The organism is Rhodococcus sp. G-MC3 (assembly GCF_030063335.1).
GTDB lineage: Bacteria > Actinomycetota > Actinomycetes > Mycobacteriales > Mycobacteriaceae > Rhodococcoides.
This window is the reverse complement of record NZ_JASISW010000012.1, coordinates 1-57,671: the sequence shown is the minus strand read 5'-3', so window position 1 is coordinate 57,671 and position 57,671 is coordinate 1. Positions and strand designations below refer to the sequence as shown.

At 63.0% G+C, this 57,671-nt stretch carries 50 protein-coding genes and 1 pseudogene (1 of these 51 running past the window's edge); 22 read left to right on the top strand and 29 right to left on the bottom strand.

Annotated elements, in window-relative coordinates:
* From QMK17_RS15000 to QMK17_RS14985, 4 genes are all read right to left on the bottom strand, one after another.
* Positions 1-1,000, bottom strand: the 5' portion of a protein-coding gene (locus QMK17_RS15000; RefSeq protein WP_283510065.1) for a Dyp-type peroxidase. 59 nt of this gene lie to the left of the window's left edge; 1,000 of the gene's 1,059 nt are visible here — the first part of the coding sequence; its start codon is at positions 998-1,000; the stop codon falls past the left edge of the window.
* Positions 1,001-1,022: 22 nt separating this feature from the next.
* Complete coding sequence (locus QMK17_RS14995) at positions 1,023-3,269, bottom strand: DUF2254 domain-containing protein (protein WP_283510064.1); 2,247 nt, start codon at positions 3,267-3,269, stop codon at positions 1,023-1,025.
* A gap of 59 nt (positions 3,270-3,328) precedes the next feature.
* Positions 3,329-3,730, bottom strand: coding sequence for a GtrA family protein (locus QMK17_RS14990; RefSeq protein WP_283510063.1), 402 nt, complete (start codon positions 3,728-3,730; stop codon positions 3,329-3,331).
* Between the two features lie 144 nt (positions 3,731-3,874).
* Complete coding sequence (locus QMK17_RS14985) at positions 3,875-4,042, bottom strand: hypothetical protein (protein ID WP_283510061.1); 168 nt, start codon at positions 4,040-4,042, stop codon at positions 3,875-3,877.
* 109 nt (positions 4,043-4,151) lie between these two features.
* Between QMK17_RS14985 and QMK17_RS14980 the strand changes: the two genes are divergently transcribed.
* A complete protein-coding gene (locus QMK17_RS14980; protein WP_283510060.1) occupies positions 4,152-4,982 on the top strand; it encodes a mycofactocin-coupled SDR family oxidoreductase in 831 nt (276 codons plus the stop codon).
* Positions 4,983-4,989: 7 nt separating this feature from the next.
* On the opposite strand, the gene QMK17_RS14975 is transcribed toward QMK17_RS14980, so the two are convergent.
* The 3 genes from QMK17_RS14975 to QMK17_RS14965 form a co-directional block, all read right to left on the bottom strand.
* Positions 4,990-5,460, bottom strand: a complete 471-nt coding sequence (locus tag QMK17_RS14975) for a (2Fe-2S)-binding protein (RefSeq protein WP_283510059.1) — start codon at positions 5,458-5,460, stop codon at positions 4,990-4,992.
* A gap of 12 nt (positions 5,461-5,472) precedes the next feature.
* The gene (locus QMK17_RS14970) at positions 5,473-7,611 is read right to left on the bottom strand and encodes a molybdopterin cofactor-binding domain-containing protein (RefSeq protein WP_283510058.1); all 2,139 of its coding nucleotides are present in this window, start codon (positions 7,609-7,611) and stop codon (positions 5,473-5,475) included.
* An 81-nt stretch (positions 7,612-7,692) separates the two neighbouring features.
* Positions 7,693-9,084 (bottom strand): maltokinase N-terminal cap-like domain-containing protein, encoded by a 1,392-nt coding sequence (locus QMK17_RS14965; protein WP_283510057.1) that lies wholly within the window; start codon positions 9,082-9,084, stop codon positions 7,693-7,695.
* A gap of 205 nt (positions 9,085-9,289) precedes the next feature.
* On the opposite strand from QMK17_RS14965, the gene QMK17_RS14960 reads away from it, so the two are divergent.
* The 3 genes from QMK17_RS14960 to QMK17_RS14950 all read left to right on the top strand — a co-directional run bounded on the left by QMK17_RS14960 (position 9,290) and on the right by QMK17_RS14950 (position 11,873).
* Positions 9,290-10,087 (top strand): pirin family protein, encoded by a 798-nt coding sequence (locus tag QMK17_RS14960; RefSeq protein ID WP_283510056.1) that lies wholly within the window; start codon positions 9,290-9,292, stop codon positions 10,085-10,087.
* Between the two features lie 88 nt (positions 10,088-10,175).
* A complete protein-coding gene (locus QMK17_RS14955; protein ID WP_283510055.1) occupies positions 10,176-10,844 on the top strand; it encodes a DUF4190 domain-containing protein in 669 nt (222 codons plus the stop codon).
* A gap of 69 nt (positions 10,845-10,913) precedes the next feature.
* Positions 10,914-11,873, top strand: a complete 960-nt coding sequence (locus QMK17_RS14950; protein ID WP_283510054.1) for a protocatechuate dioxygenase — start codon at positions 10,914-10,916, stop codon at positions 11,871-11,873.
* A gap of 121 nt (positions 11,874-11,994) precedes the next feature.
* Here QMK17_RS14950 and QMK17_RS14945 read toward each other — a convergent pair whose 3' ends face one another.
* From QMK17_RS14945 to QMK17_RS14935, 3 genes are read right to left on the bottom strand one after another with little or no spacing between them, the layout of a single operon-like run.
* A complete protein-coding gene (locus QMK17_RS14945) occupies positions 11,995-13,569 on the bottom strand; it encodes an ABC transporter permease (RefSeq protein ID WP_283510052.1) in 1,575 nt (524 codons plus the stop codon).
* Complete coding sequence (locus tag QMK17_RS14940; protein ID WP_283510166.1) at positions 13,566-14,456, bottom strand: ABC transporter ATP-binding protein; 891 nt, start codon at positions 14,454-14,456, stop codon at positions 13,566-13,568. The genes QMK17_RS14945 and QMK17_RS14940 overlap by 4 nt, the downstream gene beginning before the upstream one ends.
* The gene (locus QMK17_RS14935) at positions 14,456-15,076 is read right to left on the bottom strand and encodes a TetR/AcrR family transcriptional regulator (protein WP_283510051.1); all 621 of its coding nucleotides are present in this window, start codon (positions 15,074-15,076) and stop codon (positions 14,456-14,458) included. Before QMK17_RS14935 ends, QMK17_RS14940 begins: the two co-directional genes overlap by 1 nt.
* A 55-nt stretch (positions 15,077-15,131) precedes the next feature.
* On the opposite strand from QMK17_RS14935, the gene QMK17_RS14930 reads away from it, so the two are divergent.
* Together QMK17_RS14930 and QMK17_RS14925 are read left to right on the top strand one after the other, a co-directional pair.
* The gene (locus tag QMK17_RS14930; protein ID WP_283510050.1) at positions 15,132-17,102 is read left to right on the top strand and encodes a M13 family metallopeptidase; all 1,971 of its coding nucleotides are present in this window, start codon (positions 15,132-15,134) and stop codon (positions 17,100-17,102) included.
* 69 nt (positions 17,103-17,171) lie between these two features.
* Positions 17,172-18,482, top strand: a complete 1,311-nt coding sequence (locus QMK17_RS14925; RefSeq protein ID WP_283510049.1) for a cytochrome P450 — start codon at positions 17,172-17,174, stop codon at positions 18,480-18,482.
* Here QMK17_RS14925 and QMK17_RS14920 read toward each other — a convergent pair.
* The 7 genes from QMK17_RS14920 to QMK17_RS14890 all read right to left on the bottom strand — a co-directional run bounded on the left by QMK17_RS14920 (position 18,463) and on the right by QMK17_RS14890 (position 25,068).
* Positions 18,463-19,536, bottom strand: coding sequence for an ABC transporter ATP-binding protein (locus tag QMK17_RS14920; RefSeq protein ID WP_283510048.1), 1,074 nt, complete (start codon positions 19,534-19,536; stop codon positions 18,463-18,465). The two genes, QMK17_RS14925 and QMK17_RS14920, sit on opposite strands and share 20 nt — an antisense overlap.
* Complete coding sequence (locus tag QMK17_RS14915) at positions 19,536-20,855, bottom strand: ABC transporter substrate-binding protein (RefSeq protein WP_283510047.1); 1,320 nt, start codon at positions 20,853-20,855, stop codon at positions 19,536-19,538. The genes QMK17_RS14920 and QMK17_RS14915 overlap by 1 nt, the downstream gene beginning before the upstream one ends.
* 27 nt (positions 20,856-20,882) lie before the next feature.
* Positions 20,883-21,767, bottom strand: a complete 885-nt coding sequence (locus QMK17_RS14910) for a carbohydrate ABC transporter permease (RefSeq protein WP_442972770.1) — start codon at positions 21,765-21,767, stop codon at positions 20,883-20,885.
* Positions 21,764-22,693, bottom strand: coding sequence for a carbohydrate ABC transporter permease (locus QMK17_RS14905; RefSeq protein WP_283510046.1), 930 nt, complete (start codon positions 22,691-22,693; stop codon positions 21,764-21,766). The genes QMK17_RS14910 and QMK17_RS14905 overlap by 4 nt, the downstream gene beginning before the upstream one ends.
* Positions 22,694-22,832: 139 nt before the next feature.
* Positions 22,833-23,768 carry an Ig-like domain-containing protein gene (locus QMK17_RS14900; protein ID WP_283510045.1) on the bottom strand — a complete coding sequence of 312 codons (936 nt, stop codon included), beginning with the start codon at positions 23,766-23,768 and terminating at the stop codon, positions 22,833-22,835.
* Between the two features lie 143 nt (positions 23,769-23,911).
* Positions 23,912-24,505: an HdeD family acid-resistance protein gene (locus QMK17_RS14895; RefSeq protein ID WP_283510044.1), complete on the bottom strand. Its 594-nt coding sequence runs from the start codon at positions 24,503-24,505 to the stop codon at positions 23,912-23,914.
* A 50-nt stretch (positions 24,506-24,555) separates the two neighbouring features.
* Entirely contained in the window at positions 24,556-25,068 is a 513-nt protein-coding gene (locus QMK17_RS14890) for a DUF6764 family protein (protein WP_283510043.1), read from the bottom strand.
* Positions 25,069-25,301: 233 nt separating this feature from the next.
* On the opposite strand from QMK17_RS14890, the gene QMK17_RS14885 reads away from it, so the two are divergent.
* From QMK17_RS14885 to QMK17_RS14865, 5 genes are read left to right on the top strand one after another with little or no spacing between them, the layout of a single operon-like run.
* On the top strand, positions 25,302-26,057 hold the full coding sequence (locus QMK17_RS14885; protein WP_283510042.1) for a glycosyltransferase: 756 nt from the start codon (positions 25,302-25,304) through the stop codon (positions 26,055-26,057).
* A 20-nt stretch (positions 26,058-26,077) separates the two neighbouring features.
* Positions 26,078-27,007, top strand: a complete 930-nt coding sequence (locus QMK17_RS14880) for an acyl-CoA dehydrogenase (RefSeq protein ID WP_283510041.1) — start codon at positions 26,078-26,080, stop codon at positions 27,005-27,007.
* Complete coding sequence (locus QMK17_RS14875) at positions 27,001-27,780, top strand: PIG-L deacetylase family protein (RefSeq protein ID WP_336620154.1); 780 nt, start codon at positions 27,001-27,003, stop codon at positions 27,778-27,780. Before QMK17_RS14880 ends, QMK17_RS14875 begins: the two co-directional genes overlap by 7 nt.
* Positions 27,777-28,394, top strand: coding sequence for an SAM-dependent methyltransferase (locus QMK17_RS14870; protein ID WP_283510040.1), 618 nt, complete (start codon positions 27,777-27,779; stop codon positions 28,392-28,394). The genes QMK17_RS14875 and QMK17_RS14870 overlap by 4 nt, the downstream gene beginning before the upstream one ends.
* A complete protein-coding gene (locus QMK17_RS14865) occupies positions 28,391-29,650 on the top strand; it encodes an EAL domain-containing protein (protein ID WP_283510039.1) in 1,260 nt (419 codons plus the stop codon). The genes QMK17_RS14870 and QMK17_RS14865 overlap by 4 nt, the downstream gene beginning before the upstream one ends.
* On the opposite strand, the gene QMK17_RS14860 is transcribed toward QMK17_RS14865, so the two are convergent.
* The 4 genes from QMK17_RS14860 to QMK17_RS14845 form a co-directional block, all read right to left on the bottom strand.
* Positions 29,651-30,376, bottom strand: a complete 726-nt coding sequence (locus tag QMK17_RS14860; protein ID WP_283510038.1) for a GAF and ANTAR domain-containing protein — start codon at positions 30,374-30,376, stop codon at positions 29,651-29,653.
* A 72-nt stretch (positions 30,377-30,448) separates the two neighbouring features.
* Positions 30,449-31,474: a zinc-binding metallopeptidase family protein gene (locus QMK17_RS14855; RefSeq protein WP_283510037.1), complete on the bottom strand. Its 1,026-nt coding sequence runs from the start codon at positions 31,472-31,474 to the stop codon at positions 30,449-30,451.
* A gap of 187 nt (positions 31,475-31,661) precedes the next feature.
* A complete protein-coding gene (locus tag QMK17_RS14850; protein WP_283510036.1) occupies positions 31,662-32,750 on the bottom strand; it encodes a DNA polymerase domain-containing protein in 1,089 nt (362 codons plus the stop codon).
* Positions 32,750-33,829: an ATP-dependent DNA ligase gene (locus QMK17_RS14845; protein ID WP_283510035.1), complete on the bottom strand. Its 1,080-nt coding sequence runs from the start codon at positions 33,827-33,829 to the stop codon at positions 32,750-32,752. The genes QMK17_RS14850 and QMK17_RS14845 overlap by 1 nt, the downstream gene beginning before the upstream one ends.
* A gap of 127 nt (positions 33,830-33,956) precedes the next feature.
* Between QMK17_RS14845 and lppU the strand changes: the two genes are divergently transcribed.
* The 3 genes from lppU to ilvD all read left to right on the top strand — a co-directional run bounded on the left by lppU (position 33,957) and on the right by ilvD (position 37,846).
* Entirely contained in the window at positions 33,957-34,574 is a 618-nt protein-coding gene (gene lppU, locus QMK17_RS14840) for an LppU family putative lipoprotein (RefSeq protein WP_283510034.1), read from the top strand.
* A gap of 75 nt (positions 34,575-34,649) precedes the next feature.
* A complete protein-coding gene (locus QMK17_RS14835) occupies positions 34,650-36,074 on the top strand; it encodes an MFS transporter (protein WP_283510163.1) in 1,425 nt (474 codons plus the stop codon).
* Between the two features lie 50 nt (positions 36,075-36,124).
* Entirely contained in the window at positions 36,125-37,846 is a 1,722-nt protein-coding gene (ilvD, locus tag QMK17_RS14830) for a dihydroxy-acid dehydratase (protein ID WP_283510033.1), read from the top strand.
* A 92-nt stretch (positions 37,847-37,938) separates the two neighbouring features.
* On the opposite strand, the gene QMK17_RS14825 is transcribed toward ilvD, so the two are convergent.
* The 3 genes from QMK17_RS14825 to QMK17_RS14815 form a co-directional block, all read right to left on the bottom strand.
* Positions 37,939-40,146 (bottom strand): MFS transporter, encoded by a 2,208-nt coding sequence (locus tag QMK17_RS14825; protein WP_336620153.1) that lies wholly within the window; start codon positions 40,144-40,146, stop codon positions 37,939-37,941.
* Between the two features lie 215 nt (positions 40,147-40,361).
* On the bottom strand, positions 40,362-41,018 hold the full coding sequence (locus QMK17_RS14820) for a S1 family peptidase (RefSeq protein ID WP_442972769.1): 657 nt from the start codon (positions 41,016-41,018) through the stop codon (positions 40,362-40,364).
* A gap of 89 nt (positions 41,019-41,107) precedes the next feature.
* Positions 41,108-41,848, bottom strand: a complete 741-nt coding sequence (locus QMK17_RS14815; protein ID WP_283510032.1) for a DUF6319 family protein — start codon at positions 41,846-41,848, stop codon at positions 41,108-41,110.
* Between the two features lie 173 nt (positions 41,849-42,021).
* Here QMK17_RS14815 and QMK17_RS14810 point away from each other — a divergent pair, with 173 nt between their 5' ends.
* Genes QMK17_RS14810 through QMK17_RS14800 form a run of 3 tightly spaced genes read left to right on the top strand, consistent with a single transcriptional unit; the run spans position 42,022 to position 46,776 of the window.
* Positions 42,022-44,346 (top strand): glycerol-3-phosphate 1-O-acyltransferase, encoded by a 2,325-nt coding sequence (locus tag QMK17_RS14810; protein WP_283510031.1) that lies wholly within the window; start codon positions 42,022-42,024, stop codon positions 44,344-44,346.
* A complete protein-coding gene (locus QMK17_RS14805; protein ID WP_283510030.1) occupies positions 44,346-45,773 on the top strand; it encodes an HAD-IB family hydrolase in 1,428 nt (475 codons plus the stop codon). The genes QMK17_RS14810 and QMK17_RS14805 overlap by 1 nt, the downstream gene beginning before the upstream one ends.
* Complete coding sequence (locus QMK17_RS14800; RefSeq protein WP_283510029.1) at positions 45,766-46,776, top strand: adenylate/guanylate cyclase domain-containing protein; 1,011 nt, start codon at positions 45,766-45,768, stop codon at positions 46,774-46,776. Before QMK17_RS14805 ends, QMK17_RS14800 begins: the two co-directional genes overlap by 8 nt.
* 40 nt (positions 46,777-46,816) lie before the next feature.
* Here QMK17_RS14800 and QMK17_RS14795 read toward each other — a convergent pair whose 3' ends face one another.
* Positions 46,817-46,978 carry a hypothetical protein gene (locus tag QMK17_RS14795; protein WP_336620152.1) on the bottom strand — a complete coding sequence of 54 codons (162 nt, stop codon included), beginning with the start codon at positions 46,976-46,978 and terminating at the stop codon, positions 46,817-46,819.
* Positions 46,979-47,159: 181 nt separating this feature from the next.
* On the opposite strand from QMK17_RS14795, the gene QMK17_RS14790 reads away from it, so the two are divergent.
* Both QMK17_RS14790 and QMK17_RS14785 read left to right on the top strand, forming a co-directional pair.
* Positions 47,160-47,540, top strand: coding sequence for a hypothetical protein (locus QMK17_RS14790; RefSeq protein WP_283510028.1), 381 nt, complete (start codon positions 47,160-47,162; stop codon positions 47,538-47,540).
* 19 nt (positions 47,541-47,559) lie between these two features.
* Positions 47,560-47,952, top strand: coding sequence for a hypothetical protein (locus QMK17_RS14785; protein ID WP_283510027.1), 393 nt, complete (start codon positions 47,560-47,562; stop codon positions 47,950-47,952).
* 49 nt (positions 47,953-48,001) lie between these two features.
* Here QMK17_RS14785 and QMK17_RS14780 read toward each other — a convergent pair whose 3' ends face one another.
* Positions 48,002-48,430, bottom strand: a complete 429-nt coding sequence (locus QMK17_RS14780) for a type II toxin-antitoxin system Rv0910 family toxin (RefSeq protein ID WP_283510026.1) — start codon at positions 48,428-48,430, stop codon at positions 48,002-48,004.
* Between the two features lie 59 nt (positions 48,431-48,489).
* Here QMK17_RS14780 and QMK17_RS14775 point away from each other — a divergent pair, with 59 nt between their 5' ends.
* From QMK17_RS14775 to QMK17_RS14765, 3 genes are all read left to right on the top strand, one after another.
* Positions 48,490-50,787 carry an ATP-dependent DNA ligase gene (locus tag QMK17_RS14775; RefSeq protein ID WP_283510025.1) on the top strand — a complete coding sequence of 766 codons (2,298 nt, stop codon included), beginning with the start codon at positions 48,490-48,492 and terminating at the stop codon, positions 50,785-50,787.
* Between the two features lie 173 nt (positions 50,788-50,960).
* The gene (locus QMK17_RS14770) at positions 50,961-52,175 is read left to right on the top strand and encodes a lipase family protein (RefSeq protein ID WP_283510024.1); all 1,215 of its coding nucleotides are present in this window, start codon (positions 50,961-50,963) and stop codon (positions 52,173-52,175) included.
* Positions 52,176-52,278: 103 nt separating this feature from the next.
* On the top strand, positions 52,279-53,394 hold the full coding sequence (locus QMK17_RS14765; RefSeq protein ID WP_283510023.1) for an ABC transporter substrate-binding protein: 1,116 nt from the start codon (positions 52,279-52,281) through the stop codon (positions 53,392-53,394).
* On the opposite strand, the gene QMK17_RS14760 is transcribed toward QMK17_RS14765, so the two are convergent.
* The 3 genes and pseudogenes from QMK17_RS14760 to QMK17_RS14750 all read right to left on the bottom strand — a co-directional run bounded on the left by QMK17_RS14760 (position 53,310) and on the right by QMK17_RS14750 (position 57,262).
* The gene (locus QMK17_RS14760) at positions 53,310-55,271 is read right to left on the bottom strand and encodes an ABC transporter ATP-binding protein (protein WP_283510022.1); all 1,962 of its coding nucleotides are present in this window, start codon (positions 55,269-55,271) and stop codon (positions 53,310-53,312) included. The two genes, QMK17_RS14765 and QMK17_RS14760, sit on opposite strands and share 85 nt — an antisense overlap.
* Before the next feature lie 93 nt (positions 55,272-55,364).
* Positions 55,365-56,144 carry a putative protein N(5)-glutamine methyltransferase gene (locus QMK17_RS14755; protein ID WP_283510021.1) on the bottom strand — a complete coding sequence of 260 codons (780 nt, stop codon included), beginning with the start codon at positions 56,142-56,144 and terminating at the stop codon, positions 55,365-55,367.
* Positions 56,145-56,263: 119 nt separating this feature from the next.
* A pseudogene (locus tag QMK17_RS14750) lies at positions 56,264-57,262 on the bottom strand (TDT family transporter).
* Positions 57,263-57,671: the final 409 nt, after the last annotated feature.

Below are 57,671 nucleotides of genomic sequence, written 5' to 3'. Positions count from 1 at the left end.
CGTCCGCGATATCGACGGCGACTTCGGAGGCTGACAACACGGGCCGAGTGGGTTGATCCTCGAGGAAATCGAGCGTAGGAACGAAGAACAACGTCCCCGTCACAGCGGTAGAGAAGTCCAGGATCCGATCGTGGTTGCCCTCGGGCTTACCGAGGAACATGTTGCGCAGCATCTCCTCGGTCACCGCCGGCGTCGCCGAGTAACCGATGAAATACGTACCGAACTCCTTGGCACCGACATGCCCGAAAGGCATGTTGTTGCGCAGGATCTGAAGCTGCTCGCCGTTCTCGTCCTCGATGACATTGAGCGCAACGTGCGAGTTCGACGGCTTCACATCATCGCCGAACTCGATATCGGACAGCTTGGTGCGGCCGATGACATCTTCTTGGGCCTCGGTGGTCAGAGAATTCCAGGAATCCATGTCATGCAGATACTTTTGCACGATGACATAGCTTCCACCCGCGAAATCCGGATCCGATTCCGTTACGGTCACCGCCGCCTCGGCGTCGTCACCCGCAGGATTCTCGGTGCCGTCGACGAACCCCATCAGGTCGCGCATCTCGAAGTACTTGAACCCCTGAACCTCGTCGACGACGGTGACCGCGCCCGCGAGCTTGATCATCAGCTGCGTCGCCATCTCGAAACACAGATCCATCTGCTGAGCGCGAAGGTGGAACAACAGATCTCCCGCCGTCGCAGGCGCTGCGTGTCTCGCTCCGACCAGCGGAACGAACGGGTGCAGTTCCGCGGGCCTCGGCCCGTCGTACAGCCTGTCCCACGCGTCGGATCCGATACCGACGACACATGTCAACTTGCCGTCGGGCACGCGGAAGCCGACAGAGCGTTGCAGACCGGCGATGTCGCCGATGACATCACGGACGACGTCTTCGCCGCCCTCGTCGACTGTCACCACGAGGAATATCGCCGCGGTGGTCAGCGGCGAAAGCACGGGTTGAGGTGTCACGGGAAACAGTTTTGCACAACTGATTCCCGGGAGCATTGCAGGTCTCGCCGCCCGTGCCCTACTCCGGCTTCCCGAGCACCAGGGGGACAACGCGGCCCGAGGAACCGCGCTCCGAGCCGAGCCCCTGTGGGTCCGCGACGCTGGCGAGCCCGATGTCGAGCTCGCTCGTCCATTCACGTGCGACCTGGGCGTCGAGGGCGCCGAGCCGTGCAGTCAGCGGCGGATGCTGATCCGGCGGGCAGGCGTCGATCAACGTCAGAAACAGCGACCGCAATCGACGTTGCACCTGCGTGCTGCCCGTACTGAAGTGGCGGATCTCGTCAGTCGCGATAGTGACGTAATCGGTCCACGTTCGACGAGTTCCACGCAGCCGCGTCAATGTTGAACTGGCGGAGCCGGCGGACCTGGCGGAACTGCCCGAATCTGCTGTTTCGAGCCGCACCCGCGGCGCGATCGTCATCAGCAGATCCTCGACATGGTCGATGGCCTGCACGGCGCGGCCAGGGTCGTTGATGGCAGGAGAGAGTGCTTTGAGTGCGATGTCGACGATCGCCTGTATGGCAGCGACAGGACTGACCGCCGGGCTGTGCGTATCGCCGAAGACCAGAGCGGCAATCAGCTGATGCGCACGGACCCGAAGCTGCGGGCCGTCCACCTGGAACAACACCGCGTGTTGAGCGACGAACTCCCCGATGGTCGGCATCACCTCTACCGTGACACCCCATTTGGTGGCCAGCCGCTGTATCCGGGCGGCATCGACCGCGAGGAGTATTCGCCCGTCGGGCGAGAGTTGCGTCAGACGAACGGTCATGGCAGAGCCGAGCGGGTCGGGCGCCAGGAGCTTCTGCGTCGCCGGAACCGGTGTAGGAAGCAATTCCTCGACCTCGGCATCCGGATCGAATCCGGGATAGAGCCGCACGATCGACGTTCGACCTTGCGCGGCGATCCAGCGCAGCAACCGGGATGAATTGAGCACCATTCCCACTCTGGCAACGAGGGCGATGAACAGAAATGCGCTGATGAAGGCCAGCAGCACAGCGATCCACGTTGCCAGCACAGGCGAGGTGTTCTCGCCGGCGAGTGCCAGATCGGAGGCGATGATGACGGCGAAGACGAACGTGGACAGGAACATTCCGATGGACCACCGCATGATGGCTTCCTGCTGCAGCATCGGCACCACCCGGACCGAGATCTGCGAAGCCCCGAACTGCATGGCGAGCGTGATGGCGGTGAACACCAAACCGGTCAGGGTGATCATTCCGCCGGCGATGACCGCAAGGAGGGTTGCCGTCGCACTCACGTCTATGTCGGCTTCGACGGTAACCCCGTCCGACGCCTCCAGCGCACCTTCGACTTCGACCAGAACGAAGGCGAACACGATCGAACAGGTCACCAGGAAGGCAGGCAGTCGCCAGACCGGAGCATGACGCAATCGTCGGCGAGTGCGGTTCCAGCGGATTGCCGAGAGCAGCCGGTTGGGCAGCTTCGCATGCGACGGGGCGAAGGCCGGCTCGTCTACATCGGTGACGACCGGGACGGGAATCGGGACACCGAATCGCCCCGAGAGAGCCTCCTGGACAACGATCTTCGCGCGCACTGCCGGTTCCCGGAAGCGCTTCTCCCTGGTGAAGGCCCTGGCCTGCTTGGCAGGCTTGTCCGCATACCGCCACCGGGCCCACGGCGACCTCGGGCGCCCCAGGCGACTGGCACCGATGATGAGCAGCGGAACGAAGAACAATCCGATCAGTCCGGTCCACAATTTGCCTTTGAGCAGAGTGACCGCCGCCAACAACAGCTGGAGGGCGAGACCTCCCAGCACCAGAGCAAGGGTGCCCAACGAACGGTCCTGCTGGTAGGCGTCGAAGTCGCCGGCGAAGCCGATCGGGTGGATGCCGAGCAGATACAGCCCGGTGATCGCGACGGCGACGAATACTGCATCGATCGAAGACCGGCCCTCCTCGGCCCAGTACACGTCACGCAGATGCAGGATGAGCGCGAACTCGTCGAGCATCAGAGCACTGCCGATACCGAAGACACTCGCCAGAAGGCAGTTGGCGACCGGGGTCTCGTAATTGGCGATGGCGACGAGCGCGAAGCCGGAGATGAGGACCATCACCAGGCCGAACATGACGTGATGGATGTGCATTCCGCCAGGGGTGACGTTGCCTGGCCACCAGGACACTTCGGCACGAATCATCCGGACACTGAATCGGATGAACAGAAAGGCCAACACGAACGAGACGAGCAAGAAGAACAAGGGCAGACGCCCGTTGTCGACGACGGTCTCGGTGAACCACCTGCCCATTTCGGCCTCCTCGCGGCAACGAGCCAGGTCAGCCTATCGCCGCGGGACGAGCGAGCGCGTCAGAACACCCAACCGCGCAGTGCGAGAAATCGGAAGACGCCTGTCGCTGCACTGACAGCAATGACGGCGATGACCTGGAGCAGAGCGGAGGATCCGGGGAAAAGAACGTGTACCGCAGCGAGTGCCGCCGTACCCAGTGCGAGTCCGACGAGCGCGAGGCCGCCCGCTTCCCACTGAGTTTGAAACCAGCCGACACGCTCGGCAGCGTGGAAGGTGTGACGGCGGTGCAATTCGTTCGCTAGGACAGTACTGCCCAGAATGCCGATGATGTTGGCGGTGAACGAGCCGACTGCGGTGAGAGCTACGAACAGTGCGGCGTAGAGGACGTTGCTCGACACGCCGACAATGACGAATCGCACGAACTGAGCAGTGGCGGACTCGCCCAGGAATCGCGCCTTCATACGAGGACGACAGGTGTCTCGTCTCGTACGCGTCTCTAACGAGTTGCTCATGACTTCTCCAGTTGCCTGCACGAACGGAACCATCCGTGACATCCATACAACCTGAGAAACACCTGAAACTATGCCCAACTATGACGCATGTCTCTAAGAAGTCTCGTTCTTCTCGGCCTTCTTGCGTGAGCGACGACCGAGGTCGAAGTTCAACGCATCAGGCTTGATCGACGCGAGAAACAGCATTCCGCAACCGACAACAACCAAAACGATGGTCAGAACCACCACGACGATTCCGATGAACGCGCCGATACTTTCCATAATTGCCTACCTCCCGTGTCGGCCCTAACCGTACTGGGCGCTCGAACCGACAGACGAATCCACCCCGAATCGAACATTCGGCGGCAGTGCGAGTTGTAGCGTCCAGTCGATGACACCTCGATTCGACGGAAAATCCCAGCGGTTCGAAGGCAAGGTCGCATTCATCACCGGAGCCGCTCGCGGCCAGGGTCGAGCCGAGGCCGTCAGGCTTGCAGCCGAAGGCGCCGACATCATCGCCGTCGACATCTGCGACGAGTTCGATTCAACCTCCTACGACGGCGCCAGCTCGGGAGACCTCGCCGAGACCGTAGCGGCAGTCGAGGCGCTGGACAGGCGGATCATTGCGTCAGAGACCGATATCCGAGATTTCGGGGCGCTGTCCGCCGCACTGAATGCAGGAGTGGCCGCGCTCGGCCGTCTCGATGTCGTCATCGCCAACGCCGGAATCTGTTCGGCCGCGATGTCATGGGAGATCACCCCGGAGCAGTGGAAAGAGACACTCGACGTCAACCTCACCGGAACGTTCTTCACGGCGAAGGCTGCCATACCGATACTGCTCGATCAGGGATCGGGTGGATCGATCGTCATGACGAGTTCGGTTGCAGGGCTGCGCGGACTACCGTTTCTCGCGCACTACGCGGCGTCCAAGCACGGCATCGTCGGACTGTGCCGAACGATGGCAAACGAACTCGGTCAATACGGCATCCGCGTCAACACCATTCATCCGCACGGAGTCGCGACAGGGATGCAGCCGAACGACATGATGGCGCTTCTCGGCGAACACGGAGCGACGCTCGGCCCGATCTTCATGGGTTCGCTACCCGACCCGATCAGCGAACCCGAGGACATTGCCGCAGCGGTGGCCTGGCTGGCCTCCGACGAAGCCCGGCACGTGACGGGCATCCAGTTGCCGCTGGACCTGGGAACCTTGACGCGCTGACCGGCAATTACTTCTGCAAATCCGCGGCCCGCATGATCGCCCGACGGATACGGAAGTACGTGCCACAGCGGCATACGTTCTCGATCCGGTCGATGTCCTCATCGGTGGGATTCGGTGTTCGACGCAGCAACGCCACAGCAGCCATGATCTGACCCGGCTGGCAGTAGCCGCACTGGGCGACGTCTTCCTCCAGCCACGCCCGCTGCACAGGATGCAAGGCGTCGATGTCCTCGTCGCCCATCGTCGCCGCGAGGCCTTCGATAGTGGTGACCTCACGGCCGTCGACGTCGGACACCGGAGTGATGCACGGCAGCATTTCCTCCCCGTCGAGGTGACTGGTGCAGGCATGACAGACACCGATGCCACAGCCATACTTCGGCCCACGTACCCCCAGCTTGTCGCGCAGCACCCACAGCAAGGACAAATCGTCGGGAGCATCGACCGAGACCTGTCTCCCGTTGACGACGAACTCATGCATGTCGATGGCCTCTCATCGCGGGAACGGGTCGAAGTCGGCAGAAAAGTCGATGGGAAACGAGGCTACCGCCGTGCCGGTTGCGCGCGCGTACGCATTGGCCACGGCCGCAACGGCCGCCGGCACGCCGAGCTCGCCCGCACCTCCAGGTTCGTCCGCACCCTCGATGACGATCACCCGAACATCGGTGGGCGAATTCCGCTGCCGCGCATAATGAAACTGCGAATAACTCCCTTCGAGCGGTAGACCTTCGTCGATGTGCAATCCTGCCGACAGGACAGTCGACACAGCATCGGTGAGGCCGCCGAGCATCTGAGCCTCGAGACCGGTCGGATTTATCGCCTTCCCGACGTCGAGCGCCACGACTGCTCGCCGTACACGCGGCGCATTCGGATCGGTCACGTCGATATCGACGACGACCGCTGTACTGGAACGATACTCGGCGTGAAATCCCACACCCTGCGCCCACCCGTCGGGCAGCACTGCGCCCCAGTTACTCTCGCGCGCGGCGGCGTCGAGAACCGCGAGATGGCGAGGGTCGGTGAGGTGCGCACGACGGAAAGCGATCGGGTCGACCCCGAGAGCACCCGCAGTACGGTCGACGACGATCTCGGCGGCACCGCGACTGTTGGCCGAGTACACCGACCGCCAACTTCCGGTATTCATCGGCAGTTCGACCTCTGCGAGAGACTCGATGGTGTCACCGAAGTCGTAGGGGCTCTCGACCGATCTCGAGAACACCGATCGTCCGGAACCCGACGATCCCGACGCCGTCAGAATCTCACCGAGTCCGTGCGAAAAATCCGTTGCCACAGAGGCGACTCGGTGCTCGAAGGAAACGACGGCACCTCCGTCGGTCTTCACTCGGAATCGATGATGCGACGCGGGCCTGGCGCGTCCGTGACGCATGTCGTCGACTCGCGTCCACATCAAACGCACCGGCCTGCCCATCGCTTTGGAGATGCGTGCAGCCTCGAGCGGTGCGTCGAAGAACAGACGTCGACCGAAGGACCCGCCGCCGTTGACCACATGCGCGGTGACCGCCTGCACCGGCAAACCGAGCACTCGTGCGATCACCTGCTTCGCGACGATGGGGGTCTGCATCGATGCCCAGATCTCCGCCGAGTCCGAACGGACGTCGGCCACAGCAGAATTGGTTTCCATGGCGGCGTGCGAGACGAACGCGAAGTCGAATTCCGCGTCGAGATCACCAGTTGTGGTGAAGGGTTCGACGGCGCCGCGTAATCGCTGACGGATCGTGTCATCGTTCTCGGCAGCGAAGGGGCCCGCAGTCCATGTCACCGCTGCAGCAGCACAGGCATCGATGGCCTGCCCGAACGTCGACGCCATCACCGCGACACCGGTTTCGATCACCGCGACGTCGAGTACGCCCGGCATCGCGCGCAGCGCCGCGTCGTCGACCGACTCCACCTTGGCTCCGATGGTAGGGGGCCGACGCACCACCACCGGCATCGCGCCCGGTACCTCGAGATCGAGCGCGTACCGGTGCTCGCCGGTCACCATGGCACGGGCGTCGGACCGACGCGTGGGAGTACCCACAAGGCGGAACCGATCAGGGCTTTTCGGTTGGAACGCAACATCTCCGAGTGCTGGATCCGCGGCAGCGACGGCCACGTCTCCGATTCCCATGGTTCTACCGTCGTTCGCTGCGAGAATTCCGACATCGAGTGCGATGGTGTCGGGTAGGACGCCCCACCGCGCTGCCGCCGCGGCAACCAATCGAGCGCGAGCGCCTGCGGCCGCATGACGGACGGGGCGGTACAGCGAGCGGATCGAATTGGAGTTCCCGGTCAACTGGCCGAACAACAGCTCGGGGCGTGCATCAGCGAGTGTGGTCTCGACCGCATCGAGTGAGACGTCCAACTCTTCCGCGACCAGCATCGAGATCGAGGTGGTCAGGCCCTGCCCCACCTCGGCCCGCGGCAGCACCAGTCCGACGGTGCCGTCGGTCCGAATCTCGAGCACGACAAGAAGGTGAGCAGTGGCGCTTCCCTCGAGAATCAGGAGATCGCCCAATTCCATCGCCTTCTCGGCCGGGGTGGCGTGAGCGAACGGTGAAACCGCGACGGTGAGGGTTGGTGCCAGCAGGAGGGTCGTCAAGAACGCGCGGCGGTTCATCCCCGCACCACTCATCTACCCTGACCCCCCTGACCGATTGCAGGTCCACTGTAGAGGTCGGGTCCTCGTCACCGTCCAACCCCTCGACCGCCCGGCCTACCCCTCGACCGCCGGGGCCAATCTCCTGATCGCGCGCATAGGGATGTCGAGCCAGGTCGGCCGGTTGCGCGCCTCGTAGACCGCCTCGTAGACGGCTTTGTCCAATTCGTACGCGCCGAGCAGAGCAGCGTCCGCACGCGGGTCGGTAGCGGAGACCGAAGAATAGCCGTCGCAGAACGCAGCCGTATTGCGCTGCGCCCAGTACGACGCCCGCGCGTACGTCGCCTCCGAACTTCCGGAATCGAGTAGCAGATGGTGCGCGGCGTAGTCGAAGGATCGGAGCATTCCTGCCACGTCCCTTAGCGGACTGTCCGGTCGTCTGCGCTCTTCCAACGTCTTGGCCGGCTCACCTTCGAAATCGATGAGCAGCCAGGTGGACGGTGTCCGTAGAACCTGGCCCAGATGCAGGTCGCCGTGGATTCGCTGCACAGTCGTCGTACCCGCAGCTTCCGCGCGGGCGATGAGCTCACGCGCTGCAGGAAGGTGCGCGGCAAGTTCCGGGACAATGCCTGCCGCTTCCTCGACCCGTCCCAAGATTTCGTCGACCGACGATGCTGCCGGTCGCTGCGAGGTGCCGAGCTGCTTCGCTAGGTCTGCGTGTACGTGCGCCACCGCCACACCGAGGTCGAATGCTTCACTGGCGAAGTCCGAGGCGACGTCCTCCGCAGCGAGATCACCCGCGAGCAGGTCACGGACGCTCGCCAGTGCGGTTGTCCACCCTTCGGCCGAGTCGATGACGAAGTCCTGTGCCATCCCCAACATCGACAGTTCGCCGCCGGACTGCGTTTCGATCCAGCCTCGCAGTGGCGCAACATTGGCGCAGCCCGTCTCCGCGAGGGCCCTGTGCAGTTCGATGTCCGGATTGACACCCGGGGACACCTGGCGGAACAGCTTGAGCAGGAGTACATCGCCGAGAATCACCGACGTGTTCGACTGCTCGGCCCCGAGTACTCGGCCTGCCATGCCCGAATCGATCGACGTTCCGCTCACATTTCGGAAGTCGACCGAACCGACGGACCCTTCCGTTGCGAGCAGATCTCCGTAGAGAGCGATGATCGCCGGGTCACGCAGACCGTCGTACACGACCACCTCGTCGAGGTGCGGAAGCGACAATTGCCAGGAAGCAAGGTCGTCGGGCGCGTTCTCGCGGAATCCGAGGGGTATCTGGTATTGCTGCACGCGGCCACCGCTGGACGGCGGTGCGTCCAGCACGATGTCCACCAACAGATGCTCGGCAGCCACCCCGGGCCGCGAGCCCAGCGGCACTCGGGACGCCACAGTCAAAGAGATCAACTTCGAGCCCTTGCCTGCAAACCACCGTTGCTGCGGCACCCAGGCCACCAGTGCAGTCTCTAGATCTACCGTTTTCACGAGCGTCGAATCGGTCATAGAGAGTTCTCTCGCCTCCGCATTCGCTTGGTGTTCCTACCCTATCGATCGATCCATGTCTGTGCCTGCCGGGCGAGCCTGTGCCCGCCGGGCGGCCCGGTTCGACAAGTACCCGATCCGCTTTCGATCACACACTGCGGCATTTGTAGTGTGAAAGTTATCCGTCCTCACGACGTTTCCCGGCGGCGGCTCGTACAGTGGACATATGCCAGCTCCACAACCTCTCCCTCACAGCTCGAAGGGGTTCGCGCCGATCCCGCACATTTACATCCACAAAGCCGGCGATCGATTGAAAACCCGTGTGGCATGGCTCGACTCGAAGCATTCGTTCTCCTTCGGGCAGCACTACGATCCGGACAACACGCATCACGGCGTACTTCTGGTCAACAACGACGACATCGTCTCGCCTGGTGAAGGTTTCGACTCACACCCCCACCGAGACATGGAGATCATCACCTGGGTAACGAAGGGTTCTCTGGTACACCAGGACTCGATCGGACACTCGGGAGTGATCTACCCCGGCCTTGCGCAACGGATGAGCGCGGGCAAGGGCATCATGCACTCCGAGAAGAACGACTCCTGGCGACTGACAGGTGACACCCACTCCGAGCCGGTGCGGTTCGTGCAGATGTGGGTCGTACCCGACACCCCTGGAATCGATCCCGGCTACGAGCAACTGGAGATCGACGACGAACTACGTCGCGGCGGACTGGTTTCCGTCGCTTCGGGTATGAAAAAACATCACGGCGAGTCCGCAATACGCATCTCACAGAAGTCGGCCGCCCTGCATGTGGCGCGTTTGCAGCCGGGTCGTCCGGTTTCCATTCCCGAAGCGCCGTTCCTTCATGTTTTCGTCGCCAAGGGAACTGTGCAGATGGAAGGTGTGGGAGAACTGTACGAGGGAGACGCGGTGCGCCTGAGTTCATCTGGGGGACAACGCATTCAGTCGAACGAGACGGCCGAGGTCCTGGTATGGGAGATGCACAGTCGCCTCGGGGGCTAGCAAACGCCTGCTTTCCCTGCCGACTGTCCGAGTACGACGCTAGACTCTCGATTCACCAGTCCAGAGACAAATCGGGGGGAACATCACAGTGTCCGATCAACCACCTTCAGGACCACCACCGGGCGACTACCCACCAGCCGGCGGCAATCAACCCGGCAGTAACGAGCCCGGCAGTAACGAGCCCGGCAGTAACGAGCCCGGCAGTAACGAGCCCGGCAGTAATGAGCCGCAGGGGAACTACCCCCCGCCCGGTAACTACCAGCAGCCCGGTAATTATCCACCGCCGGGCAACTACCAACAGCCCGGCCAATATCAACAGCCGGGTAATTATCAGCAGCCCGGTAACTATCAGCAGCCGGGCCAGTATCCGCCGGTAGCACCCCAGAACACTGTGGGTGTCGTAGCCCTCGTACTGGCAATTCTGGGCATATTGAGCAGCTTCACCATCGTCGGCGGGATAGTCCTGGGTCTGCTGGCCGTGGCTCTCGGCTTCGTCGCACGGTCGCGATACAAGAAGGGAACGGCAACCAACGGCACCGTCGCGCTGATAGCCATCATCCTTGGCTTCATCTCGGCGGCACTGTCCATCGCCCTCATTTTCCTTGGCATTGGTTTGTTCAACAGCGTCGGGGGCGACGACCTCGTGAGCTGCATGAACGATGCCGGAAACAACCAGTCTGCTCAACAAGAGTGCTCGGACCAATTCCAGAACAACATCGAAGACCGATACAACGTGACGATCGAACCCACGAGGTAGCGATCGTTCCCAGCTTCTTCACAGCTGAGATGCAGATTTCCCGCAGTATCGGGAAAGACAATGGGCATCATGAACAAAGACGTAGAAATTAGTCGCAGGCGTGTCAGTCGTCGTCGAGCAATGGCGCTCGGCGGCGGCGTCAGCCTGGCCGGATTCGTTGCCGCCTGCACCGGCAACTCCGACACCAGCACAGCCACTACCAGCACTGCAGCCACCAGCGCTGCAGCCGTCACCAGTTCCGACGACGCATTTCTCACGTTACTGAACCAGGCACCGTCGTGCCTCATGACAGCCGAGGAAACGCAGGGACCGTATTGGTTCGACGTCGATTCCATCCGCGGCGACATCCGCGAGGACCGGCCGGGCTCGACATTCGAACTGGCGCTGCGAGTGCAGGATCTCGACAACTGCTCCGCGGACGGCATCGCGAACATCGGCAGCAACGATGTCGTCGAAATCTGGCACTGCGATGCAGGCGGCGTCTATTCCGGCTTCGAATCCGGCTCGACTGCAGCCGACATCGGTGGTGCCGGCGCATCAGGCGGCACGGGCGGACCACCCGAAGGCGGCGCTGTGGGCGGAACCCCGCCCGGGGGCGGGGCGGGAGGACCACGCGGTGATGGTGGCGGCATGGGGGGTTCCGGCGAGACTTCGGACGGTTCGTACAGCGTCGGCGATTCCGAGTCGACCACCACCGACGACGGCACCTATCTGCGCGGGGCTCAGACCACCGACGCCAACGGCATCGCGAAATTCACCACGATCTTCCCGGGTTGGTACATCGGCCGAACCACACATATCCACGTCAAGGTGCACATCGACAAGAAAACAGTACTCACCACACAGCTCTTCTTCGACGACGCGGCCAAGACCGAGATCTATTTGACGGCACCGTATTCCGACCACACCGGCTGGGAGAACAACGTCCAGAACTCCACCGACAACATCTATGACGACACCGGGCTTGTGACGATGCAGAAAAGCACCGACGGCTACCTCGGCGCGGTCAATCTGGGTGTTTCGGTCTAGCGACCTCGCCTTCGCGGCGGGGCTCCCGTCGACGACGACCTGGTCACCAGCCCGACACAGACAGTCAGCGGGCAGACGAGACTTTATGGTCGGGTAATGCAACATGCCAACCGTTGTCGGGTCAGCTGCGTAGATCTCGCATCCGGAACGCGAATGTTCCCAGCACGCCGGTAACTGCGGCCAGCACGATCAGCCACACCAGCGGTCTCGTCGTCACCTGCCCACCAGGCAGATGGGGCAAGTGGGTGAACGGCGACAGATCGAGCCAGAACTGCGGCAGCCCGACGACCGAACCGACCTGACCCAGCAGAACGCAGCCGACGAGCAGCGCCCATGCCGCACTCGAGTATCGAGGTGCGACGCCGAACAACAGGGTTCCCGCAGCCGTCAGCACCCAGATCGCCGGAAGTTGGACGAGCGCAGCACCGAGCACCGTCGGCAACGCCGACCCCACGTCGCCGACGGCGACGCCATACGCAATTCCTGCGGCGAGACCCACCACGAACATGACCACGACAGGACCGAAGACCGCGAACACCAGGTGGCTCGACAGCCACCTCGCCCTTCCGACGCTGCCCGCAAGAACGGATTCGGCGATGGACTCGTCCTCCTCCGTGTGGGCCCGCAGGATCGAGGAGATCGAATAGGCCGCCGCCCCAATTCCCAGGATGGAGATCGCGGTGGCGAGAAAGGACTGCACGAGCGAGGTTCCGCCGAACTTGTCGAGTGCGTCCGTGATCGCGGCACTGCTCCCGAGTTGACCACCGACGCCGTCCGCCGCACTCCCCAGAACCAAAGCGATCGAGCCCAGTCCGACGGTCCACGCGACCAGCGATCCGCGGTGTCCTCGCCACGCGAGCCCGAACACGCCTCCGAGAGACGCCGACGCCGTGGCTGGACCCCGCCTTTCGGCAACGAGTCCCGAGCCGAGGTCTCGTTCGCCTGCGAGAACGAACGCTGCGGTGACGGTCAGCGCCGTCGCAACGAGGGGGACAAGGAGAACCCACCATCGCTCGTCGGCGAACGGCCTCAACTGTGCCGACCATCCGATGGGCGACAGCCAGGACAGCGTCCCCGAGCCCGCGTCTCCCACGGCACGCGCTGCGAATGCGAGCGCCAGCACCGACAAGGCAAATCCGCGTGCGAGCCGTGCGCCGGATGCGATCTGGGCAGCGACGGCTGCGAATCCGGCGAACACAGCTCCGACGGCAGCGATCCCAAGCCCGAAGGCGAGGCTGCCGAGGACTGCGAATCCGGTGGCGAGCAGTGACACCGACGCGATCACGGCCGTACTGGCAACTCCGCCGACGGCGACGAGAATTGCGGCCGACAACGCAGCGCGGCGACCGACCGCAGTCGAACCCATCAGTTCGGTCCGGCCCGCATCCTCCTCGGCCCTGGTGTGTCGAACGACCGTCAGGATCGCGGCCAGTGGCGCGAGTGTCAGGAGAATTCCGGCTCGCCACGTCACGAGTGCCCCGAGATCACTCCCGAAGATCGGACCGACCATCGCAAGCTCAGCCGGGGTGCGAGCCGTCGCCTCAAAGAACGTCTCGCGGTCGGTTGCCGCTGGGTAGAGGCCGCGGAAGCTGACGGCGTAGAGCAGCGGAACCAAGCCGATCACCAGGACCCACAACGGAAGGACGACCCGATCCTTGCGGAGGTAGAGCCGAATCAGCCCGAGAGTGCCCGTCATGGCTGGTGCGCCGAAGTGCTCGATGCGTAATACTTCAGGAACAGGTCCTCCAGCGTCGGGGGCGAGCTGACCAGACTGGTTATTCCACCGTCGGCGAGCAGATGCATCAGTACCGGCAGATCGGCGCTGGTGGTTCGGCAGGTCACCGAGTGACCGTCGACGGTCACCTCACCAGGCAACGAGCCCGGATCGACAAGGGGCCGCTCCAGCACGGCCGTGACCGTGGAGTGAGTCAGGTGCCGCATGTCCGCGAGCGCACCCGAGTCGACTGTTCTGCCGTCGCGGATGATCGTGACACGATCGCAGAGCTTGTCGACCTCGGACAGAATGTGCGACGACAGCAGCACCGTCGCGCCGCGCGCCACCGCGTCGGTGACGCAACCTGCGAACACCTGCTCCTTCAGTGGGTCGAGTCCGGTTGTCGGTTCGTCGAGCAACAGCACGTCCGCGTTCGACGCGAATGCCGACACCAGCGCGACTTTCTGCCGGTTCCCCCTGGAGTAGGTGCGCGTCTTCTTCGTTGGGTCGAGTTCGAAACGCTCGATCAGTTCCCCTCGACGCGCCGGGTCGATCCCACCGCGCATGCGCGCGAGTAGATCGACAACTTCGCCGCCGGTGAGCTGGGGCCAGAGCGTCACATCACCGGGGACGTAGGCAAGGCGTCGATGCAGGGCGACGGCGTCACGCCACGGGTCGCCGCCGAGCAGCTGGACGTGACCGGAGGTGGCGCGTATCAGACCGAGCAGAATTCGGATCGTGGTGGACTTGCCTGCGCCGTTCGGGCCGAGGAATCCGTGAACCTCACCCGCGCCGACATGAAGTTCGAGCCCGTCAAGGGCTGTGGCCTTGCCGAACGTTTTGCTCAGTTCGCTGACATCGATGGCCATCATGACTCCTCCAGAAAAGCAGTGAGTGTGTCGGAATCGGTGAACAGTGCTTCGGTGTAGAGCTCGAGCGCGGGGAGCGTGGTTTCCTCGGTCAACGCACGGACGGCAACCGTGAAATCGGTTCCTTCGGGCAGCATCTGGATGTAGAGCAACATGCCGCCGACACTCTGGCGGGTGAGGAATCGGGCGCGAGCGGCTGGGTCGCGGCTGGAGGTGAGTTTCCCGCTCTTCACCCCCTCGTGGAGGTAAGCGGCCGCGTCGTCGACCATGCGCTCGAACATTGCGGTCGCGAGCTGTCCGCCAACCGCGAAACTTCGGACAATGTAGGCGACCGTCGGGGCGTAGTGGTCGATTTCGGCGAGCTGTTCGATGACGCTGGCCGGCGAGCCCGCCAGCGACGCGGATTTGCTCTCGTGGATGACCGCCAGAACGTACTCGTCACACGCCCGCCGAAGGCCCTCTTTCGATCCGAAATGGTGATTGACCAGTCCGGGAGACACGCCTGCTGCGGTCGCCACCGTGCGCACGCCCGTCGTGAATCCAGACCGGCCGAACACGTCGATGGCCGCATCGCGGATTCGAGCCCTCGTCGTCAGATCTTCCGGCTTCACTGAACGCATGTTTCAGATCCTAAACACCCGTTCAATCGCACGCAAGAGTGTAAAGATGGGAAGCATGACGGCATTGGATTCAGGACCGGCCAACTCTGGCATCGACCTCACCTATACGGACTCCGGCACACGGGCACAGGACGATCTGTTCGTTCACGTCAACGGCAAGTGGCTCGACGATTACGCCATCCCGGCGGACCGCGCGGTCGACGGAGCGTTCCGGACCCTCTACGACAAGGCCGAAGAAGACGTCCGCACAATTATCCAGGAGTCGGCAGCATCCGATCCGGCCGTCGGCACCGACGCGCAGAAGGTCGGCGACCTCTACTCGAGCTTCCTCGACGCGGAGGCCGTCGAAGAGGCGGGACTTACCCCTATCGCCGACGAACTCGCTGCCGTCGCCGACGCCGGTGACCTCGTCACCCTCGCCGAGGTAATGGGGTCGCTGCAGCGGACGGGTATCGGCGGAGCCATCGGCCACTACGTCGACACCGACGCGAAAAATTCCTCCCGCTATCTCGTGCACTTCTCGCAGTCCGGAACGGGCCTGCCCGACGAGTCCTACTATCGCGAGGACGGCTACGCCGAGATCCGTGAGGCCTACGTCGCGCACATTGCGAAAATGTTCTCCCTTGCCGGCCTGTCCTACGACGCGCAGCGCGTATTCGACCTGGAGAAGAAGCTCGCCGCGGGGCACTGGGACGTCGTCGAACGCCGCGATGCCGAGAAGAGCTACAACCTGTTCGAGTTCGACACCCTCGTGAAGAACGCACCTGGATTCAATTGGGCCGCCTGGATTTCCGGTCTCGGTGGCACAACGAAACAGTTCGCGGAAATCGTCGTGCGGCAGCCTCCGTACCTGACCACGTTCACCGGCCTCTGGGTGTCCGAGGACATCGAGGACTGGAAGGCATGGCTGGCGTGGCGCATCGTGCACGGCCGGGCGACGTACCTGACCGCAGCACTCGTCGACGAGAGTTTCGCTTTTTACGGCACCAAGCTCAGCGGCACCGAAGAGAACCGAGAGCGTTGGAAGAGAGGCGTCTCGCTCGTCCAGGATCTCCTCGGTGAGGTCGTCGGCAAGATCTACGTCGAGCGGCACTTTCCCGCGGACGCGAAGGCACGCATGCAGGTCCTCGTCGCGAACCTCACCGAGGCGTACCGCCGAAACATCACCGACCTGGAGTGGATGAGTCCGGAGACCCGCCAGAAGGCTTTGGACAAGCTCGACAAGTTCACCCCGAAGATCGGCTACCCCGACCGCTGGCGCGACTACGACGCCATCACGATCGACGCGGGCGACCTCGTCGGCAACTACCGACGAGGCTACGTCGCCGAATACCAGCGAGATCTAGACAAGCTCGGTGGCCCGGTCGACCGCGACGAATGGTTCATGACCCCGCAGACCGTCAACGCCTACTACAACCCGGGAATGAACGAAATCGTCTTTCCCGCAGCCATTCTGCAGCCGCCGTTCTTCGACTCCGGCGCCGATGACGCAGCCAACTACGGCGGAATCGGAGCTGTCATCGGGCACGAGATCGGCCACGGATTCGACGATCAGGGCGCCAAGTACGACGGTGACGGCAACATGATCGACTGGTGGACCGATTCGGATCGCACCGAGTTCAGCAAGCGCACCACGGCATTGATCGACCAGTACGACCAGTTCGAGCCCAAAGCACTGCCCGGTCACAAGGTGAACGGCAAGTTCACGATCGGTGAAAACATCGGCGACCTCGGCGGACTGTCCATCGCCGTCGCCGCGTACAAGATCGCACTGGAAGGTAAGGACGCTCCCGTACTCGACGGACTCACGGGTCTGCAACGAGTGTTCTTCGGATGGTCACAGGTGTGGAGGACCAAGGCACGCGACGAAGAGGCGATCCGTCGTCTCGCGGTCGACCCGCACTCCCCGCCTGAGTTCCGCTGCAACGGAGTAGTACGCAACCTGGACAGTTTTCACGAAGCGTTCGCTGTGAAGCCAGGAGATGCGCTGTACTTGGATCCGGAGCAGCGCGTCAAGATTTGGTAGGCGCATGTGCGCGGAAATACGTCCCCTGCGACGTATTTCCGCGCACATACCCGACGTAGGAGGGCCTCGATGAAAGCTCGAATCAGATGGATCGCGGCGCACGGCATCGTGCGCTACGGAGCACAGAAGGCCGCCAAGGCCGGGGACATGCAGGCGATGCTCGTCGCCGACCCGGCGACGCGCGCAAACCCGCGGCAGGTGTTCGAAAGAATCCGTGCCGCGGGGCCGCTGGTGAAGACGCGAATCTCGAACATCAGCGTCAACCACCGCGTGGTGCACGAGCTGCTGCGCTCCGACGATCTCCGCGTCACCGAGCTCGGGGCCAATCTCCCCGGTCCGCTGCGGTTCGTCGAGAATCGGACACGGTCGAAGGCCCTGCACCCCCTGAAGCCGCCGTCGTTGCTGTCGGTGGAACCGCCCGAGCACACGCGGTACCGCAAGCTGGTGTCCTCGGTCTTCACCCCGCGCGCTGTCGCGAAAATGCGCGAGATGGTTCAGGAGAAGGCCGACTCCCTGCTGGACGATCTCACCAGGGGAGGCCGCGAGGTAGATATCGTGCACGCCTATTGCGCTCAGCTCCCGGTGGCCGTCATCAGCACCATCCTCGGCGTACCCGATGAGGACCGTCAGAAGGTGTTGGAGTTCGGTGAGATGGCGGCGCCGAGCCTCGATATCGGGTTGTCCTGGGAGCAGTTCCAGCGCGTGGAGAAGGGACTGGAGCAGTTCGACGCCTGGCTTGCCGATCACCTCGCCGAGCTACGCCGCAACCCTGGCGACGACTTGATGAGCCAACTCATCAAGGCGAAGGAGGACGGTGTCGGGCTCAACGACGAGGAGCTCCGCGCAACAGCCGGTCTTGTGCTTGCGGCCGGATTCGAGACGACGGTCAATCTACTCGGCAGCGGCATTGCGCTGCTCCTCGAACATCCCGATCAGCTCACAGTTCTGCAGGAGGATCCCGCCCACTGGGTGTCGGCGGTCGACGAGATGCTGCGCCTGGAATCACCGGTGCAGCTCACCGCACGTCTGGCCAAACACGATGTGACGATCGAGGGAATCCCGATCGCGAAGGGCGCACTCGTGGTTCTGGTCCTGGCTGGGGCCAACCGCGACCCCGAGGTGTTCGAGGACCCCTACCGATTCGATGTCACTCGCGCGAACGCGAACAAGCACCTCTCGTTCTCGGGCGGGCGTCACTACTGCCTCGGCGCGTCGCTCGCGAAGGCCGAGACCGAAGTGGGATTGAAGACGCTCTTCGACCGGTTCCCCCACCTGCAGTCCGCAGGCGAGGGAATCCGTCGTGACACCCGCGTCCTGCATGGCTGGGCGTCGCTGCCCGTCGATCTGGGACAGCCTGCTTCTACAAGCGCTCCCCGGTAGAGGACGAAAAGAAGAACACCTCGTCGAGCTTGGGGACCACCCGGACGGTCTGAGCGAGACCGACGGCGAGCTTTCGATCGACGCGAACCGCGAGCCGGCCGGACTGGGCACTCCAGTCCGAACCGAGCGGCGGCGCGCCGTACAGGAACGACTCCGCTCCGAGTTCCTCGACGAGTTCGACTGCAACAGAAACAGACCCAACCCCCTCGCCGACGAGATCCCAGCCTTCGGGCCGAATCCCGATGGTCACCCGCGCATCCGATGTCGGTGCCGGCATCCGGACGCCTCCGATAACCGCGGCACCGTCGATCACCGGAGCGTCGAGAAGATTCATTCCGGGAGAACCGATGAAGCCTGCGACGAACGTGTTGACCGGGTTGTCGTACAGCTCCCGCGGTGCAGCGACCTGCTGCAACTTTCCTGCCTGCAACACCGCAACGCGGTCACCCATCGTCATGGCCTCGACCTGATCGTGGGTGACGTACACGGTGGTTGTGCCGAGGCGCTTCTGTAGTCCGGCGATCTGCGCCCGGGTACTGACGCGAAGCTTGGCATCCAGATTGGACAGTGGCTCGTCCATGCAGAACACCTTGGGCTGACGAACGATCGCGCGTCCCATCGCCACCCGCTGACGTTGACCACCGGACAACTTGCCCGGCTTACGGTCCAACAGAGGTTCCAACTCGAGCATCTTCGCGGCCTCCAGCACACGGACCGCTGTGTCCGCCTTGCTCATTCCGGCGTTGCGCAGAGCGAACCCCATGTTGTCCCCGACGGTCATGTTCGGGTACAGCGCGTAGTTCTGGAACACCATCGCAACGTCCCGCGCCCGCGGGGCGAGCGAGGTGACATCGACGCCGCCGATGTCGATGTGGCCGCTCTCGACCGATTCGAGACCGGCCAGCATGCGCAGACTCGTCGACTTGCCACATCCCGAAGGGCCGACGAGAACGATGAATTCACCATCGGCGATATCGAGCTCGAGCGAATCGACGGCCAGTGAGTCGGCGCCTGGGTAGCGATGCGAGACTGCCGAGTAGTGGACGGCTGCCATTACGCGGGAAGCTTCGGGGTGATCTGACGGTCGATGATCTGCTGCAGCTGGTCCTGCACGCTCGCGAACGTGGTTGCCACGTCGGCGTTCTGGAGTGCGATCTGCTCGAGACCGGTACCGATGATCTTGTCCCCGCCAGGCACGAACACGCGAGCACTGTCCTGCGAGCGCGTCTTGGCCAGCTGGTCGACGGCCGTCTTGGCGTTCGGGTTGGCTTCGAGGAACGCAATCTCGCTCGGATCCTGCTGAGCGGACTTGCGGACCGGCATGTAACCGGTGTTCTGCGAGAAGTAGGCGGTATTGGCGCCGTTGGTGGCGAAGTCGATGAACCTGAGCGCGTTGACCTTACGCTCGTCCGAGATCTTGGAGGGGATGGCGAGACCGGCCCCTCCCGTCGGGCAGCCAGGCTGTCCGTCGTTGGACGGCAAGAATGCCGTACCGAACTCGAAGGCTGCGTTCTTCGTGATGCCCGAGAGATCGCCGGTCGAGGCAACGGTCGAGGCGATGATGCCTGCGCCGAAGTCGTTGGCGATGTCGTTGGAAACCGCTGCGTACTTCTTGGTGTGGATCATGTCCTTGAGGAACTGACCTGCCGCAATGGTCTTTTCGTCGTCGAACTTGAGCTCGAAGCCGTCGGAGTACGACCCACCGAACGTCCAGATCGGGCCCTCGAACGTCCAGCCCAGGTAGTCCACCGCGTTGCCCCAGCCGTGAGCGAGCTTGCCGTTGCCGACGACGGCCTGGATCCGTGGGCCCCACTCGTCGAATTCCTGCCACGTCGCGGGTCCACGATCCGGGAGGCCTGCCTGCGCCCAGACTGCCTTGTTGTAGTAGAACAGCGGCGTCGAACGCGCGTACGGAAGCGCCCAGTGATTGCCGTTCCAGTTGTAGTCGGCAAGAAGAGAATCCACGTAGTCGCTGGAGTCGACACCTGCTGCCGCGAAGTGCTTGTCGAGGGGCTCGATGGCACCGGTCAGTGCGTAGTTGAACCACCACACATCGGAGAGGACGACGACGTCGGGCACGTCGTTACCGGACAGCGAGGCGTTGAATTTCTGCGAGACCTCCTCGTAATTCTTTCCGCCGTCGATCAGGTTGACCGTCAGGCCCGGGTTCGCGGCCTGGAAGCGCGAGATGAGCTCCTTCTCGAACTCCTGCGACTTACCGGGGTGACTCGACCAGAAGTTGATGGTGCTTGCATCACCGGATCCGGCATCGCCCGAGGAGCTTGTTCCGGGTCCGCTGCACGCGGCCAGGGCCGCACCAGCGGCCAGTGTGCCGGTCAGGGTGAGGAATCCGCGACGATTTATGTTGGCCATGAGTGTTTCTCCTGAAGGTGGAACGAATCAGCCTTTGACCGCACCGGAGGTGAGGCCCTTGATCATCTGGCGTTGCAGTACGAGGAAGACGAGAAGAATCGGAAGGATGGTCAGGATGGTCGCCGCCATGACGGCGCCCCAGTTGGTATAGCCCTCGCTGTTCTGCAACAGGGTGAGGCCGACGGGGAGCGGTGCCACCGAGGAATCGTCGGACATCAGGAACGGCCAGAGGTATTCGTTCCATTCGGTCACGATGGTGATGATGGCGAAGGCCACCATCGTGGGCCCGGACAGCGGAAGCACGACGCGAAACATCAACCGGAAGGTACCGGCGCCGTCCATACGGGCGGCTTCGATGATTTCGGCGGGCAGTGACAGAAAGTGATTGCGCATCAGGAACGTTCCGAAAGCCACGCCGGCAAGTGGAAGAATGATGCCCTGGAATGAGTTTCGCCATCCCAGCTCGGAGATCAGCGAGTAGTTGGAGATGACCGTGATCTGGTTGGGCACCATCAGCGCTGCGATAATCACCAGGAACACGATGTTCTTGCCGGGGAAGCGCAGGAACACCAACCCGTATGCGCTCAGAACCCCCAGCACAAATTTGATGGACGACGTTGCGGCCGTGATGATCAGCGAGTTGCGCAGGTAGGTGAAGAACGGAACTTCCGTCGTCGCTTCCGAGTAGTTCGCGGGCCGAAACGAATTGGGCCACCACGTGACCGGCCGAGTGTAGATGTCACTACGGTCCTTGAACGAGGTGATCAAAATCCAGAACAGCGGAAGCCCGATCACCAAGAGCACCAACACTATCGCAATGTATCCGAATACCATCTGAAGGCTGCGTTGGCGCTGGGGATCTTTCGGTGCGATTCGAGTTGCCGGCTCGGGAGCTTTCAATGTCACTGTCATCGCTGATCGTCCCGATCCATGATCCGTACCTGTACGAGGGTGATGATCAACAGGACCACGAACATGATGGTCGCAACCGTGGCCCCGTAACCGGCGCGGAAGTTGCGGAACGTTTCCTCGTACACCTGGAAGACCATCGTGGTGGTGCCGTTGCCGAGCGGACCGCCGCGCGTCATGACGTTGATGATGTCGAACACCTGGAGCGAGTTCAGCAAGACGGTGATCGAGAGAAAGAACGTCGTCGGGCGCAGCTGCGGCAGAAGTACCTTGCGGAAGGTAGTCCATGTGCTCGCGCGGTCGATCTCCGCGGCTTCCATCAGTTCCTTGCGGACGCCCTGGAGCGCCGCCAAGTAGATGACGAAGGTGTAGCCGAGGTTCTTCCACAGGTACGTCACCGTGATCATGAACAGAGCCCAGTGGGGATCCTGATAGAAATCGGGCGAACTCAGCCCGACTCGGTGCAGCAAATCTTGGACGAGGCCGAAGTTCGGATCGAAGACGAACTGGAAGGCGATACCGATCGCGGCACCAGAGATGACGAACGGTGCGAAGACGGCTGATCGTACGAAGTTGCGGCCACGAAGCTTCTGATCCAGGAGCAACGCCAACACGAGTCCGAGCACGAGGCTGCCGACGACCGCTGCGATGGTGAAAATGACGGTGTTGCCGACGATCACCCAGGTGTCGTCTCGAGAGAACCACTCACGGTAGTTGGCCAACCCCACGAACGTCGAAGTGGGAGAGGACAGATTCCAGTCGTAGAAAGAGAACTGGAAGTTTTCGATCAGCGGTCGGTAGGTGAACACGACCAGCAGGGCCAGATTCGGGCCCAGAAGAATCGAGAAGAGTGCGTAATCACTCCACGGCCTACCGAAGAAAGTCCTTCGGCGTGCCGAGGGCAGCACTCGTTCCGTTGTTGTACTCACTGCGGGGACTGTGCTCACCCACCGCGAACGGTAGGTGAACTAGGCCCGAACGCCTGGACACGTTGAAACCAAAACCTTCGCTATGTGAGCGGAAATACGTTCCCCGGGACGTACTTCCGCTCACGTGCGCCGAAGGCGCCTACCTATTCCAGTCACCCAAACCGTCGGAGCCACTGAGGGTTCCGCCTGCAGTGTTCACGACGATGACGGGGTCGCCCTTCTGTGCGGTCTCGAAGAACCATTTGCCGTCCTCGGTACTGACGTTGAGGCAGCCGTGGCTGGTGTCGGTATTGCCCTGAGCATCGACCGACCACGGCGCTGCGTGGACGAAGATGCCGCTGTAGGAGATACGCGTGGCGTACTCGACGTACGTCCGGTAGCCGTCGGGAGCATCGACCGGCACGCCGTACGTGGACGAATCCATGTACATCTCGCGAAGACGCTCGCCGACGATGTAGGTGCCGTTCGGCGTCTCGTGGTCTGCCTTGCCCATCGACGTCGGCATTGTCTTGACGACCTCACCGTTCCTGGTCACGGTGATGGTCTTCGTCGCGTCGTCTGCCGTGGTGATAACCGAGTCACCGGTGGAGAAGTCTGCGTGCGCGCCGCCTGCTTCCACGGTCACCTGGGTGTGCGCCGGGTAGAACTCGTTCGGCAACCACCGCACTTGGGTGTCGTTGATCCAGTAGAAATGGCCGTCGACGCTCGGGGACGTCGTGACGCGGATCGCAGCTTCTGCTGCGCCGCGATCACCGATCGCCTCATTGAAGCGGATGGCGATCGGCTGGGCGACGCCGACGACTTCGCCTGCGTTAGGACTGATCGAAGGATCCGAGAAGTTGGCAGGCGCGAGGCGCTGAATCTGCGGTTCCGGTGCGATGCCGGGCAGCGCGGGCAGCGCGGGCACCGGTAGTACCGGATCTGAGGACCCGAACCCTGGAACCTCGGGCCCACCCGGCCACAGCGGGTCGGCCTGAGCGGGCGACACGAGAGCCGCGGCGCCTAAGGCAGTGACGGCCCCGGCGAGCGTGATCCGCGCGACCAGTCGACGAGGTGAACGAAGTGTGAATGCCATAACTGACCCGATCCATCCTGTTCGAACCAATAACCTGCCGCGATTTTCGACGCTGCTGTGAATCAGCAGTGTGCGCAGCAGAAACCCACAGCCATTAACACATACCGTGCGGTCGATTGCCAATCGAAATACTGTCGCCTCGGCTAACCGAGGACGCCAGCCTTCTTCGCCGCCGAACGCACCTGGAATGCGGATACGACGAACAGAACACCGAGCATCACGGCGAATACACCGACGAGCCACACAATGCTCAGGATGCCGCTGACCGGGAAGAACACCAGCACGATACCGAAGAGCAGCTCCAGAATTCCGGCGACGAGAAGTACGACCCAATGCGCGGCGCCGTCAAATTTTTTCAGCCGAAACGATCCTGCTATTTCGAGAATTCCACCCATGATCGCCCAGAATCCTATGACGAAAACGGCAGCGAGTGCAGTAATGTCCGGCCAAACAAACGCGACAATTCCCGCGACAAGTGACACGACGCCGCCGAGCAGCCACCATATCCAGCCGGATTCGACCTTGCGCGCCTGCACGGCCCTGATGATCGCGGAGATACCGTCGACGATCGCGTACGCGCCGAACACGACCACCAGCGCCCATACAGTCACCGACGGCCACACCAGGGCAACGATTCCGAAGATCACCGCGAACACCCCACGCAGCAGGACCGCCCACCAGAGGTCTTTGCCGATTCGCAGAAGTGCTTCTTCGTTGGACGTGAATTGTGTCGACATGATGATCCGCTCTTTCTTCTGGTCCACAGCTGGTTCAGGGCACAAATAGTTCACGGCACAGCCGGAATGGAACTCCATGTGTTCACACCGTCGGACAGGCAGACCTGGCCGAGACTCAGATTGACGGCGAAGCCGGGACCTGCCTCGCACCGGACGCCTTCGTGCGCGGTCCCGACGAATGTCTGCCCCTTGGCCAGGGACAATGCCAGAGCGAATGCTCCAGGATCGGCGGAGACTATGGAGACGGCATCGGGACCGAAGGCAGTGGCAGCAACCTGGCCGGATTCGGTTTCCGCCGCCGCGACGCCTCCGTCCTGGGCCAGACCGATCGCCCCGCCGCCTCTGTCGGCCCGGGCGAATGCGACGGAATCCAGGGCCCGCGCGAACGCCCGACTTGTCGAATCGGCCCGCGCACCGCACGCCTGAAGACCATCGACAAAGACGCTGTCGGTCGAGGGTGTTCCGTCACAGGTCAGATCTGCGGCCTGCGCGGGGCTCGGCGCTCCGATCACCCCGAGAACACCGAGCACGACCGCACTTGCTGATATGAGCACGTTGCGCATGAGCACCCCCGACGATGTCGCTGGGTCCGCGAAAAGCGAACCGCCATGTTTGGATTGTGCCACTACGGGGGATCAAAAATCGGGTCTACGTGGACTCGCTTGGATTCCGTCGAGCCACCGGCGGCAGAACACTGCCGACTCGGATGCGCAGACGTTCGAACCCGTGGCACATCGTGTCGTCAGCGGGATTTTCACGTAGCGACGGATCGGCACCGCGGGAGGGTGGACGACAAGTGTTCGAAGCGCAGCGCGATATTTCTCGGTTGGTGGTGGTTGTGCCGGTTCACAACGAGGAACTGGTTCTCGACGCATGTTTGTCGGCTGTCGGGAAGGCAGCAGAACGTACGGGTGTCGACACCGTGGTGGTTACCGTTCTCGACTCGTGCACCGATTCTTCTGCGTCCATCGCCGGTTCTTGGGCCGCGCGGACGGGTGGACGAGTCCTCGCCATCGATCGTCGCAACGTAGGAGCGGCTCGCGCCGCAGGATTCTCGACCGCGGCACTCTCGACCGCGGGATTCTCGACCGTGGAGGACGCGCCGGGCACCTGGTTCGCGACGACGGACGCCGACAGCGTGGTTCGGCCCGACTGGCTCACGTCTCAGCTCGCCCATGCGCGGCGGGGCGCTGCCGTGGTCGCAGGCACGGTGCTTCCGGATTCCGTCGGCCTCGATCCCGTTCTCGCAGCAACGTACTTCGCCGGATACCGCATACGGCCCGGCCATCGGCACGTCCACGGAGCGAACCTCGGAGTGCGCGCCGACGTGTACTGGAACGTCGGCGGTTTCGCGGCGCTGCGCACAGCCGAGGACGTCGACATCGTTCACCGGCTCGAGCAGGCCGCCTATCCCGTCCTCTACGCCTGCGACTCACCGGTCACGACCTCCGCGCGGCGGGTCGGCCGCGCACCGGACGGTTTCGCTGACCACCTGCGCACCTTGGAAGCCGGCCGATCGGCTGCAAGGCAAGAGTTGGCGGTCGCCCAGTGAACACTGGCCTGACAGACCGCATGAAGTCATGGGTGAACGAGGAGGCCGCGAACCTTCCGCTTCCCGGCGGCGGGTTCACCGATACGCGCTGGCTCACGTTGGCCGCACTCGGCCGGGAGGACACCGTTCTCGGCCGCTTTGCCGAGGCACACGCCGACGCCGTTGCCATTCTCGACGAACTCGGCGGCCCGCCGCCCAAGCGCGGCCGAATCTGGGGAGTCTGGGCGGCAGAACCTCCCTCTCCTGTTCTCGAAGCGAGCCACGGTTCGCGCGGCTGGAAGCTCACCGGTGTGAAGCCCTGGTGCTCGGGAGCGAGCCTGTGCACCGATGCCCTGGTCACGGCACGCGTCGGCGATCGGTCCATGCTGTTTGCGGTAGATCTGACTCAGGACTGGTGCAGACCCATTCCGCACACCTGGCATGCCGTCGGAATGTCGAGGAGCGACTCGGGGTCGGTCAGGTTCGACGGCGCTCTTGCGGTCCCGGTGGGCGAACAGGGCGCATATCTCGAACGTCCGGGCTTCTGGCACGGCGCAATCGGCGTTGCCGCAGTGTGGTTCGGCAGTGCCTGCGCCGTCGCAGACGTTCTGCACACGTCGGTCCGCTCGGGCGCCGACGCGCACACGAGTGCTCATTTGGGCGCGGTCGCGGCGTCTCTCGGTGCTGCATCGAGCGCACTGACCACCGCTGCCGCCGAGATAGATTCCGATCCGAACGATTGCGAGGACCGCGGCCGAACCCGGGCTCGGATCGTGCGCTCAATCGTCGAGAGCGCCGCAACCGACTGCATCGACAGAGTGGGCCGCGCACTCGGCGCTGGGCCACTGTGCTCCAACGGTGTGCATGCCAGACGCGTTGCCGACCTGACGGTGTACCTGCGCCAGAGTCATGCCGAGCGTGATCTCGCTGCATTGGGAGAGGACATCGCGAAGGAGGACAACCCGTGGTAGCTGCGACACCCCCGGTACTTACGTCCCAGCCGGTGGCTGGGTTCGATGCGGCCGAGTTGGGCACTCCCGACTCGGAATGGGCCGCTTGGGATCACACGTTCCCGCCACTCGATCTGAGTCGATGCCGCGAGATGATCGTCGTGGCACCGCATCCAGACGACGAGGTCCTCGGTGTCGGCGGGCTGATGTCGAAGGCTGCCGCGGCGGGCATTCGGGTGTCGGTGATCGGTGTGACCGACGGTGGCGCATCACACCCCGGCTCGCCAACGCTGACCCCGGAACAGCTGGTCGACGCCCGTCCTGGCGAGGCCCGGCGGGCACTGACCACTCTGGGTCTCGATGTCGACCCCATCAGGCTTGGTTTTCCCGACGGTGGCATCGCCGAGCACGAGGACGAGCTCGCACGCGCGCTCACCGAACTGTTGTCGGGTGGGCAGGGCACCTGGTGCCTGACGCCGTGGCGCGGGGATCGCCATCCCGACCACGAGGCAACAGCACGTGCGACGCTCACCGCTGCCCGACGAGTGGGCATCGCGGTGCTCGAATATCCGGTGTGGATGTGGCATTGGGCGCACCCGGGAAGCACCGACGTCCCGTGGACTCGGGGGCTCGGGATCGACCTCGACGACCACACGACAGAACTGAAAAAGAGCGCGGCAGAGCAGTTCACGACTCAGGTGACGGCATTGTCGGATCACCCGGCCGATCGTGCGGTACTGCCACCGCACGTATTGGACCGACTCCTGCGCTCCTACGAGGTGGTGTTCGCGTGAGCCTGCACAAGGACTATTTCGATGCGGTGTACACCGACAACGCCGATCCCTTCCAGCTGGACGACAACTGGTACGAGACTCGCAAGTATGCGATCACGATGGCGTCGTTGCCGCGGCGCAGGTATCGCCGCGCGCTCGAACCAGGTTGCTCCATCGGGATCTTGACGGCGGAGCTGAGCGCGCGCTGCGAGAGTCTGATTTCGACCGATGTTGCGCCTGCCGCGCTCGACGCCGCACGCGCGCGCGTGAACTCGGACAAGGTTCAATTTCTGGAATGGTCGCTCACCGGCGACTGGGACGCTGTATCCGACGGTGACTCGTTCGACCTGATCGTGCTCAGCGAGGTCGGTTACTACCTCGACGAGCCGGATCTTCGGCATGCGCTCGATGCCGCTGCGGCGAACCTCGAACCCGGTGGCACACTGCTCGCGGTGCACTGGCGTCACCCCGTCGCGGACTATCCCTTGTCGGGAGACAAGGTCCATGCTGTGATCGGGGCAACCGACGGTCTTGTTCGGATGGGAGGCTACGTCGACGAAGATGTGATCCTCGAAGTGTTCGAAGTTTCGACTGCGAAGCCTGACTCGGTAGCAAGAATTGAGGGATTGGTATGAACGGCGGGACATCCACACGTGCATACGACGGTGGCGGCCTCGAGTCCATACTGGGACCGAACAGCCTTCGCACCGACTTCGCACCTCTCGTGGATCTGCTGACCAACGAAGTCATCGGTTACGAGGCCATCGTCAGGGGCCCCGAGGACTCGGCTTTCGCCGAGCCGGCAGCGTTGGCATCTGCCGCGCGGGCGATGGACATGACAGTGGATCTGGACCTTGTCCGCTGGGCAGGAGCTGTGGACGGCGCGGCCGGCACGAAGGAACTGGAGGGATTGCCCCTCTTCATCGCCATCGACCCGGACACCCTGCCGCACCTGCCTGATCGTGGTGATGTCGATGCAGGAACAGCGGTACTCCAACTCGACGAAACCGCGTTGATCCGAAGACCCGCTCAACTTCTCCGTGCCGTCGCCGACGTCCGACGCCTCGGCTGGGCCATCGCCGTCGACCACGTTGGAGTGCGCCCCGAGTCGCTCGCGTTGCTGCCGCTTCTCGAGCCCGACGTCGTCAAACTCGACCGCAGCCTCATTACCCGAAAGCCCGGCAGCTTCACCGCCCGGGTGGTCAACGCCGTTGCCGCATACACCGAGCGCACCGGCGCAATCGTGATGGCCGAAGGAATCGACACCGAGGACGCCGTCGGGATCGCGCTCGCGCTCGGCGCCAGGGTGGGCCAGGGACGCTTTTTCACCGAGCAACGAACGGCGCCGGTGGAACGGTCCGCACGATTGTCTCCCTTGAACTTCCGAACGTCGCCCGAACGCGGGTCGCTTCCTCGTTCGTCGCCGTATCAGCTCGCGGCCGCCGGACGAGACTCGAAGCCGTCGACGAAGCGGTTGCTCGTCGAGGTGAGCAAAGGCTTGGAATCCATCGCGGGCCAAAGCCTGCAGACGGCAGTCATTCTCGGATCTTTCGAGAAGCGGGAGCACTTCACTGCGCTCACAGCTCGTCGGTGGGAAGTGATGGCCACGAGCGCCGCGCTCGTGGGGGCGCTGGCCGTCGGGATGGACCCAGAGCCTGCGCCGCGAGTGCGCGGGGCCGACCTCGAACCCGACGACCCGGTTCGCGCGGAATGGGTCGTGGTGGTTCTGTCACCGCACTTCTCGGCGGTTCTCGCCGCGAAGGACTTCGGCGACACGGGCCCGGACATGGACCGACGCTTCTCCTACGTCCTCAGCCACGATCCGCAGTTGACGGTGGACTGCGCCCGGAGCCTTCTACTTCGGTTACCCGTCGAACGCACAGGGCTCTAGCTAGCCCTGCGCATCCCGCTCGGCGTCGGCGACGACCTGGTGGGCCAGATCGGCGAGCTTGGTATTGGTGTCCTGAGACAGCTTGGACAGCAAGGCAAATGCGGCTTGCGCTCCGAGCTTGTACCTCTCCATCAGCATGCCTTTGGCCTGGCCGATGACATCGCGACTTGTCAGCGCAGTGCGAATCTGCTGTTCCTCGCGGGCGCTGGAAAAGGCGATGGCAGCGTGCGCTGCGAAGAGAGAACCGATGGATTCGGCGTCCTCTCCGAACGCCGCGACCCGCGACGAGTGCAGGTTGAGGGCACCGAAGTTGAACCCCTCCACGTACAGCTGGAAACAGATCATGCTCTTTACTCCGAGCCCGGAGGCCTGGGCGGCAAACCTGGGCCACCGGACATCGGAGTCCATGTCGTCGATCCGAATCGTTCGTTGTTCGATCGCAGACTCGAGGCACGGTCCCTCGCCGAGTTGCCGCTGAATCGCGTCACACTTCTCGGCCACATCACCTGCCAACGCGGCACTGTGGACAAGTTTGCCCTGCAGGACAGTGGTGATGCTCGCGTACTCGGCGGCGGGCACGTTCATCACCGCGGACTCGGTGATCGCTTGTAGGGTTCGCTGCGGGTCACCGTGTTCGCGTCGCAGTTCACGAGCAAACATGGCCAATCGCTGACTGAGGTCGAGATCGGTCACAACGACCTCGTCACCCAGAACCTGCTCGCTCATTCGTACCTCCGCCACATCACCAGCCCGACCGGATCAGTCAGAATACCCTGTTGCGAAAAGAAAACCTGCTGCTCACACCGCGCTCGGAGAAATGAGTAGATGCACAAAACGCATCTTGTCCATCACCGTCGGAGGTAGCACGAACGGGTAGAGATCCTGATGGCCCATCGAACGGTTGATCTGGTTCAGCGCCCAGGACAGCGGGAGCCACCATTCGATGATTTGGGCGAATCCGACGTCCCCGGGAAGCGGGCTGTCGAGCGTCGACCCTGCAGGCGCCATTCCGAAGGCCGCTGCAGTGTCGAGCGTATCCCTGATATGCAGGTAATGGGCGAATGTCTCGGCCCAATCTTCGGCGGGGTGCATCGTCGCGTAGGACGAGACGTAGTCGTCTTCCCAGTTCTCGGGAGATCCCTCGTTGTAGTGGCGATCGAGGGCAGCCTGATAGTCGGTGTCGGGATCGCCGAAGAGCTCTTCGAATTGCGGACGATCGTCACCGGTTCCGACCAACACGGTCTGGTAGTAATGGCCGATTTCGTGCCGAAAGTGTCCGACGAGTGTGCGATACGGCTCTGACATCGAGACGCGGAGCTGCTCGCGGTGGACGTCGTCACCCTCGGCGAGGTCGAGCGTGATGAGACCGTCCGCGTGCCCGGTCAACACCTGGGTGTTGGCGCTCGACAGCAGGTCGAATGCCAAGCCGGTGTTCTTGTCTTCGTCCCGGCCGACGATGGGAAGCCCGAGCTCGGTCAGTTCGAGGATCACGCGACGCTTGTTCGTCTCCGCGTCGGCGTACGCCGCCATCGCATCGAGATCGTCGTCCGCAGGGCGAGTGCGCGTCAGTCTGCAGGACACGCACAAGACATCGCCCTCCGAGGTGTCCACGAGCCAGTTGCACTTTGCAACGTTCAGGTTGGCGCACGTCTTCCAAGCGGTGTTCTCGACCTGGACCTCGGCGGCACCATCATCGGCCTTGTCCGGCAGCACGAGCAGTGCACGCGAGGGCAGATGAAATCCGAGCGCACTGTGGCAGTTGAGGCAGAGCGAGTTCTCGAACGAAAGTTTCTGACCGCATTTGCGGCAGATCAAAGCGCGCATGTTCCCGACTTTCATTCTTGGCGTGTGTTCAAGTACCGCACATGGAGATGACAGAGCCACTCATGCTCGCGTGCGGATATGTCGACATACCCCTACCGACGGTACTTGCAAGACAACAGAATGGTCACGATTAGATAACGACACCGGGCATGTGAGCGGAAATACGTCCCCTGCGACGTATTTTCGCTCACGTGTGCGGGACGCGCTTCCCCTCGTCGTCCCAGTGCTCGGCCACCTTTTTCGACGGCTGAACACGCGGTGGCTCACCGGGCATCTTGGGGTAATCGGGCGGAAAGTTGAGCTCTCCCCCCGGCAGCGACTCCCACAGATCGAGGAGGGGTTCGAGCGGATAGGCCTGGGCGTCCATGTCCTCCCAGGGATCCCCATCCTTCAGTAGGTCGGGCACCGTGATCAGGTTGTAGTCGCGGGGATCGGTGACGTCCGCGAGCTGCGCCCACGTCATCGGGGTACTCACCGGCGCACCCGGCCGTGCGCGCAGGCTCCACGCACTCGCTATGGTTCGGTCCCGATTGTTCTGGTTGTAGTCGAGGAAGATGCGTTCTCCGCGTTCCTCCTTCCACCATTTCGTGGTCACCCCGTCGTCGCGGCGCTCCAACTCGCGTCCGAGACCGATTGCCGCATGCCGCACCTGTTCGAAGCTGTAGTCAGGCCGAATCCGAACGTAGATGTGGATTCCCCTGTTGCCGCTCGTCTTGGGGTATCCGCGCAGACCCAATTCCTCCAGCAGCTCGCGGGTCACGTCGGCGACGCGCTGGGCGTCGGCGAACGTGGTGCCCGGCTGCGGGTCGAGATCGAGTCGGAGCTCGTCGGGATGGTCGACGTCCGGACGACGAACCGGCCAGGGATGGAACGTCAGGGTGCCCATCTGGGCGGCCCACACCAGCGCTGCAGATTCGCTCGGACACAGCTCCTCCGCGGTGCGGCGACTCGGGAAGGCGATCTTCACCGTTTCGATCCACTCGGGAGCGCCCTTGGGGAGCCGCTTCTGGTAGAAGCCGTCACCCTCTTTGTCCTGCGGCCCGACCGCAAGACGCATACCGTCCCGGTAGCCGTCCGGCCAGCGTTCCATGGCGGTGGGGCGTTCGCCGACGGCGCGCAGCAAGGGTTCCCCGATGGCGGCGTAGAACTCGCAGACCTCGAGCTTGGTGACGGCGGGAGTGCGCTCGGTGGCTTCGTAGATGACGCGGTCGGGACTCGATACCCGCACCTCTCGCTCGCCTGCTTCGACGAACGCGGGTGGTGTCTTCGCAGCCACTAGCTGCCCCCTGCCAGTACGTCGGCCACGTCGTAATTGACGGGCACTTCCAACTGCTCGTAGGTGCAGGATGTCGGGTCTCGGTCGGGACGCCACCGCAGGAACCGGGCGGCGTGCCGCAGCCGTTCACCTTCCATCTGGTCGTACGCGACCTCGATGACGCGCTCGATGCGCAGCGGAACCCAGCTGCGGTCCTTGTTCGTCGTCCACCGGTTCGCTTCCGCGGACTTCGGTTCCTCACCCGTCCGAAGTGGTTGCAGCTCTTCGAGTATCTCCACGCGGCGTTTGTCGGTGAACGCGGAGGCACCACCGATCATCCTGAGTTGATCGCCGTCGTACAGACCGAGCAGCAGAGAGCCGATGCCGTTGCCGGACTTGTGCACTCGATAACCGATCAACGCGCAATCGGCGGTACGAGCGTGTTTGACCTTGATCATCTCTCGCTTGTTCGGCAGATACGGGCTGCTGAGTTTCTTCGCGACGACACCGTCGAGCCCCGCACCTTCGAAACGTTCGAACCAGTCCTGGGCGGTGGCGGCGTCATCGGTCGTGCTGGTGACGTGGCAGCTCGTCCCGGCCGCCGCCATCCCGCCCGCCATCCCGGCCGCCATCCCGCCCATGACCTCGAGCAGTTTCTCGCGACGTGTCCCGAACGGTTCCCCGGTCAGATCGGTCGACCCGAGCGCCAACAGATCGAATCCGACGAACATCGACGGCGTCTTCTCCGCCAACATCTGCACTCGGGAATCGGCAGGATGGATGCGTTCGGACAACGCGTCCCAGTCCAGACGCGTTCGACCCTCGATTTCCCGCGGCACGACTATTTCACCGTCGACGACGATTCGGGCGGGTAGCTCTCGTCGGACGGCGGCCACCAACTCGGGGAAGTACCGCGCGAGATTCTTGCCTCCGCGCGAGCCGAGGACGACCTCGTCGCCGTCGCGGAAGACGATGGCACGGAAACCGTCCCATTTCGGCTCGTACGACCATTCCACGGGACCGTCGGCAGGCTGCGCCGGCACCGCCTTCGCAGCTTTGGCGAGCATCGGCTGCAGCGGCCATTCCACAGGTAGGTCCACGGGGTCAATAGTGCCCCATCGCGGCCTGTCCGCGTTCGATTCGCCTCGACTACCCCGATAGGCGCTTTGTCGGATATTTTTACCCTCGGCGCAAATCGTGCGCCCTTCCCGAGAGCTAGGACGATCGATGCCTCTCCTCCGTCGAACGCTCCGCGGCGCCACCCTCGCCGTGTCCGTATGTACCGCCCTGCTGCTGGTGAGCTGTGGCTCGGACGTAACCCCACGCGCCATTCCCGCCGATGACGACGGTGTGATCACCTCGTCCAGCCCTTCGACATCCAGCCCTTCGACGTCCAAGCCCAAGTCGACTCCGCCCAATCAGGACGGCGACGGCGACGTCGACATCGACGTGGAGATCGGCGAATGCGTCGAACTCGGTGGCACCGCCACGGACGCGACGATCGACAACTCGACCTGTGGCAGTCCCGAGTCGAACTACAAGGTGATCGCCAAGGCACCGACCAACCTCGACTGCATCGCCGATGCCGACCAGACCTACTACGAACTGTTCGCCGACATCGAGCAGGGCGCACTGTGCCTCGATATCGACTGGGTGGTCGACGGGTGCATGGAGATGTCCGGTGAGAATCCCCAGCGAGCCGACTGCGACACCGTTGGACGTCAGACCGTCAAGGTCACCGAATTCCTCGACGGAACCACCGACCCGAACGATTGCGCCGATCCTGCGACCAGTGGCTACTACCACACCGAACGTAATTTCATCGTCTGCGTCGAAGATCTGTAGGCCGGCGTGAACGGCAGTAGTTCGAACGGCAGTAGTTCGAGCGGCAGTAGTTCGAGCGGCAGCGGCACTGTCCCGCTGAAATCCCCGCGGGGACGCTGGATCGTCGCTGCCACCGTGCTCGGGTCGTCGCTGGCGATGCTCGACGGGACGATCGTCAACATCGCACTTCCTGCTATCTCGCGCGACCTCGGATCAGGTGTTTCAGGGCTGCAGTGGACCGTCAGTGGCTACACGCTCACGTTGGCGTCGCTCATTCTGTTGGGCGGCGCGCTGGGTGACCGGCTCGGTCGCCGGAAGGTGTTCGTCCTCGGCACCGTCTGGTTCGCGATCGCGTCGATCCTGTGTGGACTGGCGCCGAACATCGAGGTGCTCGTGGTGGCGCGGCTTGTCCAGGGCGTGGGCGCTGCGCTGCTCACACCAGGCTCGCTCGCGTTGATCTCGGCGTCCATTCATCCCGACGACCGGGGCGCAGCAATCGGTCTGTGGTCCGGCCTCGGCGGGGTCGCCTCCGCGATCGGACCGTTCCTCGGCGGGTGGCTCGTCGAAACGGCTGGGTGGCGGTCGGTGTTTCTGCTGAACATTCCGCTGGCCATCGGCGTCGTGTGGGTCGCCGCGAAACATGTCCCGGAAAGCCGAGACCCACACGCGGCAGGAAAACTGGACCTTCCTGGTGTCGCGGTGGTCGCATCGGCCCTGGCGTTGCTGACTTTCGGATTCATCGATTCGTCGTGGCTCGCCGTCGGATTCGGCCTTGTCGCTGCAGTGGCCTTCGTCGTCGTGGAAGTACGTTCTCCGAACCCGCTGGTGCCGCCGTCGCTTTTCGCGTCGCGAATTTTCCTGGCGGCCAATCTCGTCACCTTCGCCGTGTACGCAGCGTTGGGGGGAGTGTTCTTCCTGCTGATCCTGCAATTGCAGTTGGCATTGAACTACTCCCCGATCGCGGCGGGGGTCGCGACGCTTCCCATCACAGTGCTGATGCTGTTCCTGTCGGCGCGAATGGGAAGACTCGCCCAGCGAATCGGACCACGAATCCCGATGACGGTCGGCCCTGCAATCGGCGCTGTCGGACTGCTGCTGATGCTGCGCATCCACCCTGGTTCGACGTACGTGCTGCACGTACTACCGGCGGTCGTCGTCTTCGGAATCGGCCTGACGATTCTCGTTGCGCCGCTGACCGGCGCTGTGCTGGGTGCGGTGTCCACCGATCGCGCAGGCATTGCATCGGGCGTCAACAATGCGGTGGCCAGGACGAGCCAGCTGCTCGCGGTCGCCGCCCTGCCAGGCCTTGCCGGGATCTCCGGAGTCGACTACGACAGCCCCACCGTGTTCTCCGGCGGATTCCACACGGCGATGATCATCTGCGCAGCGCTGCTGGCTGCCGGTTCGTTGATCAGCGCCCTCATGATCCGAGGCGAACAACGGGCCGAGCCGGAGTCGATCGACTGCAAGCCACACTGCGACATGACGTCCCCGGCAGTGAGTCCCCAGACCCAGGTTTAGTCTGGAGGGGCGGATACAGCCCATATATCCACGTAGAGCTCAGGAGTGTCATGTCGACCGAGGACAATTCGCCAGACGTCAAGACCCACGATGTCAAACCAAGAAGCCGTGACGTCACCGATGGCTTGGAGAAGACCGCGGCCCGCGGCATGCTGCGCGCGGTCGGGATGGGTGACGACGATTGGGTGAAATCTCAGATCGGTGTCGGATCGTCGTGGAACGAGATCACCCCGTGCAACCTGTCCCTCGATCGGCTTGCCAAGGCTGTCAAGGAAGGTGTGCGTGCCGCAGGCGGCTTCCCGATGGAATTCGGCACGATCTCGGTGTCCGACGGCATCTCGATGGGTCACGAGGGAATGCACTTCTCCCTGGTCTCTCGCGAGGTCATCGCCGACAGCGTCGAGACCGTCATGAGCGCCGAGCGACTCGACGGCTCCGTGCTTCTCGCAGGTTGCGACAAGTCGCTACCCGGAATGCTCATGGCTGCAGCACGTCTGAATCTCGCGAGCGTATTCCTCTACGCCGGATCGACGTTGCCCGGTTTTGCGAAACTGTCCGACGGAACCGAGCGTCAGGTCACCATCATCGACGCGTTCGAGGCTGTCGGAGCGTGCTCCCGCGGTCTGATGTCGCAGGCCGACGTCGACACTATCGAGCGCGCCATCTGTCCCGGTGAAGGTGCCTGCGGCGGCATGTACACCGCCAACACGATGGCCAGTGCTGCTGAAGCACTCGGAATGTCGTTGCCCGGCAGCGCTTCTCCTCCCGCCCCCGACCGGCGACGTGACGGCTATGCCCACGCCAGCGGAGAAGCCGTCGTCGAACTGCTGAAGCAGGGCATCACTGCCCGCGACATCATGACGAAGGAAGCCTTCGAGAACGCTATCGCCGTCGTCATGGCATTCGGTGGATCAACCAATGCCGTATTGCACCTACTGGCCATCGCGCACGAGGCCGAAGTCGATCTGACCCTCGACGACTTCACCCGCATCGGCGCCAAGGTCCCGCACCTCGCCGACGTCAAGCCGTTCGGCCAGCACGTCATGACCGATGTCGACGCCATCGGCGGAGTGCCCGTGGTCATGAAGGCGCTGCTCGACGCCGGGCTCATGCACGGCGATTGCCTGACAGTCACCGGCAAGACCGTCGCCGAGAACCTCGCTCACATCGCACCGCCGGATCCCGACGGCAAGGTTCTGCGCGCAATGAGCGAACCGATCCACCCGACGGGTGGCATCACGATCCTCAAGGGATCACTCGCGCCGGGCGGAGCCGTCGTGAAGTCGGCCGGATTCGACTCCGACGTATTCGTGGGCACCGCAAGAGTTTTCGAACGTGAACGCGCCGCGATGGACGCACTCGAAGACGGCACGATTTCCGCGGGGGACGTCGTCGTCATCCGTTACGAAGGCCCCAAGGGCGGACCGGGAATGCGTGAAATGCTCGCCATCACGGGAGCCATCAAGGGCGCAGGCCTCGGCAAGGACGTACTGCTCCTCACCGACGGCCGGTTCTCCGGCGGAACCACCGGCCTCTGCGTCGGCCACGTGGCACCGGAAGCCGTCGACGCCGGCCCGGTCGCCTTCGTTCGCGACGGTGACCAGATCCGGCTCGACGTCGGCACCGGAACGCTCGACCTCCTCGTCGACGATGCCGAACTCGAAGCACGGAAGGAAGGCTGGGCGCCGCTGCCTCCCCGTTACACCCGCGGGGTGCTCGCCAAGTACGCGAAGCTGGTCGGCTCGGCGTCGGAAGGTGCTGTGCTGATCTAGATTTCGCTTGCCCCACTTTCCGCATGAATGGACCACTGCAACCGTCTAACCGTTGCGATGGTCCATTCATGCGGTAGGGACGGCCGCGAAAGCTACAGCGGCATCGCCCACACCGAGCTGGATCGCTCTTTGAACTCGGTACACCGACGATGCGCCGAGTCGCTGGACTGATAGAAGTTGACCAGGTTCGTCCCAGCCTTCGGTGTCGAAACGGCTTTCGGCCTCGAGGATCGCCGCAGCACAGGAAGCTCGGCGAGATCGAGCGCCGAATCGAGCTGTTCCTCCGCGGATTCCCGACGCCTGCGCGCGATGTCGACAAGAGCGAGCTGATGAATGTTCATCCGCCCCTGAGCTTTTACTGCACCTTCCTCCAGCGCCGCTTCCTCACGCTCGGCAACCTCCAGTTCGTAGACCTTCGCTGCGAGCTGATAGATGCTCGGTCGCGAATCTCCGTCCACGGGATGCCCGGATACTGCCGCGTGCTCGGCGGGCTCAACCTTCCTCACCACCGGAACCCTCAGCACCACAGCATCGCGAGACGGAGAAACCGTGACCGCGGCCCGAGCAGGCTCATTCACCGCAGGCTCAATCACAGCAAGTACGCCAGCGAGAGGCTTTGCCGCCAGCGGCTTCTCGGCCGAGGGCTGCTCCAGCAGGTGTTCGAGTTCGGCAACTTCCATCGCTGCTGCCGGGTCGAATGCTGCAGGCACAGTGACCGCCCGGCGCCGGATCGGCCCAGGTAGCAGAACGCCGACGATGATGGCGCCGACTGCGAAGGCCACAGTGGCGATCAACGATGTATGTACGACCGCTCCCACGAAAGCACTGACGGCCTGAAGTTGAAGGTTGTCGGCATACCCCGAGAGAAATGGATTCTCGCGCAGGATGTCCGCGACGATCACTGCACCGGCAACGGAATCCCCCGACGCCTCGATCGCCTGAACCGCCTGAGCCGTGTGTTGGCCGTCGGGGCCCTTGCCAGGGAAGTTCGCGAGGTAGTCGATGATGCCGCTGCGATAGTTGGTCGCAAGAAAGGAACCGAGTACGGCGATACCGAGCGAACCACCGAGCTCGAGTGCAGTGTCGTTGAGACCGCCGGCCACGCCGAGCTTGTTGTCCGGAAATTCGGCCATGATGGCGTCGGTGCACGGTGAAACGCTCAGTCCGATACCAAGACCGAGCAGAGTCAGCACCGGCAGGAAGTCCGAATACGTTGCACTCGTATCGATTCCGAGCATCGACGCCACCGCGAGCGTCCCGACCACCATTCCTGCGGTGACGGTGTACTTCATACCGACCCTCGGCGTCAGCCACATGGTGATGCCGGAGCCGACGAACACTGCTGCCGCGAGGGGCAGCAGGTGCACGCCGGTGGACACGGGTCCGAAGTCGAGCACGAACTGAAGGTACTGCGCCACATAGTAAATCCCGCCGAATGTCACGAGGAAGAACAGGAGCACGGCAAGTATCGCACCGCTCAACACTCGAGATGTGAATGCACGAACGTCGAGCAACGGGTTGGGGTGTCGCAGTTCCCAGGCAACGAAAGCTAGTGTGCTGAGTACTCCGACCACACCGAAGTACGTCGGACCGACGCTCCATCCGAAGTGCATTCCTTCGATGATCGCGTAGATGATGGTCGCAACAGCCAGTACCGAGAGCAGTCCGCCGAGCCAGTCGATACGCCCTGGATCAACAGCGCGCGACGGCGGTACCAGCACGATCACTGCGCCGATCGAGAACACCGTGATAGGCACGTTGATCAGGAAACTCGAACCCCACCAGTAGCTTTCGAGCAGCCAGCCTGCAAGCAGTGGACCCATCGCGATGGCGAGTCCAGATGTTGCCGCCCAGATCGTGACGGCCGTTGCGCGTTCACGTTTCGGGAACGTGGCGACCAGAAGCGACAGCGTGGCAGGCATGACGATCGCTGCGGCCACCCCCATCACGATGCGTGCCAGAATCACGCCGCTGGTCGCGTCGGTCAGTGCGCCCGCGATCGATCCGGCGGTGAAGACCAGCAGCCCGAGAAGTAGTGCACCCCGTCGCGAACAACGGTCTCCGATAACGCCGAACAGCAACATCAAAGCTGCGTACGGCACGGTGTATCCGTCGATGACCCATTGAAGGTCGCTGCTCGACAGGTTCAGATCCAGCGTCATCGACGGCGCCGCGACCAGCAGCGACGTATTGGCCATGACCACGACCAACAGGCTCAGACACAGCACCCCCAGCGCCGCCCAACGTTTCGCGTACGGCTTCTCCATCTCTTGGACAGGAGTCATCGCCAGCAATGTCATGTGTGTTCCCCCCTATGCACCACGCCCGACACACCGCGCGCAGTGCCGTGAAGCCTAGGAAGGATGCACTAGGCCGCGCAATTCTTTGTGGCGGCCGTTACACATGAGGTTTCGTTCGACAAGATAAGGTTCTGCGTTGATTCGTGCCAACACACGAAAGTGCCACCGTGTCAAACGAACTGACACGGTGGCACTTCGAAGCATTGTGCAACTAGTCAGGGAATTGGGCTGAACCCTGCTCCCACAGCGTTCCCCGCGTTGATCTGGCGCAGGATCGCATCGATGTTGGTTCCGACCTGTGGGCCGAAGCATGCGATGCCGAGGTATGCGTTGACCATCCCAACGAGCGTGGTCCCGACAACCACCGGGCTGCCTGAGTCTCCCTCGGCGACACACAGCTGCGACCACGTTTCCTGCGATTGCAGAACGTCGCCGTACGCGATGCCGCAGGTGTTGCCGGTGGTGCGGCCTTCCTTGCAGACGATGTTCGGGAACATTGCAGGCGGACCGACCTGAGTGATGGTGACGTTGCCGATGCGGTTCACCGGGATGACCTTGCCGCGATCGAACTCGATCACTGCGTAGTCGTATTCCGGGTTGGAGAACGCAATGGTCCCCACGACGCCGGCGTCCGTGTTTGCCTCCGGCACGATCGTTGCTCCCGCACCACCGCAGTGACCTGCAGTGATGCCGACGAGACGGCCTGCGGCGTCGTTGCCGATTGTAGTGAGTGTGCACTCCGATGCATTGTTCACAATGATCCCGGAGCCACCACCCAGTACCGCCGGAGCTGCAGCGGATGCAGTCCCGACGCCGAAGCTCGCAGCAACAGCAGCTGCCACAACGGCGACGAGCATAAACTTCTTCAACATGTATTCCCTCTCCAGCGGTGTCCGCAGAACCCTAGCAACAACTTGCACCACTAGACGAGTAGCTGGACTAACTGCTTCTTACCAATGGACTAACTGTCCGATTCCAGGGCAGCCAGCATCGACCTTGCTTCTTCGAGTTGACGGCTCAACTCCTCCACTCTGGAGGCTGCTTCTTCTCGTGCGTGGGAGATAACTGCTTCGACGGCGTCGCGGGCGGTGTCGTCGCCGAGTTCTCGAACGGCGCGCGAGACCGATTCCGGCGAAACGGACTGGGCCTTGCCCGGCCGCCGAGCGCCGTGAGTGACCGTGACGGACCAATCGTTGTCGGAGCCGGCGTGGATGGTGACGCTGACACTTTCCGGCCCCTTCTTACCCTTGCGAGCAGTCGGCGCGGTAGCGGACTTCGGAACGGGCACAGCCTTGGGAGCAGGTGCCGTAGGAGCAGGTGCCTTGGGAGCAGCAGGCGCCTTGGGGATTACAGGCGCCTTGGTCGCAGGCACCGGCTCCGTCCATTCGGCGACCTCCGGGGCTGCCGGCTTGGACGCCGGTTTCGAGGCCGGCTTCCCTGCCCCGCCCGGAGGATTACGCGTGATGCGCAATTCTTCGGCCTCGAACGGGAGCTCGTCGTTGACGCCTTTGGGCCTGATGGTGACCGTAGTGCCGTCGACGGATACCACCTTGGCCGAGGTGCCCTCGGGCAAACCCAAGCTCGGTGTCGGCTCTATCAGATAGACAGTCGCACGCCTCCCTTCCGAGAGCGCCGAGGCGAGTGTCTCGAGATTCTCGGGCGTCAGCGATCCCGTGGCAGTGGAACGTCTACGCGGTGGCATGCAAGCAGACCTCTCTCGAAAGTGTTTGCGAATACTGTCCCACACTTCTCGGCCACAACGTGCGACGAATGTCGACTGTGACCGCCGCGCTCGAACATCTCCCGTGTGGGTCAGCTCACGCGTAACCTGACGCTCGTACCTGTAGCTCGGGTACTTTTCAAGGGGAGGTCTTGATGTACCACGTCGATGCACGCACGCAGGAGACCGGCGACAGCCAGCAGGTCTATCTGCTCGACGCCGCGTCCACGCTGGAGGTGCAGGCGCTCAACCAGTGGATCGATTCGACGACACCGGACGGCCAACAACGGCCCCCGTCGGTGGTGTTGTCGAGCGAGCCGTCGCATCAGGTTGCCGATCAGGTCAGGGGGATCTTCGACGATCCTCTGCTGGTGCCACTTCGCGTGACGCTGTCGGAGAAGAAGCACGGCGGCCTCCTGCGGCGGGCATTTGCACCGCGTGGAAATTCGATGCCGACCAAGGCGTGGCAGCGCTGGGTGCAGGGCGAGGATCCCGATCACTCCGCCGTGCTCGTTGGAGAACCGGCCACTCTGAGCGATCTCGAGTCGCGCTTCGACAAAGCGGGCGGCACCTCGTTGTCCTCCTTCATTCGTCGTCAGGCCAGCCTTGCGCTCGACCGTGCCGAACGCGACGTCATCGGCTCGGAATACAAGATCCCGCGTTTCGTCGTCGAGGACATGACGGAGCAGAAGAGATTTCACGACGGGATGGCGACTCTCGCCGAAGAAGTCGGCGAGGACGTCCCGGAGGTCGAGCGCCGCGTCCACGAGATTCTGAACGAGATGGTCGCGACGGAGACCCGCCGTGCCGTGGAGATGTGGGGAACGCTCGGCGCGTACTTCTCACGTGCGTACAAGGTGGACGTCGACCGAACAAAACTTCAGAAGGTCCGCGAGCTCAACAAGAACTATCCGCTCGTGTTCCTGCCGAACCACCGGTCCTACCTCGATCCGCTCGTCCTCCGTCCGGCGCTGCTGGCCGAGGGTCTCCCGCTCAATCACGTGATGGGCGGCATCAACGTCGGATTCTGGCCACTGGGCCCGATCGCCAAACGCAGCGGCGTGGTGTTGATCCAGCGCAAATTTTCCGACGAGATCTACAAGTGGACTCTCCGGCAGTACATGAGCTTTCTGCTCAGCAAGAGGTTCAACCTCGAGTGGTACATCGAGGGAGGCAGAAGCCGAACCGGTAAACTCCGCCCGCCTCGGTTCGGACTCCTGAGCTACCTTGTCGACGCCCTGGAGAACAGCGACGCCGAGGACGTCTACCTGGTGCCGACATCGATCACCTACGACCGCTTACACGAGGTCGGGGCCATGGCCGCAGAATCACACGGTGCGCAGAAGCAGGCCGAGGGAATTCGGATGGCCATCGGCTACATCCGCGCTCAGGGCAAGCTTCGCGGCAACGTGTATCTCACCTTCGGCGAACCGATCTCGGTCAAATCAATCGTCGACGAGAGCAACGACAAGCGCGTCGCGGTCCAGAAGGTCGCCATCACTGTCTCGCACGCCATCAACGACACAACGCCGGTCACCCCTGCCGCACTGGTGACGATGGCATTGCTGGGCATCGAGGACCGCGCACTCAACGTGCACGAGATGTGGGCGATCATTTCCCCCCTCGCTCGCTACATCAAGAGACGTGGCCTCCCGACGGCAGGTGGCGTCGACATCAGTGAAGTCGATGTCGTGCGCTCGGCGGTGATAGCACAGGTGAACGCAGGCGTCGTCAAAAGGTTCGACGAGGGACCCGAGCCGGTGTTCTATCTGGCGCAGGACAAGCATCTGGTTGCAGCTTTCTTCCGTAACAACGCAATTCACTACTTCGTGATGCGCGCGATCGGTGAACTGGTGGTGCTGCCGAACGAAGGTCAGGCGGCGGCGTCCACTCCCGAATCGATGTGGGGAGCGGCGCTCGAACTCCGCGACCTGCTCAAGTTCGAGTTCTTCTTCGGAGACAAGGAGGACTTCGGCCACAGGCTGGAGGCCGAGGTCGAACTCATCGATCCGGACTGGCGTTCGAACTTGAGCGATCCCGTCTACGCTGCACGCCAATTGGAATCACAGGATTTGCATCTTGCGCACCGCGTATTGCAGCCGATCCTCGAGGCCTACCAGGTGGTGGCCGACCAACTGATGCTGCTGCCACAGAAGGCGGAATTCGACAAGCCAGCTTTCATCGCCCACTGCCTCGGCGCGGCTCAAGCACGGCGGCTGCGTCAACAGCTCGATCACAGCGAGGCCATCTCGGCCGAATTGTTCGACACAGCCCTACAATTGGCGGACAACAGGAACCTCGTCGATCCCACCGGCGAGAACCTGGCGCTGCGCCGACGAGACTTCGCCCGCGAGATCAACGAATGGGCGCGCAAGGCCAGGCTCATCCGCGACATGGCACATCACATGCTCGACGATGTCGATCCACTCACCGTACCCAGCACAGTGCCCAGCACCGACGAGCAGGAGGACCAGCCCTGATGACAGACCTGTCCCATCAGTTGAGCGCAATCGCCGAAGCGCCCACCGGACCGGACACCGCTGCGTTCTTCGATCTCGACGGCACCCTCATCAACGGTTTCTCCGCGAAAGCGGTATTCCTCGAACGGCTCAAGACGCTCGATGTGACGGTCAACGAGCTGTGGGAGATTTCGAGCGCGGTGGTCGAGATGAGGATGCGCAACTCACCCGTCGACAACCTGATGGGCAAGGCCGTCAAAGGGTTGGAGGGCAGGCGCGAGGACGACCTCATGGAACAGGCCTACACCCTGTTCCGGAACGAGATCGCGCCGATGATCTATCCTCAGGCTCGCGAACTCGTCGAGGCACACCGCCACGCCGGGCATCGTCTGGTCATAGCAACATCGGCGACGCCTTATCAGGCCGTTCCGGTCAAAGAAGACCTGATGTTCGACGAGCTTTTGTGCACGACACCCGTCGTCGTCGACGGCGTCCTGACGGGTGAGGTCGTCGGTAACTCGCTGTGGGGTCCGCGCAAGGCCAAGGCCGTCGCCGACTACGCCGAGCGCGAGGGACTCGACCTCGCGGGCTGCTTCGGTTACTCCAACGGAGGCGAGGACGTCCCCTTCCTCGACGAAGTTGGACATCCCATCGCCCTCAACCCCGACGACGAAATGAAACGCCACGCGAAGAAGGCGGGCTGGCCCGCCCTAGAGCTCGAAAACCCCAAGCGTGGAACCGATCTCGTGTCGGTGGTCCGAAGCACGGCAGCGCTCGGCGCTGTGCTCGCCAGCGCAAGCCTGGGTGTGGGTCTCGGACTTCTGACGCGGAGTCGTCGCACCGGTGCGAACATCACATCCACTGTTGCGCCCGATCTTGCGTTGACGATCGCCGGCATCACGCTCGATGTCACCGGCACCGAGAATGCGTGGTCGGCGCGACCCGCGGTGTTCATGTTCAACCATCAGAGCTCGGTTGATTCCCTTATCGTCACATCGATTCTACGTCGCGACATCACCGCCGTCGCGAAGCGGGAACTCGAACGAGACCCCCGGTTCGCACTGCTGGGGCTGATCTTCGATGTCGCCTACATCGACCGAGGCGATCCGGCGCAGGCCCGTGAGGCGATGCGGCCTGCGATCGAGAAACTGCACTCGGGGGTGTCCGTCGCGATCGCTCCCGAGGGCACGCGCATGCCGACATCCCGGCTCGGTCACTTCAAGAAGGGTGGCTTCCACCTGGCGATGCAGGCCGAGGTCCCTATCGTGCCGATCGTCATTCACAATGCAGGCGACGTGATGTGGAAGAAGGATTTCACTGCGCATTCCGGTACCGTGAAGGTCACCGTCGGAGAGCCCATCTCGACCGAGGGCTGGGTCCCCGACAAGATCGACAGCTACATCGACGACGTCCGGTCCTATTTCGACAGAACGCTGGGATATGCCTGAAAATCAGATCAGCTCGGTTGTGCAGGGGGAGATCGAAAAGAATCTCCTGGGGGGAACACCGAAGTACACGCGTCTGGACATCGTCGAAAAATCGGGGATTCCGCTCGAGCGCGTGGTGCGGTTGTGGATAGCGATGGGATTCCCGGTACACACCGATCCCGAGGCAGTGGTGTACACCGACGCCGACCTCGACGCTCTCCGATTGATCACCAGCCTCTCCGAGCAGAACATCATCAAGCCGGAGATGGAAGTCGCTATCGCTCGCACGCTCGGTCAGTCGATGTCGAGGCTCACCGAATGGCAGGTCGGCATGGTGAACAGTCGGATGTACGACCTGGTCTCCGCCACGGAGGACTCCGCCGACCTCGATGCCATCCGCCGCGACGCGAGAGAGATTGCGGCGCAGACGGTACCGACGCTGGAGGCCCTGCAGTCCTACACTTGGCGCAGGCACCTCGCTGCAACCGCCGGCAGGTCCATCGCCGACCCCAACGAGGAAGCCACCAGCCGCACTCTGGCGGTCGGTTTCGCGGACATGGTCGGCTACACGAGCCTGACGAGACAGCTCGGCATCGAGGAACTCACCCAGCTGCTCGAAGAATTCGAATCGGTGGCGAGCGACGTCATCGCCCGCGGCCGCGGATCCGTCATCAAAAATGTCGGCGACGAGGTCATGTTCAGTGCACAGACCGCCGAGGACGCCGCGCACATCGCGTTGGACCTGCAGGAGGCGTTCGCCGCGAACGAGGAGATGCCCGAGCTCCGCGTCGGGCTGGCATGGGGCCCTGTCCTTGCCCGGTACGGGGATTTGTACGGATCGGTCGTCAATATCGCTGCGCGCCTGACAAGTTCGGCTCATCCCGGCACAATTCTCGTCGACACCACAATGGCCGAGGAACTCGAGAGCGACTCCGAGTTCTATCTCAAGTCGCTCAGATCTGTTCGGGTGCGAGGCTTCCACAAGCTCAAGCCGCACGCGCTCCGACGCAACAAAAGAGACTAGCGTCAGCCCTGGCGGAATGTGTGCAGGAGATCATGCTCGATCAGGACACCGACCTGTAAAAGTTGAGGTGTTTGCGCGCGGCCTCGTCCCAGGTGAGGCTACGGGCGAGGGCTCGGCCAGCGTCGGCATTGTGGCCGTGATCGATTGCTACGGCGATTTTTCCTGCCATCGCTGCGGGGTTCGGTCGCGTAACTGACCGCATCGCCGAAAACTTCGCGCAGCACCGGAAGATCCCGTGCGACGAGGTGCGCCCACATCCATTTCCTGCTGGTCACCTACGGAACAACGCCGCGTTTCGAAGGCCTCACGGAATTGACGGCTCATTGCCTTCGATACCCTGTTGAGAGTCCACACCACTCTCCAAGGTCAGTTACGAGGAATCGATGATCGGCGCCGTCACCGGCTTGTTGTACGTGATGTCCCTCGTCGTCGGCGTGTGGGTGCTGGTGAAGCTCGTCGTGGGCAGCCCGGTGTTGTTGAAGAACAGGGCAGACCGCGCGCTGTTCTGGACTGTTTCCGCGACCGAAGCGCTCGTGCTGGTGCAGGCCGTCGTCGGCTTCGTGATGATGTTCAGCAGCGACCGCGAGATTCATCGGCTGACGTTCGGTGCTTACCTGATCGGGCTCCTACTTCTTCTTCCGATCGGCACGTGGTGGTCGCTCGGCGATCGTTCCCGCGGCGGCACGGCAGTTCTGCTCGTCGCCGTCGTCACTCTCGCGGCCATGGTGCTGCGCCTGAGCCAGATATGGGCCGGATATGCCTGACAGTTCGCGACAAGACGCCATGAAACAAGCTACCCGCACCGGGTTCGGGCGTTTTCTCATCGCGGTCTATGCGGTGTTCGCGGTAGCGGCCACGTCTCGCTCGCTGGTGCAGCTGACGACGCGTTTCGACGACGCCCCACTCGCGTACATCCTGTCCGCGTTGGCCGCGGTGGTCTACATAATTGCGACCATCGGACTCGCTCGCGCCACCGAGGCGTCGCGTCGGGTGGTGACGATCTCCTGCGTCATCGAGCTCATCGGTGTGCTCGCCATCGGCGCTCTCAGCTATATCGAGCCCGACGATTTCCCCGAAGCGACGGTCTGGTCTCACTTCGGTCAGGGGTACGTCTTCATCCCCGTCGTGCTCCCGATCGCCGGGCTGTGGTGGATGAGGAGGCTTCGCCGTATGTGAGCGGAAATACGTCCCAGGGGAAGTATTTCCGCGCACCTGCGCGTAGCGCCTAGCGAAGCGCCGCCAAGTTCGCCACCGATTGCTTGACGTCCGCGTCGAGCGCTTTCGCGACAACTTTGCCGACCGGGCCGAAGAGCACGCCGCCGCCGAAGTAGGCGTCGAGCGTCAGCTGCGAGCCACCTTTCCGCTCGCGAACGTTGATGGTCAGCGAGATTTTGATCCCGCCTTTCCCGTGGCCGGACATCTCGATGAGCTCGGGTTCCTTGAACTCGGTGAACGTCCACTGGATCGTGTTCTTGAAGCCTTTGACCTTCACCAGCGACTCCACTTCGGTGCCTACGCCGAGTTCCTTCGGCGGCGGGCTGCACCACCCGCCGTGGATCGTCATCCATTCGTCGAAGCGATCCAGTGCCGCTGCTTTGTCCCATGCGCCCTGCGGATCCTCGGGCATGTCCACGGAGACTCTGATCGTTGCCATACCTTCGAGCTTGACACAATGCCCACGCGGCTAAACGTCGGTGCATTTAGCCTTGTGCAATGGCGACGCTCGACATCGGCGGCCGGAAGGTCTCGGTCACCAACCTGAACAAGGTTCTGTTCCCCGAGACCGGCACCACGAAGAGCCAGGTCATCGAGTACTACACCACGATCGCTCCCGCGATGCTCCCGCACATGGCAGGCCGCGCCGTGACGCGAAAACGGTGGCCGAACGGCACCGAGAAGTCGTCGTTCTTCGAAAAAAATCTGGCGTCGTCGGCGCCGGACTGGCTCGATCGTCGCGACATGCAGCATTCCGATCGGGTGGTGACATATCCGCTGTTCTCCTCGGTCGCGGACCTTGCGTGGCTCGGTCAGCAAGCGGCGATCGAGGCGCACGTCCCGCAGTGGCGCTTCGACGGCCAAGACCCAGGTCCGGCGACGAGGATGGTGTTCGATCTCGACCCCGGCGACGACGTCGACCTCGATCGCTGCGCCGAAGTCGCCTGCGAGATCAGAGACATGATCGCCGAGATCGGGTTCACGGCGTTCCCGGTCACGAGCGGAAGCAAGGGCATCCACCTTTACGTGCCGCTGGACAAGCCCCTGACCACATCGGGGGCATCGACCGTTGCCAAGCGCGTTGCAACCTTGCTCGAGGAGCGCTCACCGGACCGCATCACGGCAACGATGGCGAAGGCGAAGCGGACCGGCAGGGTCTTCGTCGACTGGTCGCAGAACAACGGAAAGAAGACGACGGTCGCCCCGTACTCGATGCGCGGCCGCCACACCCCGACCGTTGCGGCTCCGCGATCCTGGGACGAGCTCGAGGAATCGGGACTGACACAGCTGCGGTTCGAGGAGGTTCTCGAGCGCTATCAAGACCAAGGCAATCTGTTGGCCCCGTTGGATCCCGCTCTCGAGCTATCGGAACCCGACAAGCTCACTACTTACAGGAACAAGCGCAGCGCGAAGAAAACGCCCGAGCCCATTCCGGCCGCCGCCGAGCCGAACGGGAACGACGACACCTTCGTCATCCAGGAACACCACGCGCGGAGGTTGCACTACGACTTCCGTCTCGAACACGACGGTGTTTTGGTCTCCTGGGCAGTGCCGAAGAACATTCCCGACGATCCCGGTCAGAACCGGCTCGCGGTACACACCGAAGACCATCCACTCGGTTACGCGACCTTCGAGGGCACCATCCCCCAAGGCGAGTACGGCGGCGGAGAGGTAATCATCTGGGATTCGGGGACCTACGAGCTCGAGAAATGGCGTGAGAACGAAGTCATCGTGGTCCTCGACGGTGCAAAAGCGAAAGGCCGGTTCGCCCTGATCAAGACACAAGGCGATCAATGGTTGATGCATTTGATGAAAGAACAGTCACCTGCCGAACAGAAGCCGAGCAGCGTCCTTCACAAGAGTGAACTCCCCAAAAATGTTGCACCGATGCTGGCGACGGCAGGCGATATCACTGATCTTCCCGACGGCGAATGGGCCTTCGAGGGGAAGTGGGACGGGTTCCGTGTCATCGCTCGTTTCTCCCGCGGCGACATGAAACTCGAATCCCGCACCGGCAAAGACCTGACTCAGCGTTTCAGCGCATTCTCCGCACTGGCCGAGGATCTGGCAGACCACGAGGCAATACTCGACGGCGAGGCAGTGGTCTTCGACTCCGAAGGTCTCACCAGCTTCGAACTGTTGCAGGGCAGCTCCGGCAAAGATGTTCGCTTCATCGCCTTCGATCTTCTTCACCTCGACGGCACCTCGCTGGTTAAGAAGAAATACGCCGATCGACGACGGCTACTCGAACTGTTGACGACGGGCCTTGACTCGGTTCTGGTTCCCGAGCAACTCACCGGCACGGCGTCCGAGGCGCTCGCCACGAGCGTCGAACGGGGTTGGGAGGGCGTCGTCGCCAAGCGTGTGGACTCCGTCTACCAACCGGGTCGACGGGCGCACACCTGGGTGAAGACCAAGAACTGGCGGATCCAGGAGGTCGTCATCGGCGGCTGGCGTCGGGGCCGCGGTCGCCGCAGCGGCGGACTGGGCTCACTCCTGGTCGGCGCGCCCGGACCTGACGGCCTCCGGTATCTCGGTCGCGTCGGTACTGGATTCAGCGACTATGAACTCGACAAGTTGCGTGACATCTTGGCGCCGCTTCACACCGTGAATTCGCCTTTCGCCGAGACACTCCCGGCGGCCGATCGCAGTGATGCGGTATGGGTCACACCCGTCCTTGTCGGCGAAGTCCGGTTCTACGAATGGACGGATTCGATGCACTTGAGACACCCGAGCTGGCGGGGTATGCGTGACGACAAACAACCGAACGACGTGGTGCTCGAGAGCAATCCCTAGTCACTGGCGGCCTGTCCACCGGTTGCCCTAAAGTCACTGCCTACGTACAGTATGGGCATCGTTCCGGGGGGAGCGCGAAGAGCCGATCTGATTTCGTGCACCGCGTTCATTAGGGTGGATGAGATGCGTTTCGCTCCACATCAATGAGCTTTACTCGGGAGGGGTTTGACGTGATGCGCGTATCCAAACTAGCGAGCGCTGCAGGGTTGACGGCAGTAGCCCTCGCGTGTTCGACCTTGATCGCAGGGAGTCCGGCAGCGGCGAATCCCCTGGAACCGACACCGATCTCGGACATCTTCTATGCGCAGGTGCCGGATCTGGAAGCCAAAAATCCCGGTGACATCATCTCGAGCAGGCCGATGCCTCCGCCTCCCGGCTTCTTCGACATCGACGTCTGGCAGCTTCGCTTCCGTTCCACCAATTCCGCAGGCGATCCCATCGCCGCGGTCACCACGGTGATGTCGCCGAAGAACAAGGTCCCGAACGGCCCACTTCTCTCGTACCAGCACATCATCAATGCGCTCGGTCTCGAATGTGCTCCTTCGCAAGCCCTTTGGACGCAAGATCCGAACCTGATGATCCGCGAGGCTCCGGCCCTCAACGTTGCTTTGCGGCGCGGCTGGACCGTGAACATCGCCGACCATCTCGGACCGAACAGCGCATACGGTGCCGCCAAACTCGGCGGTCAGATCGTTCTCGACAGCATTCGCGCGAGCCAACGTTTCGATCCACTGCAGGTCCAGCAGAGCCCCGTCGCCCTCGCCGGCTACTCCGGTGGCGGTATGGCAACGGCGTGGGCGGCTGCGCTGCAGAACGATTACGCCCCCGAACTGAACATCGTCGGTAGCGCTACGGGCGGAGCGCCGATGAACCTCGAGCGCATGGCACGCGATCTCGGTTTCGCGCCTCACCCCGTGTTCGGACTCGCCTTCGCGGCCGCGCTCGGACTCGAGCGGGAGTACCCCACACGAATCCCGATCAGCGCGCAGCTCAACCCGCTCGGCCAGCAGATGGCGGCGCAAGTGAAGGACGGCTGCACCAACGACATCATCTCTGCCGGCGCCGGTAAGAGCGCGATGATGGTGGCCAACACCACCGACCTGATAAACAGCCCTGAGATGATCACCGCGGTCAACGAGAACAGCGTCGAGCTGTATCCGGGAGTTCCGAAGGCACCGTACTTCGAGTGGCACAGCCCCACCGATGGGCTCATCCCGGTCTCGTCCATCACCAATACCGTCGGCCGGTACTGCGCGGCGGGCGTAAAGGTGACCGAACTGCTGGTGCCGAGCAACGACCACCTCACCGCAGCGGTCCTCGGCCTACCGCAGGCGCTCGAATGGATCGACGCTCGCTTCTCGGGAGCACCTGCCCCGAGCAACTGCTGAGCTTACACGCTTGAATACTTCCTAACCGGGCCTTGAGGGTTTGATTACCACAAAGCTCGGTTAGGCTAACCTCGCAATAGTTGAATACGCGAGGAGTCGTGCAGTGCATTCCAATGTTTTCAAGGCCGCCGCTTTCAGAGTCACCGCTTTCAGAGTCACCGCTTTCAGAGTCACCGCTTTCAGAGTCACCGCTTTCAGAGTCACCGCTTTCAAGGTCGCCGCGGGAGTCGCGGCCTTCGCCCTGGTCGCAGGATGCTCGTCGGACGACAGCTCGTCCAATACCACCGAGTCATCCAATAATTCCGAGTCATCCAGTAACTCCGAGACGTCCGGGAGCCTTCCGGTGACGATCTCCCACAGCTTCGGCGAGACGACGATCGAGAGCGAACCGTCTCGCGTCGTTACTATCGGGTTCAACGAGCAGGACTTCGCCCTTGCCCTCGGGGTGAAGCCGGTCGCCACTCGCGGCAACCTGAGTTACGACTACCGCCAACGCCCGTGGGCCCAAGAGGCTCTCGGGGGCACCGAGATCCCCGAGGTCGGCACCGACGAACTCAACCTCGAGCAGATTGCTCAGGCTGGTCCGGACCTGATTCTCGGCCCGTACTCCTTCATCGAGCAGGGCCAGTACGACCAGTTGTCCGCAATGGCTCCCACCATCGCCGACATCGGCGGATACGGGGACGTGCCTGCAGCTACGTGGCAGCAGGAATTCGACGTGATCGGGAAGGCTCTGGGCAAGGAGCAGGAAGCAGTGGACCAGACTGCCAAGCTCGAGCAGAAGTTCGAGACGACTCAGACCGCGAATCCCCAGTTCGCGGGTAAGTCGTTGACCCTCGCCTTCGTGATGGCCGACGGCAGCTACCTCTTGCTGGGCAAAGACGACATTCGCGCGCTGTTCTTCACCGACCTCGGCTTCGACATCCCCGAGGCAAGCGAAACGATCGGCCCCGAGGGCCTCACCCAGCGCGACACCGATGTTCTCGTCATCGCCGGTCAGGACCGCGTGCAGCTGAACAGCAATCCCCTGTTCGCCCAACTTCCTGTTGTAGCCGAGGACCGGACGGTCTACATCGGCTCGTTCAGCGAGGATCTGCCGTCTGCCCTCGGTTACTCGAGTCCGCTCTCGCTGAACTACGCGATCGACGGATTCGCACCGTTGTTGGCCGCCGCGACCGACAACGATCCGGCCACGGTGGTTCCCGCTCCCGCAGCGTGAGCACTGTCGGTTGAATTCTCGGTAGAGAACTGTGTCCGATGGAGTTCCTCGTAGCGGCCTCCCGCCGCGAGGAGCTCCTCGTGATTTCCGCGTTCGACGATGTTCCCTCCTTCGACGACGAGGATCACATCGGCGGCTCTGATCGTCGACAACCGGTGAGCGATGACGATCGAGGTCTTTCCTTCGAGCGCCTCGCTCAATGCCGCCTGCACCGCTGCTTCGGACGTCGAGTCGAGCGACGCCGTCGCCTCGTCCAGAATCACCACTCGAGGGCGAGCGATCAACAATCGGGCGATCGTCAGCCGCTGCCGCTCACCGCCGGACAGCCGATATCCGCGTTCTCCCACAACGGTCGCCAGTCCGTCGGGGAGCGAAGCAATCAGGTCGCTCAGTCGCGCACGCCGCAGCGCGTCCCACACTTCCTCGTCGCTCGCATCGGGCCGCGGGAGGACAATGTTCGCGCGAACGGTCTCGTGGAACAGGTGTCCGTCCTGGGTCACCATTCCCACTCGTGTGCGGATGGACTGCGCCGTCAGGTCTTTCACGTTCGCACCCGCGAGCAGCACCGCACCACTGTCGACGTCGTACAGCCGAGCGATCAGCTGCGCGATGGTCGACTTTCCCGCCCCCGACGTACCGACGAGTGCCACCATCTGCCCGGGTTCGGCCCGGAACGAAACACCGTGCAGCACTTCCTCACCACCCCGCGAGTCCAACGCCGCAACCTCTTCGAGCGAGGCGAGCGACACCTTGTCCGCCGACGGATACGCGAATCGCACATCGCGAAGTTCGACCGACACGGGCCCGTCCAACAGGTCGACGGCGTCGGGCTTGTCCTGAATGAGCGGGACCAGATCGAGCACCTCGAAGACACGCTCGAAGCTCACCAGAGCGCTCATCACCTCGACACGAGCGCTCGCCAGCGCGGTCAGCGGCGAGTAGAGGCGGACCAGCAGAAGTGACAGCGTCACAACCGAACCCGGATCCAACTGGCCCCGAAGTGCGTAGAAGCCTCCGAGCCCGTAAACCACGGCGAGCGCGAGCGCGGAGACGAGCGTCAAGGCCGTCACGAACACCGTCTGCACCATCGCGCTTCGCACACCGATGTCGCGGACGCGAGACGCGCGCAGCGCAAACTCCTTCGACTCGACGTCGGGCTGGCCGAACAGTTTGACGAGCGTCGCGCCGGGAGCCGAGAACCTCTCGGTCATCTGCGTGCTCATCGCGGAATTGTGTTCGGCTGCTTCACGTTGCAGGCGCGCGAGCCTACGCCCCATGCGCCTCGCCGGGATCACGAATACCGGCAGCAGAACCAAGGCAAGGAGCGTGACCTGCCAGGAGATCCCGACCATCACGACCAGCGTCAGCAACAGGGTGACAAGGTTGCTGACAACGCCGGACAAGGTATCGCTGAAGGCGCGTTGGGCACCGATCACATCGTTGTTCAGCCTGCTGACGAGCGCCCCGGTGCGGGTTCTGGTGAAGAACGCAATGGGCATCCGTTGCACGTGATCGAACACGGCAGTGCGTAGATCCAGAATGAGCGCTTCACCGATGTTCGACGACAGCCACCGGTTGACGAGCCCGAACACCGCGTCGACGATCGCGATCGAAGCGATCAGCAGCGACAGTCGCAGGACCGTCCCGAAAGCATCGCCGTCGACGATCGCATTGACGACGCGACCGGCGAGGACCGGCGTTGCCACGGCGAGCACCGCCAGCACGACGCTGAGCGCCAGGAAGGCCCCCAGTTTGCGGCGGTGAGGGCGGGCGAACTGGAAAATTCGCCGTGCTGTGACCGTCGAGAACTGGGTCTTCTGGGACGATGCGTTCATCGTCCGATACATCTGATTCCACGCCGTGGATTCCATGCTCATACCCAAGTCGGTAGAACCTCGACAGTAGTAGAGGTCAAGAGCGGGGGTCGAGATCGAGCGCGGGGTCAGGATCGTTGCGGCCGGACTGGAGATTCACCGATGGATCTCACCGACAACCACCGTTCCGTCGAGTTCCTCGGAGTGAACCACCGTCGGGTCGAATCCGGCGTCGGCGAAGATGGCTGCCGTGTGTTCGGCTTGACGAACACTGGTCTCGACCAGAAGGCACCCACCCTCGGCGAGCCAAACGCGAGCGTCGACGACGATGCGACGGTGAACGTCGAGACCGTCCGCGCCACCATCGAGCGCTACCATCGGCTCGTGATCGCGCGCCTCGGGCGGCATCGAACCGATTGCGCTGGTCGGCACGTAAGGCGCGTTGGCAACGATAACGTCGACGTTACTCCGGAGATGCTGCGGGAGAGTCGAATACAGATCACCCTCGTGGACTTGCCCGCCGACCGGTTCGACGTTGCGCCGGGCGCAGAGCACGGCTACCGGGTCGATGTCGGCGGCATGCAGGTCGAGTCCATCGACGATGTTCGCCAGAGCGGTTCCGACGGCCCCTGAACCACAACAGATATCGACGACGGTGTGTGGATTTCGGGCGGCAGCCTGGTGTACCAGGAGTTCGGTCCGCCGTCGCGGAACGAACACACCGGGTGCGACGAGAATACGTAGTCCGCAGAACTCGGCCCAGCCGAGAAGTTGCTCGAGCGGGGTTCCTGAGACTCGTCGGCAGACCATTGCGTCGAGTTCGTCGCCGTGAAAGGCGTCGGACAAAAGCTGTGCTTCGATCTCCGCGTAGACACACCCGGCCTCGCGGAGGGTGTTCACGGTGTCGATACACGAGGGATTCGTAGGTGGATTCATGTGCACCAGTGCCTTTCGGGACGCCTGAGGCGCTCTCCTATTCGGCAGGGAGGCGCGCCCACGTACAAGTAACGTTCATGGGTGTCACCTCCTGTGTGTCTCTTCTTCCCGACTCTAACTCACGGCGCGAAGATCCGTCCGCTGATCGAACCGTGCATGGTCCGAGTTGCAGCCATGGCCCATGCCGTGACCAGCAGCGCGTACTGGCAGACGGCGAGTGCATGGAGCACGCCCCAGCCGAGCGCGGTTCCGAGAGCCGTCGCACCGGTCACGCAAGTCCCCACGGGCCACGTGAAGCTCCACCAGGTGAGCGAGAAGGTCAATCCCTGACGGACAGCGCGGACAGTGAGAGTTGTCGCGGCCGCGAACATCACTACACCGAAGAGCCCAGCGGACGCACCGTAGGCGATACCAAAAGCAACAAGATCGGCAGCGATGCCTGCATGTGCACCGGTGAAAACCGATCCCGCGTCGACTGCGAGCAAGTTGGCCGCGGTGATCGATTGGCCGACAAGTCCGAGGGTGATCCGGACGGTGGGGACAGCCTGCAGCGGAGGAGTTCCGCCGCGAAGCAGGTGACGGCAGATCATCGCAAGGGCGATCGCTCCGAGGGTCAGGCTGATCGCGAACAGCACGTAGCAGCTCCTGAGAAACAAGAGCCGGAGTTCGATGCTTGCAATGTGGGGCGCCAGCAACGCACCGGTGGACGCCGACACCATCGGAGGGACTACGGGCATCAACCGTGCAGGCAGCGGCGCGGCGTTTCGATGATCGCCTGCCGTGATCATCCGGCGCGGGATCCATACACAGGTTGCGAGTCCGAGCCCGGTGCCTATCGTCCACAGAACGGCCGCGATCCACAGAGCAGGGCCGTCGCCGACGTAGAAGAGCGATGCCACCGGATGTTCGGCGTATCGGCGCGCGTTGGCGCGGTGCAGCAATCAGTGAGCGGAGAAGGCAAACGACACCGCGATGAGGGCGATCGACGCGATCACCCAGATGATCGTCGCACACACCCGTAGTCCCACGACGTGCAGTGGAAGTGTGGCGGCTGCATTGGCGACGATTCCGGTGCCCATGACGGATGCGAACCAGTTGGGCGTGAGGTGTTCGAGCAGTTGGCCTGGACGATCGAGGGCCTCCAGGAACCGGTGACTGTGCGCCGGAGCGGCGGAGTCCAGAACTACTGTGGTCTGGTCATGGCGTTTCGGAATCGAGGGGCCTACCGGTCTCTGCTTTTCATCGTCAATCGACTGATCTACGAGTGTGGTTGAAGTAGAACATAATTGGTGGCATTTTGTGTCGAGATATTCCGTGCCAGGACTTGTACTCGAACATACGTTCGACTACTGTTGTCCGTATGGAACAGCCGGGGGGCTCCGCACACATTCGATCCGAGCCAGACGCTGCCGCCTCGGAATCACTCGCACGCCTCGCCGACGCCCGCCGCGCCGAGAACATCACCGCCGCAACCGTCATCCACGAACTGCACGAGCTCACCGAAATCCGGATGGCAGCAGAAATGGA

What these genes read in the sequence shown, in the direction of transcription:
- QMK17_RS14915 (WP_283510047.1), bottom strand. Translation starts at nt 20,855, where the DNA reads ATGGCCAACATAAATCGTCGCGGATTCCTCACCCTGACCGGCACACTG.
- QMK17_RS14805 (WP_283510030.1), top strand. Translation starts at nt 44,346, where the DNA reads ATGACAGACCTGTCCCATCAGTTGAGCGCAATCGCCGAAGCGCCCACC.
- QMK17_RS14910 (WP_442972770.1), bottom strand. Translation starts at nt 21,767, where the DNA reads ATGACAGTGACATTGAAAGCTCCCGAGCCGGCAACTCGAATCGCACCG.
- QMK17_RS14815 (WP_283510032.1), bottom strand. Translation starts at nt 41,848, where the DNA reads ATGCCACCGCGTAGACGTTCCACTGCCACGGGATCGCTGACGCCCGAG.
- QMK17_RS14920 (WP_283510048.1), bottom strand. Translation starts at nt 19,536, where the DNA reads ATGGCAGCCGTCCACTACTCGGCAGTCTCGCATCGCTACCCAGGCGCC.
- QMK17_RS14865 (WP_283510039.1), top strand. Translation starts at nt 28,391, where the DNA reads ATGAACGGCGGGACATCCACACGTGCATACGACGGTGGCGGCCTCGAG.
- QMK17_RS14970 (WP_283510058.1), bottom strand. Translation starts at nt 7,611, where the DNA reads ATGAGTGGTGCGGGGATGAACCGCCGCGCGTTCTTGACGACCCTCCTG.
- QMK17_RS14800 (WP_283510029.1), top strand. Translation starts at nt 45,766, where the DNA reads ATGCCTGAAAATCAGATCAGCTCGGTTGTGCAGGGGGAGATCGAAAAG.
- QMK17_RS14790 (WP_283510028.1), top strand. Translation starts at nt 47,160, where the DNA reads ATGATCGGCGCCGTCACCGGCTTGTTGTACGTGATGTCCCTCGTCGTC.
- QMK17_RS14775 (WP_283510025.1), top strand. Translation starts at nt 48,490, where the DNA reads ATGGCGACGCTCGACATCGGCGGCCGGAAGGTCTCGGTCACCAACCTG.
- QMK17_RS14950 (WP_283510054.1), top strand. Translation starts at nt 10,914, where the DNA reads ATGAACAAAGACGTAGAAATTAGTCGCAGGCGTGTCAGTCGTCGTCGA.
- QMK17_RS14945 (WP_283510052.1), bottom strand. Translation starts at nt 13,569, where the DNA reads ATGACGGGCACTCTCGGGCTGATTCGGCTCTACCTCCGCAAGGATCGG.
- QMK17_RS14770 (WP_283510024.1), top strand. Translation starts at nt 50,961, where the DNA reads ATGCGCGTATCCAAACTAGCGAGCGCTGCAGGGTTGACGGCAGTAGCC.
- QMK17_RS14795 (WP_336620152.1), bottom strand. Translation starts at nt 46,978, where the DNA reads ATGCGGTCAGTTACGCGACCGAACCCCGCAGCGATGGCAGGAAAAATC.
- QMK17_RS14960 (WP_283510056.1), top strand. Translation starts at nt 9,290, where the DNA reads ATGCCAGCTCCACAACCTCTCCCTCACAGCTCGAAGGGGTTCGCGCCG.
- QMK17_RS14760 (WP_283510022.1), bottom strand. Translation starts at nt 55,271, where the DNA reads ATGAGCATGGAATCCACGGCGTGGAATCAGATGTATCGGACGATGAAC.
- QMK17_RS14990 (WP_283510063.1), bottom strand. Translation starts at nt 3,730, where the DNA reads ATGAAGGCGCGATTCCTGGGCGAGTCCGCCACTGCTCAGTTCGTGCGA.
- QMK17_RS14900 (WP_283510045.1), bottom strand. Translation starts at nt 23,768, where the DNA reads ATGGCATTCACACTTCGTTCACCTCGTCGACTGGTCGCGCGGATCACG.
- QMK17_RS14980 (WP_283510060.1), top strand. Translation starts at nt 4,152, where the DNA reads ATGACACCTCGATTCGACGGAAAATCCCAGCGGTTCGAAGGCAAGGTC.
- QMK17_RS14925 (WP_283510049.1), top strand. Translation starts at nt 17,172, where the DNA reads ATGAAAGCTCGAATCAGATGGATCGCGGCGCACGGCATCGTGCGCTAC.
- QMK17_RS14895 (WP_283510044.1), bottom strand. Translation starts at nt 24,505, where the DNA reads ATGTCGACACAATTCACGTCCAACGAAGAAGCACTTCTGCGAATCGGC.
- QMK17_RS14995 (WP_283510064.1), bottom strand. Translation starts at nt 3,269, where the DNA reads ATGGGCAGGTGGTTCACCGAGACCGTCGTCGACAACGGGCGTCTGCCC.
- ilvD (WP_283510033.1), top strand. Translation starts at nt 36,125, where the DNA reads ATGTCGACCGAGGACAATTCGCCAGACGTCAAGACCCACGATGTCAAA.
- QMK17_RS14975 (WP_283510059.1), bottom strand. Translation starts at nt 5,460, where the DNA reads ATGCATGAGTTCGTCGTCAACGGGAGACAGGTCTCGGTCGATGCTCCC.
- QMK17_RS14985 (WP_283510061.1), bottom strand. Translation starts at nt 4,042, where the DNA reads ATGGAAAGTATCGGCGCGTTCATCGGAATCGTCGTGGTGGTTCTGACC.
- QMK17_RS14880 (WP_283510041.1), top strand. Translation starts at nt 26,078, where the DNA reads ATGAAGTCATGGGTGAACGAGGAGGCCGCGAACCTTCCGCTTCCCGGC.
- QMK17_RS14930 (WP_283510050.1), top strand. Translation starts at nt 15,132, where the DNA reads ATGACGGCATTGGATTCAGGACCGGCCAACTCTGGCATCGACCTCACC.
- QMK17_RS14785 (WP_283510027.1), top strand. Translation starts at nt 47,560, where the DNA reads ATGAAACAAGCTACCCGCACCGGGTTCGGGCGTTTTCTCATCGCGGTC.
- QMK17_RS14810 (WP_283510031.1), top strand. Translation starts at nt 42,022, where the DNA reads ATGTACCACGTCGATGCACGCACGCAGGAGACCGGCGACAGCCAGCAG.
- QMK17_RS14890 (WP_283510043.1), bottom strand. Translation starts at nt 25,068, where the DNA reads ATGCGCAACGTGCTCATATCAGCAAGTGCGGTCGTGCTCGGTGTTCTC.
- QMK17_RS14855 (WP_283510037.1), bottom strand. Translation starts at nt 31,474, where the DNA reads ATGCGCGCTTTGATCTGCCGCAAATGCGGTCAGAAACTTTCGTTCGAG.
- QMK17_RS14965 (WP_283510057.1), bottom strand. Translation starts at nt 9,084, where the DNA reads ATGACCGATTCGACGCTCGTGAAAACGGTAGATCTAGAGACTGCACTG.
- QMK17_RS14820 (WP_442972769.1), bottom strand. Translation starts at nt 41,018, where the DNA reads ATGTTGAAGAAGTTTATGCTCGTCGCCGTTGTGGCAGCTGCTGTTGCT.
- QMK17_RS14935 (WP_283510051.1), bottom strand. Translation starts at nt 15,076, where the DNA reads ATGCGTTCAGTGAAGCCGGAAGATCTGACGACGAGGGCTCGAATCCGC.
- lppU (WP_283510034.1), top strand. Translation starts at nt 33,957, where the DNA reads ATGCCTCTCCTCCGTCGAACGCTCCGCGGCGCCACCCTCGCCGTGTCC.
- QMK17_RS14825 (WP_336620153.1), bottom strand. Translation starts at nt 40,146, where the DNA reads ATGACATTGCTGGCGATGACTCCTGTCCAAGAGATGGAGAAGCCGTAC.
- QMK17_RS14780 (WP_283510026.1), bottom strand. Translation starts at nt 48,430, where the DNA reads ATGGCAACGATCAGAGTCTCCGTGGACATGCCCGAGGATCCGCAGGGC.
- QMK17_RS14755 (WP_283510021.1), bottom strand. Translation starts at nt 56,144, where the DNA reads ATGAATCCACCTACGAATCCCTCGTGTATCGACACCGTGAACACCCTC.
- QMK17_RS14860 (WP_283510038.1), bottom strand. Translation starts at nt 30,376, where the DNA reads ATGAGCGAGCAGGTTCTGGGTGACGAGGTCGTTGTGACCGATCTCGAC.
- QMK17_RS14940 (WP_283510166.1), bottom strand. Translation starts at nt 14,456, where the DNA reads ATGGCCATCGATGTCAGCGAACTGAGCAAAACGTTCGGCAAGGCCACA.